Source organism: Geobacillus sp. YHL (genome assembly GCF_022341265.1).
In the GTDB taxonomy this organism is placed as follows: Bacteria; Bacillota; Bacilli; order Bacillales; family Anoxybacillaceae; genus Geobacillus; species Geobacillus thermoleovorans.
In genome coordinates, this window is the sequence record NZ_JAEIGB010000011.1 from 1 (window position 1) to 57671 (window position 57671).

The 57671-nt window shown below is 49.9% G+C and carries 44 protein-coding genes and 5 pseudogenes (1 of these 49 running past the window's edge); 11 read left to right on the plus strand and 38 right to left on the minus strand.

Translation table 11 applies throughout. From position 1 onward, the window contains the following. Positions 1–179: 179 nt before the first annotated feature. A pseudogene (locus JCR24_RS10920) lies at positions 180–389 on the plus strand (transcriptional regulator); the annotation flags it as partial. 226 nt (positions 390–615) lie between these two features. Here the strand turns inward: JCR24_RS10920 and gndA are convergent. From gndA to mce, 6 genes are all read right to left on the minus strand, one after another. After that, positions 616–2025 carry an NADP-dependent phosphogluconate dehydrogenase gene (gene gndA / locus JCR24_RS10925; protein WP_238980612.1) on the minus strand — a complete coding sequence of 470 codons (1410 nt, stop codon included), beginning with the start codon at positions 2023–2025 and terminating at the stop codon, positions 616–618. 161 nt (positions 2026–2186) lie between these two features. Next, positions 2187–2378, minus strand: a complete 192-nt coding sequence (locus JCR24_RS10930; protein WP_012820645.1) for a hypothetical protein — start codon at positions 2376–2378, stop codon at positions 2187–2189. 82 nt (positions 2379–2460) lie between these two features. Beyond that, entirely contained in the window at positions 2461–2946 is a 486-nt protein-coding gene (locus JCR24_RS10935) for a chemotaxis protein CheW (protein WP_238980613.1), read from the minus strand. Between the two features lie 108 nt (positions 2947–3054). Next, positions 3055–4179: a tripeptidase T gene (locus JCR24_RS10940; protein WP_033005758.1), complete on the minus strand. Its 1125-nt coding sequence runs from the start codon at positions 4177–4179 to the stop codon at positions 3055–3057. Between the two features lie 280 nt (positions 4180–4459). Continuing rightward, on the minus strand, positions 4460–6010 hold the full coding sequence (locus JCR24_RS10945) for an acyl-CoA carboxylase subunit beta (protein WP_011231831.1): 1551 nt from the start codon (positions 6008–6010) through the stop codon (positions 4460–4462). After that, on the minus strand, positions 6007–6429 hold the full coding sequence (gene mce, locus JCR24_RS10950; RefSeq protein ID WP_238980614.1) for a methylmalonyl-CoA epimerase: 423 nt from the start codon (positions 6427–6429) through the stop codon (positions 6007–6009). The genes JCR24_RS10945 and mce overlap by 4 nt, the downstream gene beginning before the upstream one ends. Before the next feature lie 213 nt (positions 6430–6642). Here mce and prli42 point away from each other — a divergent pair, with 213 nt between their 5' ends. Then, the gene (gene prli42 / locus JCR24_RS10955; protein ID WP_020755294.1) at positions 6643–6735 is read left to right on the plus strand and encodes a stressosome-associated protein Prli42; all 93 of its coding nucleotides are present in this window, start codon (positions 6643–6645) and stop codon (positions 6733–6735) included. A 51-nt stretch (positions 6736–6786) separates the two neighbouring features. On the opposite strand, the gene JCR24_RS10960 is transcribed toward prli42, so the two are convergent. From JCR24_RS10960 to JCR24_RS11040, 17 genes and pseudogenes are all read right to left on the minus strand, one after another. After that, a complete protein-coding gene (locus JCR24_RS10960; RefSeq protein WP_238980615.1) occupies positions 6787–7293 on the minus strand; it encodes a L,D-transpeptidase in 507 nt (168 codons plus the stop codon). Between the two features lie 68 nt (positions 7294–7361). Continuing rightward, on the minus strand, positions 7362–8336 hold the full coding sequence (locus tag JCR24_RS10965) for an aromatic acid exporter family protein (protein ID WP_129447089.1): 975 nt from the start codon (positions 8334–8336) through the stop codon (positions 7362–7364). A 169-nt stretch (positions 8337–8505) separates the two neighbouring features. Next, entirely contained in the window at positions 8506–8793 is a 288-nt protein-coding gene (gene mntA, locus JCR24_RS10970; RefSeq protein ID WP_081132527.1) for a type VII toxin-antitoxin system MntA family adenylyltransferase antitoxin, read from the minus strand. Further along, positions 8774–9229: an HI0074 family nucleotidyltransferase substrate-binding subunit gene (locus tag JCR24_RS10975; RefSeq protein ID WP_033006466.1), complete on the minus strand. Its 456-nt coding sequence runs from the start codon at positions 9227–9229 to the stop codon at positions 8774–8776. The genes mntA and JCR24_RS10975 overlap by 20 nt, the downstream gene beginning before the upstream one ends. 42 nt (positions 9230–9271) lie before the next feature. Beyond that, on the minus strand, positions 9272–9613 hold the full coding sequence (locus JCR24_RS10980) for a type II toxin-antitoxin system RelE/ParE family toxin (protein ID WP_050572321.1): 342 nt from the start codon (positions 9611–9613) through the stop codon (positions 9272–9274). Beyond that, complete coding sequence (locus tag JCR24_RS10985) at positions 9600–10007, minus strand: AbrB/MazE/SpoVT family DNA-binding domain-containing protein (protein WP_233130393.1); 408 nt, start codon at positions 10005–10007, stop codon at positions 9600–9602. Before JCR24_RS10985 ends, JCR24_RS10980 begins: the two co-directional genes overlap by 14 nt. Positions 10008–10477: 470 nt before the next feature. Further along, a pseudogene (locus tag JCR24_RS10990) lies at positions 10478–12134 on the minus strand (IS1634 family transposase). A gap of 219 nt (positions 12135–12353) precedes the next feature. Continuing rightward, positions 12354–12606, minus strand: a pseudogene (locus JCR24_RS10995) (nucleotidyltransferase domain-containing protein). A gap of 230 nt (positions 12607–12836) precedes the next feature. Further along, entirely contained in the window at positions 12837–18197 is a 5361-nt protein-coding gene (locus JCR24_RS11000) for a DEAD/DEAH box helicase (protein WP_238980616.1), read from the minus strand. Continuing rightward, on the minus strand, positions 18194–19147 hold the full coding sequence (locus JCR24_RS11005; protein WP_238980617.1) for a hypothetical protein: 954 nt from the start codon (positions 19145–19147) through the stop codon (positions 18194–18196). Before JCR24_RS11005 ends, JCR24_RS11000 begins: the two co-directional genes overlap by 4 nt. 21 nt (positions 19148–19168) lie before the next feature. After that, positions 19169–21151, minus strand: a complete 1983-nt coding sequence (locus JCR24_RS11010) for a hypothetical protein (protein ID WP_238980618.1) — start codon at positions 21149–21151, stop codon at positions 19169–19171. Further along, on the minus strand, positions 21148–22668 hold the full coding sequence (locus tag JCR24_RS11015) for a competence protein CoiA family protein (protein ID WP_238980619.1): 1521 nt from the start codon (positions 22666–22668) through the stop codon (positions 21148–21150). Before JCR24_RS11015 ends, JCR24_RS11010 begins: the two co-directional genes overlap by 4 nt. A gap of 152 nt (positions 22669–22820) precedes the next feature. Then, on the minus strand, positions 22821–25832 hold the full coding sequence (locus JCR24_RS17555; protein ID WP_238980620.1) for a type I restriction endonuclease subunit R: 3012 nt from the start codon (positions 25830–25832) through the stop codon (positions 22821–22823). After that, a complete protein-coding gene (locus tag JCR24_RS11025; protein ID WP_238980621.1) occupies positions 25811–27028 on the minus strand; it encodes a restriction endonuclease subunit S in 1218 nt (405 codons plus the stop codon). The genes JCR24_RS17555 and JCR24_RS11025 overlap by 22 nt, the downstream gene beginning before the upstream one ends. After that, positions 27018–28511 (minus strand): class I SAM-dependent DNA methyltransferase, encoded by a 1494-nt coding sequence (locus JCR24_RS11030; protein ID WP_081209292.1) that lies wholly within the window; start codon positions 28509–28511, stop codon positions 27018–27020. The genes JCR24_RS11025 and JCR24_RS11030 overlap by 11 nt, the downstream gene beginning before the upstream one ends. A gap of 163 nt (positions 28512–28674) precedes the next feature. Beyond that, positions 28675–30579 carry an N-6 DNA methylase gene (locus JCR24_RS11035; RefSeq protein WP_238980622.1) on the minus strand — a complete coding sequence of 635 codons (1905 nt, stop codon included), beginning with the start codon at positions 30577–30579 and terminating at the stop codon, positions 28675–28677. Between the two features lie 251 nt (positions 30580–30830). Next, entirely contained in the window at positions 30831–30923 is a 93-nt protein-coding gene (locus JCR24_RS11040; protein WP_021322083.1) for a hypothetical protein, read from the minus strand. A 188-nt stretch (positions 30924–31111) separates the two neighbouring features. Between JCR24_RS11040 and JCR24_RS11045 the strand changes: the two genes are divergently transcribed. The 8 genes from JCR24_RS11045 (at position 31112) to JCR24_RS11080 (ending at position 40369) form a co-directional block, all read left to right on the plus strand. After that, positions 31112–32980, plus strand: coding sequence for a DUF2339 domain-containing protein (locus tag JCR24_RS11045; protein ID WP_238980623.1), 1869 nt, complete (start codon positions 31112–31114; stop codon positions 32978–32980). Continuing rightward, positions 32977–33603, plus strand: coding sequence for a P-loop NTPase family protein (locus tag JCR24_RS11050; protein WP_238980624.1), 627 nt, complete (start codon positions 32977–32979; stop codon positions 33601–33603). The genes JCR24_RS11045 and JCR24_RS11050 overlap by 4 nt, the downstream gene beginning before the upstream one ends. After that, a complete protein-coding gene (locus JCR24_RS11055) occupies positions 33590–33988 on the plus strand; it encodes a hypothetical protein (RefSeq protein WP_020756660.1) in 399 nt (132 codons plus the stop codon). The genes JCR24_RS11050 and JCR24_RS11055 overlap by 14 nt, the downstream gene beginning before the upstream one ends. A gap of 121 nt (positions 33989–34109) precedes the next feature. Next, entirely contained in the window at positions 34110–36161 is a 2052-nt protein-coding gene (locus JCR24_RS11060; RefSeq protein ID WP_238980625.1) for an LTA synthase family protein, read from the plus strand. Further along, positions 36158–37027 carry an ABC transporter ATP-binding protein gene (locus tag JCR24_RS11065; RefSeq protein ID WP_020279884.1) on the plus strand — a complete coding sequence of 290 codons (870 nt, stop codon included), beginning with the start codon at positions 36158–36160 and terminating at the stop codon, positions 37025–37027. The genes JCR24_RS11060 and JCR24_RS11065 overlap by 4 nt, the downstream gene beginning before the upstream one ends. Beyond that, complete coding sequence (locus JCR24_RS11070) at positions 37024–37683, plus strand: hypothetical protein (RefSeq protein WP_081133343.1); 660 nt, start codon at positions 37024–37026, stop codon at positions 37681–37683. Before JCR24_RS11065 ends, JCR24_RS11070 begins: the two co-directional genes overlap by 4 nt. Before the next feature lie 353 nt (positions 37684–38036). Beyond that, a complete protein-coding gene (locus JCR24_RS11075) occupies positions 38037–40070 on the plus strand; it encodes an ABC transporter permease (RefSeq protein WP_238980626.1) in 2034 nt (677 codons plus the stop codon). Beyond that, positions 39974–40369, plus strand: a complete 396-nt coding sequence (locus JCR24_RS11080) for a hypothetical protein (RefSeq protein WP_238980627.1) — start codon at positions 39974–39976, stop codon at positions 40367–40369. Before JCR24_RS11075 ends, JCR24_RS11080 begins: the two co-directional genes overlap by 97 nt. Positions 40370–40494: 125 nt before the next feature. Here JCR24_RS11080 and JCR24_RS11085 read toward each other — a convergent pair. The 6 genes and pseudogenes from JCR24_RS11085 to JCR24_RS11110 all read right to left on the minus strand — a co-directional run bounded on the left by JCR24_RS11085 (position 40495) and on the right by JCR24_RS11110 (position 47728). Then, positions 40495–40791 (minus strand): annotated as a pseudogene (locus tag JCR24_RS11085) (nucleotidyltransferase family protein). Between the two features lie 107 nt (positions 40792–40898). Beyond that, the gene (locus tag JCR24_RS11090) at positions 40899–41645 is read right to left on the minus strand and encodes an HIRAN domain-containing protein (protein ID WP_238980628.1); all 747 of its coding nucleotides are present in this window, start codon (positions 41643–41645) and stop codon (positions 40899–40901) included. Between the two features lie 240 nt (positions 41646–41885). Further along, positions 41886–42323, minus strand: a complete 438-nt coding sequence (locus JCR24_RS11095) for a BrxA/BrxB family bacilliredoxin (protein WP_020756259.1) — start codon at positions 42321–42323, stop codon at positions 41886–41888. Between the two features lie 32 nt (positions 42324–42355). Beyond that, positions 42356–43504 (minus strand): methylmalonyl Co-A mutase-associated GTPase MeaB, encoded by a 1149-nt coding sequence (gene meaB, locus JCR24_RS11100; RefSeq protein ID WP_238980629.1) that lies wholly within the window; start codon positions 43502–43504, stop codon positions 42356–42358. Beyond that, entirely contained in the window at positions 43501–45696 is a 2196-nt protein-coding gene (gene scpA, locus JCR24_RS11105) for a methylmalonyl-CoA mutase (protein WP_238980630.1), read from the minus strand. The genes meaB and scpA overlap by 4 nt, the downstream gene beginning before the upstream one ends. Then, positions 45680–47728, minus strand: coding sequence for a methylmalonyl-CoA mutase family protein (locus JCR24_RS11110; protein WP_238980631.1), 2049 nt, complete (start codon positions 47726–47728; stop codon positions 45680–45682). The genes scpA and JCR24_RS11110 overlap by 17 nt, the downstream gene beginning before the upstream one ends. A 186-nt stretch (positions 47729–47914) precedes the next feature. Here JCR24_RS11110 and JCR24_RS11115 point away from each other — a divergent pair. Then, positions 47915–48052: pseudogene (locus tag JCR24_RS11115) on the plus strand (type II toxin-antitoxin system HicB family antitoxin); the annotation flags it as partial. Positions 48053–48146: 94 nt separating this feature from the next. Here the strand turns inward: JCR24_RS11115 and JCR24_RS11120 are convergent. The 9 genes from JCR24_RS11120 to buk form a co-directional block, all read right to left on the minus strand. After that, positions 48147–48731 (minus strand): Uma2 family endonuclease, encoded by a 585-nt coding sequence (locus tag JCR24_RS11120; protein WP_011231854.1) that lies wholly within the window; start codon positions 48729–48731, stop codon positions 48147–48149. Between the two features lie 66 nt (positions 48732–48797). Next, on the minus strand, positions 48798–50204 hold the full coding sequence (locus JCR24_RS11125) for a sensor histidine kinase (RefSeq protein ID WP_238980632.1): 1407 nt from the start codon (positions 50202–50204) through the stop codon (positions 48798–48800). Positions 50205–50206: 2 nt separating this feature from the next. Then, complete coding sequence (locus tag JCR24_RS11130) at positions 50207–50881, minus strand: response regulator transcription factor (protein ID WP_012820602.1); 675 nt, start codon at positions 50879–50881, stop codon at positions 50207–50209. After that, positions 50878–51855 carry a YncE family protein gene (locus JCR24_RS11135; RefSeq protein WP_238980633.1) on the minus strand — a complete coding sequence of 326 codons (978 nt, stop codon included), beginning with the start codon at positions 51853–51855 and terminating at the stop codon, positions 50878–50880. The genes JCR24_RS11130 and JCR24_RS11135 overlap by 4 nt, the downstream gene beginning before the upstream one ends. A gap of 119 nt (positions 51856–51974) precedes the next feature. Next, on the minus strand, positions 51975–53318 hold the full coding sequence (locus JCR24_RS11140) for a dihydrolipoamide acetyltransferase family protein (protein ID WP_238980634.1): 1344 nt from the start codon (positions 53316–53318) through the stop codon (positions 51975–51977). A gap of 37 nt (positions 53319–53355) precedes the next feature. Further along, on the minus strand, positions 53356–54339 hold the full coding sequence (locus tag JCR24_RS11145; protein ID WP_011231859.1) for an alpha-ketoacid dehydrogenase subunit beta: 984 nt from the start codon (positions 54337–54339) through the stop codon (positions 53356–53358). Positions 54340–54352: 13 nt separating this feature from the next. Then, entirely contained in the window at positions 54353–55348 is a 996-nt protein-coding gene (locus tag JCR24_RS11150; protein ID WP_011231860.1) for a thiamine pyrophosphate-dependent dehydrogenase E1 component subunit alpha, read from the minus strand. 69 nt (positions 55349–55417) lie between these two features. Continuing rightward, a complete protein-coding gene (gene lpdA, locus JCR24_RS11155) occupies positions 55418–56839 on the minus strand; it encodes a dihydrolipoyl dehydrogenase (protein WP_238980635.1) in 1422 nt (473 codons plus the stop codon). A 30-nt stretch (positions 56840–56869) separates the two neighbouring features. After that, on the minus strand, positions 56870–57671 hold the 3' portion of the coding sequence (buk, locus tag JCR24_RS11160; RefSeq protein ID WP_021322376.1) for a butyrate kinase. Its footprint extends 311 nt past the window's final position; only the last 802 of its 1113 coding nucleotides appear in the window; its start codon lies beyond the right edge, outside the window — the gene reads right to left on this strand; the stop codon is at positions 56870–56872.

Genomic DNA, 57671 nt, shown 5'->3' on the forward strand with positions numbered 1-57671 from the left:
TTGATGTGATCAAAAAACAGCTCCGTATCGCGTAAGGGGTACCCTGTTTGTCTCTCTAACCATGGAAATTATTGTAATGAAAAATGCTCATCTACAGTACTTTCAATTTTGATTTCCGCATCAGTACTTCCATCTCATCTCCCCCCTTCACAGCAAATTGAGCTGTCGCTTCTGATTGAAAAGAGTGGATCAAAATGACAAAAGTTATGCGATTGTTAGTTGAAGAGTTGGAGCAAGAAAAGGAAGAAGCAGTGAAAGAAGCAGAAAAACAGAAAGCTGTCGAAATCGCCAAAAACTTTCTAGATGTTCTACCTATTCACGAGGTAGCCAAGCGAACTGGGTTAACCGTCGCCGAAGTCGCGGATTTAGCGAAGGAAAAAAGCAACTAGCAACAGCCTTTCGTTGCACGGGAAAAGAATCACTACAAATTTACTCACCTACAGTTTTCATCACGATGATGGTCGGCGATGCCATTGATCAACGCACGCAATCAGATGCCCAGCGTGAACGGAAAGGTCTGCAAGGCGATGATATCGGGCAACTTACCGGTTGGAGAGAATTTTTATCAAGCACAAAAAACCCTTAGAACCGCCTTCGGCTCTAAGGGCTTTTTTCTTATTTCAACCATTCCGTATGGAAAATGCCTTCCTTGTCAACGCGTTCGTACGTGTGGGCGCCGAAGTAATCGCGCTGCGCTTGGATTAAGTTGGCTGGGAGCACCGCGGTGCGGTAGCTGTCGTAATAGGCGAGGGCACTGGCGAATCCTGGCACTGGAATGCCGCGCATCGCCGCGGTGGCGACGATTTCGCGGAGCGCGTCTTGGTAGCGTTCGACAATGTCTTTGAAATACGGATCCAAGAGCAAGTTCGAAAGCGCTGGATCGCGGTCGTACGCCTCTTTAATTTTTTGCAAAAATTGCGCGCGGATGATGCAGCCGCCGCGGAAGATCATGGCGATGTCGCCGTACCGCAAGTTCCAGTTGTATTCCTCAGAAGCCGCCTTCATTTGCGCAAACCCTTGGGCGTATGAGCAAATTTTGCTCATATAAAGCGCGCGGCGCACCGCTTCGATGAAGTGGGCGCGGTCGCCTTCAAACGGCTTCACCGCTGGGCCTGCCAGCACTTTGCTTGCTTTCACGCGCTCGTCTTTCATCGCCGAGATGAAACGGGCGAACACCGATTCCGTGATGATCGGCAGCGGCACGCCCAAATCGAGGGCGTTTTGGCTCGTCCATTTGCCCGTCCCTTTTTGCCCAGCTTTGTCCAAAATGACATCAACAAGCGGCTTGCCTGTTTCTTCATCGATTTTCGTGAAAATGTCGGCCGTAATTTCAATCAAGTAGCTGTTCAATTCGCCTTTGTTCCAGTCGGCAAACACTTCGTGCAATTCGTTCGCATCCATGCCGAGCACATGTTTGAGCAGGAAGTACGCTTCAGCGATCAGCTGCATGTCGCCGTATTCGATGCCGTTATGCACCATTTTGACATAATGCCCCGCGCCGTCCGGGCCGATGTACGTCGTGCACGGCTCGCCGTCGACTTTCGCAGCGATGGCTTCAAAAATCGGGCGCACGAGCTCATGCGCTTCTTTTTGCCCACCCGGCATGATCGCGGGACCTTTCAATGCCCCCTCCTCGCCGCCGGAGACACCCGTGCCGATAAAGTGAATGCCGAGTTCAGCGAGTTCTTTATTGCGGCGCTGCGTATCCTTAAAATACGTATTGCCGCCGTCGATTACAATATCGCCTTTCTCCAAATGCGGCTTCAGCTGTTCGATCGTCGCGTCCGTCGGCGCTCCCGCTTTCACCATCAGCAAAATTTTCCGCGGTTTTTCCAAGGCGTTGACGAATTCTTCAATGCTGTATGTACCGACAATGTTTTTTCCTTTCGCTTCTTGCAAAAACTCGTCCGTTTTTTCGCGCGAACGGTTGTAGACCGCCACTGAATAGCCTTTGCTTTCAATGTTCAACGCCAAGTTTTTCCCCATGACCGCCAGTCCGATGACGCCGATTTGCTGTTTCGCCATGATTCAACGTCCCTTTCCGTTTTTGTTTGTTCATCAAACAACATACCATACGTTTACGTTTGCCTGCAAGTTTTTCTAAACCGATTTATGAACGAGTCTGCACGACGGATTTGTTTGCCATTTTCATATTGAAAATGAAAGGGGCGCAACGCCCCTCATGCTTAGTAGCCTCCATAGTGCGGGAAGCCGTATGGGGAAAACGGATAGTGGCCATCATACATCCCGTATGGAAAATGGTGATAGCCGCCGTAGCCCCCGTGCCAATAAGGATAGTAGCCATACGGATAGTGGCCGTAGCCGCCAAAGTACGGCGGATAAAAGCCGCCCGGATACGGGCCAAACGGTCGAACCATGGAATGCGCCTCCTCTTCATGAGTTGAAGTTCATTTCCATGATTAGGATATGCGCGGAAGAAAAAACGGTATAGGCAAACACCTATACCGTCTCTCCTGCCCGGGCAGCGGCTTGGGCAGCGGCCACCTGCTCGCGAATCTCCTCTGCCTCGTCCAAATGGGCAAACAAGACGCGCGGGTCAAGCACGGTCAACAGCCGGTCGGCTTGCGCCGCCATCCCGACTACATACGGCGTGCGCTCCGCGGACATCAGTTGAAGCGGTTTAATGGCCTCAGGCTCAATATCGGCGATCTCTTTCGCCTCATCGACGATAAACGCGACCGACAAGCCATCCACAGCGGCGACAATGAGGCGTGTCTGATCCGTTTCCTCAATCGCTCTTCCGTACAACAATTCCCGCATATCAAGCACCGGCACAAGCTCGCCGCGGATGCGCGCGACGCCCGCCATACAATCCGGCATATGCGGCACGGCCGTCGGCGCCGTCATTTTCTCAATCGAGACGACATACGCGATCGAGACGGCGTACTGTTCCCGCTCGACGCGAAACACCACGTATTTGTCCATTCCCCCGCCACCTCTTTCGTGATTCGCACTCTGCTTTTTTTATCGGCTCATTCCGGCCGAATGTTTACCGAAAGGTTCAAGAAAAAAGAGCATCCAGCCTCGGGATGCTCATTCGGCATTGGCGACTTCCTCAACAATGGCGACAACCATCTCTGTCAGCTTCACCAGCTCTTCAATCGGCATCCGCTCATTCGTCGTATGGATTTCTTCGTAGCCGACTGCGAGGTTGACCGTCGGAATGCCGAAGCCGGCGATGATGTTGGCATCGCTACCGCCGCCGCTTTTCTCCAGCTTGCACGGCCGTCCGATGTTTGCCGCCGCCCGTTTGGCGACCTCGACGACATGGTCGCCGTCGCTGAACTTAAAGCCCGGGTACATCACTTCCACTTCGACATCGGCGCGCCCCCCCATTTCCGCGGCAACCGTTTCAAACGCCTCTTTCATTTTCGCCACTTGCGCTTCCATTTTTTCCGGAACGAGGGAACGGGCTTCCGCTAAAATATCAACGCGGTCGCAGACGATGTTCGTTTGCGTGCCGCCTTCAAAGCGGCCGATGTTCGCCGTCGTCTCCTCGTCGATGCGGCCGAGCGGCATTTTCGCGATCGCCTTCGCCGCAATCGTAATGGCGGACACTCCTTTTTCCGGCGCCACGCCGGCATGGGCAGTTTTGCCGTGCACAACGACTTTCAGCTTCGCCTGCGTCGGGGCGGCGACGACGATGTTGCCGACTTTGCCGTCGCTGTCCAAGGCATAGCCGTATTTCGCTTGAATGAGCGACGGGTCAAGCGCCTTCGCCCCGACAAGCCCCGACTCTTCGCCGACGGTGATGATAAACTGGATTACGCCGTGCGGGATGTTTTGCTCTTTCAACACGCGAATCGCTTCCAACATGGCCGCCAAGCCCGCCTTGTCGTCCGCCCCTAAAATCGTCGTCCCGTCGGTGACGACATAGCCGTCTTGGATCGACGGTTTCACCCCTTTGCCCGGCACGACCGTATCCATATGCGACGTGAAGTAAATCGGGTCGACCCCGTCTTTCGTCGCGGCGAGCGTGCAAATCAAGTTGCCTGCCCCATGCCCCGTTTTCGCGGCCGCATCGTCTTCGATCACATCGAGGCCAAGCGCTTCAAACTTTTGTTTGAGCACCTTCGCAATGTCCCCTTCATGCTTCGTTTCCGAATCGATTTGCACAAGTTCCAAAAATTCGTCGACAAGACGCTGTTCATTGACCATCGCTTTTTTCCTCCTGCTTATGTACTCCACCTTAAGTATACCGAAATGTTCCGCCAAGAGCCAAACCGGACGCCGGAACGATCCGCACGATCAAGACGCATACGGACGCGCTCGAAATGCACCAGCGCGGACGGCCGGATCAAATGTCAGGTCCGTATATAGGCGAAAAATCCGGTGAGCGATTGGAAAGCGCGGCATCGGAAAGAGCCTGACATACGTGAATCCCCGTGCGAAAATGAAGAGCCGAGCAACAAAAAAGGGCCCCTCGGCCCCCGTTCGTTTACAGCGGAATATTTCCATGCTTTTTCTTCGGCCGCTCCTCGTGCTTGTTTCGCAGCATCTCGAGCGCCTGAATGAGCTTGATTCTCGTGTCGCGCGGGTCAATGACGTCATCGATCATGCCGTATTTCGCGGCGACGTACGGATTGGCGAATTTCTCGCGGTATTCGGCAATTTTTTGCGCCCGCGTTTCTTCCGGATTCGGACTTTTTTCAATTTCGCCCGCGAAAATGATGTTCGCCGCTCCTTGCGGCCCCATGACCGCCACTTCCGCGTTCGGCCACGCATAGACGACATCGGCGCCGATCGATTTGCTGTTTAAGGCGACATAGGCGCCGCCGTACGCTTTCCGCAAAATGACGGTGATTTTCGGCACGGTCGCTTCCGAGTAAGCGTACAAAATTTTCGCCCCATGGCGGATGATGCCGCCGTGCTCCTGCTTGACGCCTGGGAAAAAGCCGGTGACGTCCTCAAACGTAATGATCGGGATGTTGAACGAATCGCAAAAGCGGATAAACCGCGCCGCCTTATCGGACGAGTCGATGTCCAGCCCGCCGGCCATAAACTTCGGCTGGTTGCACACAAGCCCGACCACTTCGCCTTTAATGCGGGCAAAGCCGATCACGATGTTTTTCGCGAAATCTTTTTGCACCTCAAAAAACGACCCGTCATCGACGACTTGGGCGATGACGTGGCGCACATCGTACGGGCGGACGGCGTCAATCGGCACGACATCGGCCAAATCGGGGCGGTAGTCATCCCCATCCGGAATCGGGCCAAACGGCGGCTTTTCGTTGTTGTTGGACGGCAAATAGCCCAAGAGCCGCCGCACTTCAGCGAGCGCCTCCTCTTCATTCGCTGCCGCAAAGTGGGCGTTGCCGCTGATCGTGTTGTGCACGCGGGCGCCGCCTAAATCTTCAGCGCTGATTTTCTCCCCGGTCACCGCTTCAATCACTTTCGGACCGGTGATGAACATTTGGCTCGTTTTTTCGACCATGAACACAAAATCGGTGATGGCCGGCGAATAGACGGCCCCGCCGGCGCACGGCCCCATAATGACGGAAATTTGCGGGATGACGCCGGAATAAATGGCGTTGCGGTAAAAAATGTGTCCGTACCCGTCAAGCGACAAGACCCCTTCTTGAATGCGGGCGCCGCCCGAATCGTTCAAACCGATGACCGGCGCCCCGGTTTTCGCCGCCAAATCCATGATGTTCGCAATTTTTTTCGCGTGCATTTCCCCAAGCGCCCCGCCGAAGACGGTGAAATCTTGCGAAAACACAAACACGGTGCGGCCGTTGATCTTCCCGTAGCCGGTCACCACCCCGTCACCCGGCCCCTTCTTTTCCCCGAGGCCAAAATCGGTGCAGCGGTGCTCGATGAACGGATTGAGCTCGACAAACGTCCCTTCGTCCAAAAGCAAATCAATCCGCTCGCGCGCCGTCAGCTTCCCTTTCGCGTGCTGCTGTTCAATTTTCTCATCGCCCCCGCCCAGTTCAATCTCACGTCGGCGGTCATACAGTTCGTTGATTTTGTCGTACATGTCGCTCATTGGTGTCCCTCCGTTTTCGTCCGTTCACAAAGCTCATACAACACGCCGCCGGTCGATTTCGGGTGCATGAACGCGACCCATGCCCCGCCGGCGCCGCGTTTCGGCGCATCTTGAATCATACGGATGCCGTGCTCCTTCAGCTCGCGGATGCGCTCGGTGATGTCTTCCACCCCAAGCGCCACATGATGAATCCCTTCGCCGCGCTTCTCGATAAATGTCGCCACCGCGCTCTCTGGCGACAGCGGCTCAAGAAGTTCAATTTTCGCCTCTCCCGCCTGCAAAAACGCCACTTTCACCTGTTCCGACTCGACTTCCTCGATGCCGAGAAACGGCAGGCCGAGCACATCCGTATAAAACGGAAGCGCTTTCTCGATCGAGCGGACAGCAATGCCGATATGGTCGACTTTTTTCACCTGCATCGTCTTGGTCTCCTTTGCTGCAAAATGATGAGGCCAACGTTTTATTATTCGCCGTTTCGACAAAAAATCCTGCTTTTTTTGTTTTTCTTTGTCTGCGCAACGGTCAAGCCATGGAGCGGTTCGTTTCATCTCTCATCCTGCTTTTTTCCTTGTCCGCTCCGCTGTTTGCCGTTACAATAAACGTAGAACAGCGGACGGAAGGAGGACGGACCGTTGTCGCGGAAAACGCAAAAATTCATCGTGTATGTAATGCTCATTTGCATGCTGCTGACGACGCTCCTCGCCGGCATCAGCATGTGGTTTTAAGCGCGATCCGGCGTAAAAAACGCAAGCTCCGAAACCGGAAGCTTGCGTTTTTCATTGGACAGCGCCGTGCCGTTTGGCGATGGCGTAAAACGATTCGTTGCTGCGGAGAATGAGCACGTTGGCGCCAATCGGCACCCGTTCATACAAATGCTCGACATCGCGGTTGTGCATGCGCACACAACCTTGCGACACATACCGGCCGATCGACGCCGGGTTGTTCGTGCCGTGAATGCCGTAGATGCGCCCGTCCGTCCCGCGCGCGTTAAAGCCGATCCACCTTGCGCCGAGCGGATTGTTCGGCGCCCCGCCTGGAATGTTCTTTTTCCGATAATACGGGTGTTTCGCCTTCACCGTCACCGTAAACATCCCCTCCGGCGTCAAATCGGCATTGACCCCGGTCGCCACCGGATAAACGGCTTCGATGCGGCCGTCGCGGACGAGCGCGAGCTTATTGATCGCTTTGTTCACAATGACAAGCGGCTTCGCCTCCGCCGCTGTCTGGAAAGGCGCTCCCAACACGGCGGTGAGCACGAGACAAATGGCCAACCATACCCGCATATCCGTCCATCCTTTGCTTGAATGTTTGGCTATAGTGTGCGCCAAAACGGATGGACATATGCCCTGCATCATGCCTTCAGCCGCTGCGGTTTTCGTTCGTTTCCGGGATGGAATTCGCTTTTGATGATTAAATATCGCTCCAATTCGCGCACTAAATGAAACAACGCCGCCCGCTCTTCAAACTGCTCGCGCGTCTTTGGCAGCGGCATCGCTTTAAACTGTTCGCGCATCTCGGCAAGGCGCCGCAAAAAGCGGTCCGCCGTATTTCCCGGATGAATGGCGTCGCTTAATTCGTCGATAAAATCGGCGACCATCATCCGCTGCTCGACCGTGTAGACGAGCGATGTCACAAGCGGAAGCATATGCTCGATGATTTCCAACTGCCGCTCACGCATGCGGAAGTAGCGGACATATTCATCCTCATTCCGCCATAATTGATTGTCGGCGTGGCGCATGGCGAGTTTTTTCGCTTTGTCGAGCGTCTCCGCCGCAAGCGGCAGCTCTTTTCCATCCCAATCAAGCTCATTTGTGCGCAAGTAGCGGACGATTTCTTTTAAAATAATGCGAAACAAATCTTCGACAATGCGCTGGTACTCTTTGAGCTCCTTCTCGGCGCTCGGCATGTACATGTTCATCAGCAGCGCTACCCCAATGCCAACCGCCACGAGCAAGATCTCATTGGCGACCAATCCCCACGTGATGTCCCCGGCCGCATACAAATGCAAAATAATGACCGAGCTTGTGGCAATGCCCTCGTTCACCTTCAGCCTGACGGTCACTGGAATGAACAGCAGCAGCAACAGCCCGATCGTCCACGGATGATAGCCGAAGACGGTAAAAAACAACGCCGCAAACCCAATGGCGACGACGCACGCCGCAAAACGAGCCCGGGCGGTCTCAAGCGACCGCTTTTTCGTCACTTGGACGCATAAAATGACGATAATGCCAGCGGAAGCGAAGTTATGAAGACCGATCAGCTGAGCGATGGCAATCGCCAGCGCCGCCCCCACCGCCGTTTTCAATGTCCGATAGCCGATTTTCATCGCGAGTCTCCTTTGCCAATGGTTGCCGACTTCATTGTACCGATGGCGGCGCTTTCGGTGCAAGAAAAAACGGACAATCCTGGCCTCCGCTCCGAAGCCGATCTGTCCCAACAGGCGCAAAAGGACAAAAAAGGCGGCTGTCCGCTCATGCAGGGCAAGCCGCCTACGCTCACGACGGAGATTTCTCATAAATCGTCTTCCCGTCGCGCTCGATTTCCCGCCGGATCGCTTCGTTCAGCGCGTCGAAAAAGAGCACATCACATGAGTAAATGCCGACAATCTCGTCAAGATCCTCTTTGATTTTCCACTTTTGTTTGCCGGTGTAGTCCACGCACAAGTCGATGTCCGAGTTGTAGCGGGCCGTGCCGCGCGCCCGCGAGCCGAACAAAATGACTTTTTGTATATCTTCTTCGCCCGCGAAATACGCCATCAACCGTTCAAACACGGTCGGGCTCATTCCATAGGTCACGATCGATCACTTCTTTTTTGATGTATTTGAGCAGTGCTTCAATTTCATGGACATATTGTGATACAATTCGGTTTTTAATCTGTTCATAGTCTTCCTCGTTATATACATGGGCTGCAGCGTTTCGCGAGTGCAATATATCGTTCCATACATCAATATTCTGAATCCACCCTTCCTTAAACGCCTGGCGGTAACATGCCCGCGGGTTGTTCAATTCCAGACCGGACGCTTTGAAAATTCGCGACAACAGCTTCCAGAGCTGGTCTTCCAAAATTTCATACTTTTTCACGATCGAATCACGATATACTTCCTTCAGCAGTTCATCTTCTGCCGACACTTGCTTCGACGCGGCAATGACATTCTTCAAATGAAGCAACAATCGAAACGCGCGCTGGTACGATAATACAATCGATTCTCGTTCATCCATGCCATCGTTCTCCTTTGCCCATTGTCCTAAATGGATCTGCATCTATGGCTTCGAAAATGGCGCTTGATTCGTCTTCATATAACGCTTCAGCTCTTCGTAAAAATTTTCACGCGTCCCCACCAAAACCACCACCACCACAACATGTCCGCTGTCATCTTGGTCGATCAAATAAGCAATCTCATAATTGATGCCTCGATGATAAATGTCATAACCGTAAATTCCTGCCAAATCACCAGTTTTCGCTTCCCCTGCTTCGGCGGGATCGGTAAGAATCTGCCGCAAGGCTTCGATCAAACGCTGCTTCAGAGCTGCATCCTTTTTTGTCAATTTTTTAATGGCTTTTTCTGCTTTCGGAAGCAATTGCAGTCGATTATGGTTCATCATCTTCACCAAATAACTCCTCTAACGTATCCGCGGTATACGTTTTTGCCTTCGGTCTTTCCTCAGAAATCATCGCGTTGAATGCAGGGGCAATTTGCGATTTACGGTATACAAATTCTTTGTATAGTTCTTCGCCTGTATATCCTTCTTCGATCAAGTCTTTTAAAATCAGATCGGAAAAGTCAAAATGATCCTCATGAATAGGATGAATAATTAACTTATTATCCGCTAACTCAATTAACACCTCGTTTCCAATTCCTAATTGCTCATAAAAATCCTTTGGGATCGTAATTTGTTTTTTGCTCGATACGGCAATTCGTTTCACAAGGTTTTTCTTACGGTTAGGGATATTGTCCATCGGTACCTTCTCCTTTGTCATCGAATCTGATGGTACCATATTATTCCCCTCCTTCCAAAAAAATAACCAAATTTCTTGGTTTCTTTACTAATGATCATAGCATGGTGGGGAAACAAACACAATGATTTTCCCATACCGTAGGGAGGAGAAGTGTTCAATGTTTGCAGAAGAGGAATAGATTGATGCAAACACTAACATCCTAGTGGAACAAAGCGGAGAATTCCTGAACAAAACGACGCTCAATTGATGGAGGCCAAGGTTCTCAAGGATAGCGATTATTATTTCAAATAGGAACTTTCATAAATGATACGAATTCGAACGTCCATGGTGTGGAAATTCCTTCACTTTCCTTGTATTTCAAGGATTCATTTGACATTGGAACTCACATTTCGCACCCCTACTAAGTAGAACGAAAGGATTTTTTATTTGTTTTTTTAGAATAACTTTTGAACCAACACAACGAGCGATGGCAATCCTTTTTTTACCATCGCTGGTCGTTCTTTATCCCATTAGACGTAAATGCTCTCGTCCAACCCCAACCCTTGCAGAATCCTTCGCTGCTCGTACGTGAGCGGTTGGCTTAACGCACGTTGGATTTGCCCGTCTGGCTGCTTGAGAAGCACCACTTTGACATACTGAAACAACTGAAAGATCGCTTGCCCCGTCGGCCGGGTCAGTTTGCGTCCTCCTGCGCCCTTTAGAGGCTGCTCCGGAGTAATGAATTGGCGCACCCGGCGCTGGAAGACGCGATAAATGGCCAACGCCAACAAAAACAAATACCCCAGCACCCCGACCCGTTCCGGTTTTTTTACATAGATTTCATCCGTAAAGAACAGGTCTTTCAAAAAGGCAAAGTTCATTTCCACCGAGATGTGGCCTTTATACAGCTTCAAGATCTCTTTCGCGTCCATCGGTTGGCCCTTCCATTCCTCCGGAACGGTCGTGACCAAGACAAAACGGAACGCTTTCCGTCTCGCCCGCTCCCACGCCTCTTGGTCGAATGCCGCGTTCAGGCGAAGGGCGAACCGCGTTTCCACCTCCGGTTCCGCCCCTTTTTTCGGCCGTCCGCGCCGTTTTTTCGGGCGAATGACCTCGTCAACGGACGCCTCGACGCGATGGAACCGAGGGCGAAGGGAAGCCTTGAGAGACGCCAGCGCTTGTTCGGCGTCTTCCCGGCAGGAAAACAGGCGGCTCTCCCATTGGGCTTGTTCTTGTGAAAGAAGCTCTGCTTCTTTTTTCCGTTTGTTTTCAAGTTTCTTCCCTTTTCGTTGGTCCAGCGCGCTGGATTCAACGACGATCAGCCGAACCGGATGGCCTTCATACGTCGAGGCGGTTTCCCACACTCGATACGCGGCGCCGTTTTTCTCTGCCAAGACGAACGGATCGCTCCACGGCGTGTCCTCGGCATCGGCTTGGTCCAGCGCCGTTTTGCCGATCCGAAGCGAAGCCGGGCCGCGCGTGATCAAAAAGGCGTTGGCGGCTTTCGTTTGCGCCAAGGTGCCGCGCGTCATGGCGGCCGAATCGGCCACGTAAATCCATTCGTCTTCGATTCCCGCGCGTTCAAACTATTCTTTCATCCGTGCCAACACGGAAGGATTCCATGTCTTATCGGGCAGATGGCCGTCGTGCACATCTCCGTAAAACGGAAGGCCGTCTTGATTGCCGACCAACCCGAATCCCATCTGTTTTTGCCAATAATGATGCCGATTGTAGCCATAGGTGATTTGCAAGCCTTCGGTCGAGTTCGTTTCGTACGCACCATATACCGTCTTATCGGTCGTATCGGCATGAAACACCCAAAGAGGGAGGTCTTCCTTCTTGTAGATCTGCACGAGACAAGCCGACGTGACGTGATGGATGTCGGCCTCATACAGGCGATCCAGATGGCGCGCCAAAGCGTCGTCATTGAACCAAGAGGGGTGAAGTCCAAGACGGATCAGCTTGGGCAAGTCGATCTCATGCGCCCATCGTTCCAAGTGAACGAGCGCTTGCCGGCCGTCAAAGATTGTAGACGATGGCCTAAACGGCATCGCTCGTTCGGGTTTGGCATTGAGGATCGACCGGAACGAGACGGTCAATCAACTGGAGGAGGCCAAGCTTCTTGAATATGGCACTTATTATATTCAAATAGGAACCTTCATAGACCGCATCGATTGGAATGCCCATGGTGTGAAAACTCCTTCGCTTTCCTTGTGTTTCAAAGATTCATTCGACGCAAGGCGAAAAAAAAATCCTCCCGATTTTTGTCGGGAGGGTGCGAAATGTGAGTTCCATTGTACCGATAACAGCGCTTTCGATGCAACTGAAAAACGGACAGCGCGCTTGCCCTAAGGCCGCCGGACACAAAAAACAGCCGCCCGCTCATGCGGGGCAGGCCGCCTAGGCTCACGACGGAGATTTCTCATAAATCGTTTTCCCGTCGCGCTCGATTTGGCGCTTGATGGCTTCGTTCAGCGCGTCGAAAAAGAGCACATCACACGAATAAATGCCGACAATCTCGTCAATGTCATCTTTGATTTTCCACTTTTGCTTGCCGGTGTAATCGATGCACAAGTCAATGTCGGAATTGTAGCGGGCCGTGCCGCGAGCCGAACAAGATGACTTTTTGAATATCTTCCTCGCCGGCGAAATACGCCATCAGCCGCGCAAACACGGTCGGGCTAATTCCGTAGCTCACGGTCGATCACTTCTTCTTTGATGTTTTGCAGCAGCGCTTCGATTTCGTGGACATATTCCGATACAATTCGGTTTTTGATCTACTCATAATCTTCCTCGTTATACACATGAGCCGTTGCGTTGCGTGAGTTGAGTATATCCTAAATAAATCCATTCCTCTTTTTGAGCGATTAGCATTGATTCTAACCGTCCTCAAACGAGCAACTGTTGTTTGCCTTCTACAACATTTAAATATACATTGGGCAAATCATGCAAAACTTCATAAGCCGAAACATACGCAATAGCAGGCTGGCTGTATGCGCATACCAACATCCTTTCTATATTATTTTTTGCGCCAATTAAGCGATTCCCTTTCGATTTGACTTTAATGAGATATCGTCCCCCTTCTTCGAATTCCTCGAATTTTTCATTGTGTATTTCTAACATGCGCTTAATGGGGGCCAACACTTTTTGTTGTTCCGTTAATGTTAATGCCTTCAATTCACCTTTAACGATATAATCAAGCAACTCTAGGGCGACAAAACGATTTAACTGATGATGATAAAATTGATTGGAGTAATGTCTTAAGCATTTATAGCAAGATGTCTCGCAATGGTTTTCGCATTCATGCAAAATTTCCCTTGCCATTTTAATAATATCAGGGAGCATTTCCCCTGCAATGTGTGAATACCCCGCTCCTCCGGATAAAGTATCAAACAGGTAAACATCGGCTTGATACAGATGTTGTGGACTTTTTGTCTCTAATGGAAGAATGCGATATCCTGACAGTAACTCATTATAATCGATGTCCAATACCCGGCTTGCAGCCAATACGAGCGCCTCGCCAATCGTCTTCAAACCGTCATGAACCCATTGATGATTCGGGTGAAAATCGACTTTTTCATCAAAACTCATCCGCAATAGTAATAAATCAGAGTTAAATATATTCCCAAGAAACACTTTCATAATACTTCCTCTACAGCGGCTATCCCTTTGACCAAGATGTGTTTTCAACCTGTAAGGTACATCATGGGCCAATTTATGTTCACTCTCCCCTGCTGGCCAAATAGCCCCACAATCCGTGCAGATTTCGAATCCTTCCTGTCGATCCGTCCCTTTATTCATGACGATAAGCTGTTTGTTCATCTCATTAGCATATTGAAGCCGCTCTGAACCTGAATAAGCCTTCAAACTTAGTTTTTCGCCAGACACAGGAATAGGTAACTGAGGAGGAACTGCATAGGTGAATTCCTGCTCCCTATCTCCTTCCTTCACCTCCATCCCTTTCTCAGGCGAAAACCCCGTTGGTCGCAACAACGGACTGTTTTTCAACTCACCACCACACACTGAACATTTTTTCGTTTGGATTGGATCCAAAGAAACAAATAAGCACGATTCACAATAGGTGATAACCGGCAAACTGTCAAGCAACAAATCTTTAGCCGGTTTTAACGGATCGTGTGGATTAGGTACATAAATTCCCCCTATTCGATATGTTTTCTTATCAACAACAATTTGTCTTCCTGGCGCATACTCGCTCAACGCTCTGTTTATCTCCAATTGCGGTCGTTGTTTAACGATTATTCTCCCCGTTCTTTCATCCTTCCCTTCGATGTAAAAACTGCATAAATCTTGTGGAAATGCATAGGTTGGAAGCAAGCCGTGATTGAACAAAAAATCGAGAAATTTATCGTTCGGATTTACTTCCGCTATATCGTCACCATCGATGGGTTGTATTGTATGTTTGACTTTCTCATAATTCCGTTCCAACTCGCTTACTAGCTCATTACATGCTTCCTTAACAATATACCATTTTCGCTCTACCATATCCCCGCCTAATATTCCTTCTGTCGAAACAACCTCATCCGGAATCAAGTCAAAAATCACCGGATAGTCGCGAAAACGACAGGCGATATTGTCATTCAGCCATTTTTTAAACTGCTCATAATTAAAAGGCGGAGTACCTTCAAAAAATGATTTTGTATCACCTAACGAACTGCTGAGAATGCTTGACGCAACGGCACTTGTAGAAACGTTTTCATGAAAATACGTTTGAATGAGAAATGCGTTCAAATGCCTTTTGGTGATTTTTTTATTATCAATATAAACAATGGGTTTGCGAGCCGAACCGCTGATCATTTTTTCAGGCTGTTGAAAATAATAATAATCGTGCGGCCCTCCCTGGGCATAAGTAACTACGGTCGATAAAGCCGTTCCCCTCCGTCCAGCACGTCCCGCACGCTGCTGGTAGTTCTCCCGTTGTGGCGGAACATTTCGTAGTCCAACGGCAGTCAGTGAACCGATGTCGACGCCGACTTCCATTGTGGTTGTACAGCTTAAAATATCGACAGGTCCTTCTAAAACATCTAATATGATATCTTGGAACCGCAATTCGTACTCTTCTGTTGTTGCGATCGCTATTTTCGCATCCTTTTGCGACAGTTGAGCGGTATGCTCTTCAACGGTGATGTTCGAAATTTTCTCATGGTTTGTCAATATTTTTTGTATAGGTGAACGCCAAAATCCTTTTTCTGAATCCAACCGTTTACTGTTCACGTCTAATATCTCGATATTTTCCGATAAACAATTCACACATTTGTTTTTTGCTGCAACGATATTCATTTCTTTGCAATCATTGCATTTATACCAAGTTGTATAAATGCCGGGAATCAGTTTTAATTTTCTAGGGGATAAATAATATCTCCCTTCCGATTCTGTACACAATTTAAACAATGCATCGACAATTTCCTTCTTATGCTCCTCACTTTGAACATAAAGATGAATGATATTCTCTAAGTTTTTCGGTATATAACCTTTCTCAACTCCCCAATCATCGCCCCCGAACCCTCTAATCTTCAGCCTCTCATAGAAATGAATGGTTGAATCTATGGCCACTCTATCCAACATTTCTTGAATGAACAGCATAGTCAGTACATAAATGTCTTCCTTCGACAATATCTCTTTTAGCTTTCTTTCTACTCTTGCCATTTCTCTTTTAACAGGCTCTACGTAGCCTGTGGCCGTTGTATAAACCGAGTAGAGTGGATGGCAAAGCTGGCGAAGAAGTTCTGTTTTGAAACGAGGCAGCAGTTCAATGTCGCCGTTTTCAATCAGCTCCTCATAGTCGCCATCAAAATCCTCATGTAAAATTTGAACATGATAGGCCAACGATTTTCGATCCTGTCCTTCAAAAAAGTATAATTTATGCTCATCAATCACTTGCAACAACGAACAATATAAAGCGCCGCTCAGTTTCGGTTCAATATCTTGATCAATTAATTTTTGAGCCGCCAATAAAATGGACTGTCTAAAAGAGTCAAGCTCTACTTCATGGGGAATATCCCTGGCAAGACGTGCAGCCTTTTGGCGTCCGTCAGAAAACAGCAGCACTTTCCGTCCCTCATTAGGCAATTGTTTATTCAGCTTTACCGGAGGTTGCAATAAAAATTGCTCGCGAACTAAATTAGCAAAAGGCTGCTCACCTTTTGTTTTTAAGTCCGTAATCGTTCCCTGCACTTTTCTCATACAGCACGGACATTGTTGGAATGTAATTGTTTGCTTTTTCTTTTTGTTCTTATTTGCCTCATCATGAGGCAAATACAATTTTAGATAACCTTCAGGATCTTCCGGCGGCGACTTCATTAAATATCCCGTCCTGATATCGAGCCATACAGGACGCACCGATCGTTCTCCTTTTTGTATTTTTTCATGGGGCGGTTCAACCAGCAAATGAATCTCTGTCAACTCCTCGCCAACAATGCCTTTCCCTTTTTCAGCCCATAAGTAGTTGCGGTCCTTTTTCGATATATACCCTCGAATAAATGCTGTTCCACATTTTCGATGGGTAAGCAATTCGTAGACCCTTGCTTCCTTGCTGCAAGTACATTGTAATTTCGGAGAATCATACATTTTTCCTAAAATCGAATCGTTTCCTTTTACTCTTTTTTCCTCACATTTCGGATTGGTGCAGACATAAATGCCTGATACACCTTTAAAGAATAAATGGATCCTTACCGGCAATAACACTCGCTCATTATTTTTAGCTGCATTGGCCAACATTAATAAATGGCTCGTCGCTTTTTGGGCCATTTTCATATCGACACTTGGAAATACCAACTTGGCAATATCGCTGAACTTTTTAGCATTTCCGCTTATTTGTTCAATAATTAATTCGAGCGGTCCAAATCCGTCTAAACTTTTATATAGATACGACGGCAACTCATCTAAATTATGTGGGACATCTCCCCATCCAAGCCGCTTTGCTACAGCCTGGAGATTCGACCGCAATGTATCGTACTGATGAATGCGATTGGTAAACTGCTCGCTGTCTAGCAAGGCGAATGCATAGGCCTCTTCTGTCGTGCCAATTCTTCCGGGCTTTCTTTTTTCTTTCACTCCTTTGATCAACTTAAACGAACGTTTTTTCAGTTTACCCGTTAATTGTTCAGCAAATTCAATAGCCGCCGAATCATCATCCTCCGCGCCCAAACTTGCACTCGTTAGAATGCAGCGCAATCGATCGCGTGTAATTCCTAATCTTGCCTGCAGCCTTCTAATGAGTAGAGCCACCTCTGCACCGCTCGTTCCTCGGTACATATGCGCCTCATCAAGCACTAGAATCAATGTGTTCGCTTCATCTTCTGCAAGCCATTGTCTTGTTTTCTCCCAAATTGGCCGCTCAATCGGGCGCATCAACATATACTCCAGCATGGAATAGTTCGTTACCAAAATATCCGGGGGAGTCGTTTGCATCTCGTGTCTAGTAAACAATTCCCGGTCGTCAGGAGAGGTCAAATATCGAGATTTCCAGTCGCCTCTTTTGCCTGAACGGAAGTTTGTTAAATTTTTCGCTATCCATTTGCCTCTTTTTTTCATTTCCAGCGCCAGCTGCGGCCGATTCTTTTCAATATCCAAATAATAGTCAATAATCTCCTTCAACTGGTAGTCGTCTTTTTCCTTTGTCCGCTCTCCCGGGTAAGGTGTTCTTGATGTGTACATACCAAATAATGGATGACGACCGAAATGATCCCGAAAGTACTTGGACACTCTCTCATCACCAAAAAGCTGGCGCAATCTTGTGATTTGATCGCTGACTAGCGCATTCATCGGATATAGTATTAACGCCCGAACCGCATGTGTTTGAAACTGTTCCCTTCTATTAAATCCTTCATCAATTAATGAGTTTAAAATGGGATGTAAGAATGATTCCGTTTTACCTGAGCCGGTTCCAGTCGCTACAACTAAATCATGTCCATCCACTAAAAATGATTCAAGCGCCTCCTGCTGATGGACGTACGGCCTCTTATAAATTCCTACACTAGGAGACAACTCCGAAAAATAAGTCATTGCTTCTTTGCAATGAGCAGGCAAATTCATCTGCTCATAGGCAGGCCCCAGCTCATAAACAGGAGTGGCCTCAATATACGGCTCCTTCGAAATGACCCCTGGTGAATCCAATAACTCTCTGCGCTCTAACAGCAAAGAGGGATGGCTGATTGGATATTGCGCTTCAATATATTCGCGCAATTTTTGATGCAGCCGTGCAGAAACGGAGTTAATGGTAAATTCCATCATCCCATTTCGACTCCTTCCCATCGTATTGAATCCTCATCAATCCCCAAGCGCCGCAAAACCCAAATAAAATCTGAATAATGCCACAAAGGCACAATCCACTCAATCGGTTTGATAAAGGAAAGCGGGAAACAAAAAAGCATCGCCATCTTTTGTTCAAACACAGGAAACTTTTTAAAAAGACGGACATAAATAACATCCTCACGAATTTTTGCACACTTTATCGTTGTTTTCACCTGAGCCTTATACTCTAAGGCATACTTGGCCGTTTCTAAATAATATTCGGGTATCTTGTAATAACGCGCATCACCCCTCCCCATGTTCTCAACCCAAAAGTAGAGCGGTTGACTGTTTTTTAATGCATACCTAGCAATATAACAATCAGACTTTGATGCAAGATTCATTTGAAATGGGTGCCATTTGCGCCGTTTTTGAGGCAAAAATAGTTCTGTTGGTTCATCGTTTAGTTTTACTGAGTTCTGCAATTTGAGCGTTTCAATAAATTCATTTACAGTCGGTGAAGGCATCCATTCGTCAATCATCAACGTTGGAACATGACTGCCCTCTTCCATATAACCGCTGCCGCACCCGTAATACTTGTCGCTCTTTCCTTCAGGGTTGCTAAGCACAACCAAGCTTTTAGACACGGGAAGTTCGACACAGCGCGGGGGCAACGGCAAATAATATCCATTGGCAAGCTTCAATATTTCCCCCAAACCAGATAACAGTTCGAGCAATGACTGTGCTTCGGTTTGATCTTCTTCTTTCATAACGTTTCGAAGATCTTCAAAAAAGCGCCCCTTTAGCAATCTTTGCAAAGGCGGGATAAGCCGCTGAAAATGCACCGGGTTCATTTTATAGTCCTCGAATGCATAAAAGTGCACCAAAGAAAGGACATGACGTTTTATTTGTCTAAATTGTATAATTGTATTCTTCCATGCATCTGTCAACATCTCTCGAGCTCCACCCCCTTACTAAATCAAAATATTCTCGCTGTCAAACTCTTCTAAGATCTTCTTTGCCTGCTCACGGGCAACATACGGCTGCAGTAGCACCTTGACGACCCATACAGACACAGCTTCTTCCTCGAGCCGTTCATCCTCTAATAACCGAAACCATTTTTTAAATGCTTCTTTTTGTTTCGTAAACGACATGACTTCTTGCACAATTTCCAAAAAATTGTTGAACTCACTGGATTTCTCCTTTAATATTTTACCTTCTACAAGTAAATGTGCAGGGATGGAGCCGAAGACTAAGCGATGTGTCTTTCTTAATGAGAGAATATCAGGAGTTGTCGTCATTTCGTCTGCGCTGATCACAGGCGAAAACGATAGCTTTTGAATGAACGAATCGGTCAACTCACTTTCTTCTTTTATGCTTATCAAAATCAATTCTGGCAACGACTCATCAATAGACACGCGCCAATAGTCGAGAAACGATTGTAAATACAATTCAGCGGGCGAATTTTCAATTTGGCATAAATGAAGAGACTTTACACAGTCAGGCCGTGTATAACGAGAAAAGCAATTGATCAACGTTTTATTAGTAAAATTCTTTATATCTGGAAAAACCGTTAGATGATCGTTTCCTGCAACCGCCCAGCCGATTGCCTGTGACAGTTCAAAACTAAATTCTCCTTTGACCACGACTGGTTTACGAAACAAAATCGCTCCGATGATCGTTTTCGCTGTCAACCATGCTTTATTCTCCTGCATGCCAATCATGCATAGGTTTTCTGCAATGGATGTCATTAAATGATTTATATCTTCATAATAAACTGTTGTTTCATCAACATCCTTCACCACCCATTGCGAATGATTTCGATCGTTTGATTCGTTATGCGTGGAGACATTTAACCCTAAATTTGCGAAAGGGAGTAAATCAGCCAAAGTCCGGAAAATGTTATCTTTCATTTCCTTGATCTTTAACTCCAATGCTTCATCGGCTTTTTTTAATCTTTCTTCCGTTTCCTTTATCTGTCTTTCGATCTCTTCCATCTCAACGAGCAAATGCTCTTTTTTTCTACGCAGCTGTTCTGTTTCGTTCAATACTTTTCGATGCTCATCTTCGATTCTTGCTTTCTCCGCAGCAAACCTTTCCTCTAATTTATCCTCTATTTTCCTTTGAATCGCTGGGTACTGTAATAATTCTTCCTCAAATTGACCAATGTCTTCCTTTGTTATTTGATATTTAGCCAACAACTCAATGGCTCGCATAATGCGCTCATAACGAACTTGCGGAGGGAGATCGCTAACCAATTCAGATAGCTGACTGATGACTTTTCGTGAAATTTCCTGAACCTGTTGCTGGTCTTTCAACGTTTTTAAAGCATAACGCATAATCCGATCGTTAGTGGCACAATCGAGATAATCTTCGACAGGGCTCGCTAGCATCGCCGATACAAAGTATCGTTCGATCCCGACGTTCTTATCATTATATTTAACGAGATGCATCCCTTTTTTTCGTATTTCGAGCAACTTATCGTCGGACGAATCAATCACCCATTTTTGTTCTTTTGTCTGTTTGACACGGTAAGGTCCAACTAAATAATCATCGTTCGTTAAGAGTAAAATTTCTGAACTAAACTGCTGCGGGGCATCAAACCCGTTCTGAATCAAATAAACAATGTCATGATTTTGCGCAAGTGAAAACGGTATCGGAAATACCTCATAATATTTTAAATTCTCCAATTCTTTTCTTACGATAAACTTTGAATATACAAGTCTTCCTGCGTAGTCTTCCTCATTTCTTTCTTCGATTGTATAAAATCCCACTTTCCCTGCGTGAATGTCTTCAGGAGCAGGAGACCATATCACTTCCCCCTCACTTGGATAATGCAATCGTGCTTCCTGAACCTCAATTAACTGGTGATCGCGATATTCCGCTAAAACTTTAACAAACACATATTTTTTATTTGGCTTTCTTTCTTTTTCGACAATCCCAAATACCGTCTTCACGACGATCTCCTCCCATCAATAAATTCCTTTACTATTTTTGGAACCTTGTTTCGATACGTCTTTACATAGTAGGCTAGTTTTGCCCGCAACATTTTATCCCCTACATCTTGCAACAAAAACTCTAGGAAACGATATTGTTCATTTGAAATCCAACAACACTTTGTTTGCTCAAGCTGCATATACGCCAATAAAACTTTGCGCCAATCGGGATGGGCTAAATCGCGCATCTCTTGAGCAGAAAAGTCAAACGCCCAAACCCCAGGAATAAAAAGCTTCTCAACAGATGGATGAAAAAACTCTCCCCCTTGACTGAGCTCTCTGGCAAACCGATTTTTTTCTTTGATCCAGTAAGGAAACAAAAGAGGATCTGTTACCGAAACCGTTGTATATTTCAAGATGCTCTTTTCCTCACACAGCGCCAATGTCCGCTGGTCAACCACAACCCCGGATTCCAATCGTTCCGAAAAACATGGGTTCGCGTTTGGATCATAAAATAGATGTAACATCTTTCCTTCATGTTTTTTAATATAAAAAGTATGAAAACCCTTTTTATGCAATATAATGTCAACATAAGAACTCGACAGCGGATATTCCCGACTCGTATAATCCGGTTGAATATGAACTAGGCTGTACTTTTGCAGTTGAAAGTCACGAAAAGATATTTGGATTCTACATTTTCCTGTTCCGATTAACATCGCTTCGCCTTTTCTTCCAAAAACTGAAGGGGCGACTATATCCAAATAATAATACGGCGGTTTCAAGTCATATCCAAATTGCCGAAACCACTCTATTAACGGCTCCGCCAATAGAAAAGGAAGACGGATTTTATAGGCAAACCATCCATACTTTTGATTTAATGGTGTTACATCCATTTCCCTCGGAAACTCTATTTTTTTCCGTGACATCATATAAAACGTGTCACTCAGTGATAGTTCTCTAGGCTCAATCATGCAAAAGCTTTGGTTTATTGGCCGAAACAAATATGTATGGTTTTGAAACCCTTTAATATATTCAGGCCAAAACAAGCCGAGTTTCTCATAACATTTTTCATCTTTTCTAGTCGCAAAAGAAAAACTGTAGCCCTGTTTCGGAACAATCCACAGTTTATTTTCACTAGAGTTAGGCCAAAGCTGTGCAGAGGAAATAAAGGAATTCATTTCATTGCATTTTATTTTAAAGTGCAAATGATGCACGTCACATTGCATCGCTTGAGAAGGCGTTAAATAAGGAAAGGTAATAAAAAGCTCCCAATCACGTTCCAATGGTTCAAATGTAATAAAGGGGCGGCTTATCATCACTGAATAATCATGAAGATGGGATGAACCTGACAAACGTTGAACATAAAGTTCGCATCGTTCAGACCCTTGCCCGCGTTCGTGACGAAAGTGAGCGGACTGCACCCTTCCTTCTGCTTTAAATACTCTCGCGCCGCAGCATGGACACGTATAGACAACCCCATACTTATGTGCGTTTTTCGCATGAACAAGTTGTCCTAACGGGTTAAATGCTCTTTCCATATGAACAGAACCCCTTACAAAAATGACTGGATGTTGTTTTATATCTTGACCACTTCAATAAACTATTGCTAATGCGACAAAACGATGAATTTCGCGGGGAGAGACAGCATATTCTCCATAACTGTCTCTCCTCAAAGCACCGATTGATCCCCTTACATATTCATGCACTGCAGCTTCGCCTGCTCAAGCACATCTTCCACCGCTTTCGGCTGTTTATTTGGCGGATAATCGTACTTGCGCAGCACCTTCTTAATTTCAAGGCGCATGCGCGCTTGGGCTTGCACTTTTTTATCCCAATCGTGCGTCCGGTTTTCCTTTACCGTTTTCGCCAAATCCTTTGCGATTTGAATTAATATCTCATCTTCCATTAATTTTTTTATATCCGGGTCAGAACCTAACACGTCGAAAAACGCCTTCTCCTCCTCGGTTAAGCCAAGCTGTTTCCCTTCTTCAATCGCCGCCTGCAACTCTTCTTTAAATTTAAGCAATTCCTCAAATACTTCATACACATCCGTGTAATCATTTCGATTGTTGTATTTTTCTAATATTTTTTCAAAACGTTTGGAAAATGTTTGGCTCACCGTCATGTTTGTCTTTTTCACATCTTGCAATTTTTGCTTTAATACGCGCATTAAAATGGTCGACGCAATATTTTTTTGCGGCAAGGCGCGTAATTTTTTGATGTTCTCCTCATTCAACAAATCGAAACTTTCCGATGAAACCGCTTGGGTCAACACCATCACTTCATCTTCCAAAATCGCTTCTTCCAACATTTTCGCGATTCGTTCATTCACTTCTTTTAAGTCAGGTGTGCCTGTTCGCGAAGATTTCATAATAAAGGAACGAACAGCGATAAAATAGGAAATTTCCTCTTTTTGTTCTTTCGAAAGCAAGCCGGTGCAAATTTTATAAACATCTTTTAGCTTTTTCGTTTCCGTCATAAACAGCGATTTTCGTTTTTCCGTTTGCTGCACAAATTCTGCTCCGTCGCGAATGACTTCATAACGCTTTTTGTCGCTATCACCGAAAAAGGCGCGATAATCAAACGAATGGAACATATTGTGCAACACTTCGAGGATGTTTAACGCGATGTCGCGGGCTTGGGTATTTTCTTGCACTTTATCTTGGTCGCGCTTCGTATACGTTTGCAACGCTTCCATTAAATTTTTCTTTAAGCCGATGTAATCAACAATCAATCCGCCTGTTTTCCCCGGATAAACGCGGTTGACGCGAGCGATCGCTTGCATCAAGTTATGCGCCTTCATGGGCTTGTCAATATACATTGTATCGAGCGCCGGCACGTCAAAACCGGTGAGCCACATATCAACAACAATGACGATTTTAAACGGATGATCGACATCTTTAAATTCTTTTTCCCGCTGTTTCCGCGTTTGTTTATTTCCGACAAGCTTCGCGAGCTCCTCCGGATCCTGATTGTTTTCGGTCATGACAATTTTCACTTTGTCTTTCCAGTCCGGACGTTGACGCATGATCTCTTTATACATTGCAAACGCGGTGTTGCGCGAATAAGCAACGATCATCGCTTTTCCTTTGACAAGATGTTCGCGCTCCTCGTAATGGTGGATAATGTCCGTGACGACTTCGCGAATTCGGTCTTGGTCGCCTATGATTTGCTCCATGCGGCTCAAGCTTTTTTGGCTTTGTTCAATAATATAGTCGCCGACGCCTTCGTGAACTTGCATGCGCCAATATTCTTGGTCAATTTCATTCATTTTCTTCTCGTCCAATTTCACTTTCGCCAAGCGAGATTCGTAATAAATTTTGACCGTCGCCCCGTCTTCCACCGCTTGGGTCATATCATACACATCAATGACATCGCCGAACAAGCCGGTCGTCGATCGATCGGTCGTTTCAATCGGCGTCCCTGTAAATGCGATATACGTCGCATTCGGCAACGCTTCACGCAAATATTTCGCATACCCGTACTTTTGCTCCCCCGTTTCGATATCATATTTCGGATCAACGCCGTATTGGGAGCGGTGGGCTTCGTCAACCATCACGATGATGTTTTCCCGTTCAGAAAGCAAGCCGGTTTCTTCTTCAAACTTTTGAATCGTTGAAAAAACGATGCCGCCCGTTTTCCGATGTTCCAACAACTCTTTCAAATGGCTGCGCGTTTCCGCTTGTAATGGTGTTTGCCGTAAAAATTCACTCGCCTCGCAAAACGTTTCAAATAACTGTCCGTCTAAATCGTTGCGATCGGTGATCACGACAATGGTTGGATTTTTCAACTGTTCCTGTCTGACTAAGTTTCCCGCCAAAAACACCATCGAATAACTTTTGCCACTTCCTTGCGTATGCCAAATGACTCCTGCACGTTTATCTGTATGAATGGCTTGGATCGTAGAAGCCACTGCTTTCTTCATGCCGTAATATTGGTGATACGCCGCCATTATTTTTGCTTCGTTTGCAAATAGCGTAAAGTTTTTGATGACATCCAAAAAGCGTTTTGGCTCGAACAAGCCGAATATTAACGTTTCTAACTCCCGGTTTTCTATGACATCATCTTCGATATTGATCTTTTTCCAAGCCATAAACCGGTCAAGCGGCGCGGTGATTGTTCCCGCGCGCGCCTGAACCCCGTCACTAATGACAAGAAACGCATTGTAGTAGAACAATGAAGGGATGTGGACGTTCATATAATTTTTTAGCTGCTTGTATGCATCTTCAATATCGACTTCTTCGCGTGACGTGCTTTTTAACTCTGCAATAACAAGGGGAAGACCGTTGACATACAGCACGATGTCTGGAATTTTCTCCTGTCCTTTTTCAATGACTTCCAATTGGTTGACAACGAGAAAATCGTTGTTTTCTGGCGTTTCCCAATCGATGAGTCGAACATGATGGTAAACCGTCTCTCCATTCACAAGCTCAGGCACTACTACCGCTTCTGTTAAGTACTTATGAAACATTTTGTTGTTTGTAAGCACGTCATTCGTTTCAAAATAGTGGATTTTGCGCATCACCTCGCGAATGATCTCAACAGGCACTTCTGGATTCAATTTCACTAACGCTTCTTCCAAACGGTCAAGCAATAAAACGTCCTTTTTATCTCGCTTTAACTCCTTCGCTGGCATATATGGGTAGCCGAGCTCTTGAAAATATTCAATGACGGCTTGCTCTAGCTGCTCTTCTGTAAACACACTTCCACCTCCCGTTCGGCGTCAACGACACGAATTTCTCCGGACATAAGTTTGGGAAGAAGGGTGTCGCGTAAAGCAGAAAGAGACACATTTTCTTCCAAGGATTTCTCTACTTTATTAAATAGTGTTCCGACTAGTAGCTCGTATTTTTCCAGCACCTCTTTTGATGGAATTATTATTTTCACGTTCTTTACATCTGTTTGAGTAATAAGCGGCTGTGTGGAACCCCGATTGAGCTGAGCATAGTCAATAGATTTTAACAATTGATAAATATACTCGTAGTAACTTGATTTAATCACTAGTGTATTGTCTGAAGGCCAACATTTCTTTTGGTATCTTTGTACTGCACCATGTGTCCCTACTCGTCCAATAATTAGAATTTTTTCATCGTATAGTACCTCTTTAACGTATCCCATTACGCTAGATGCACCTATTAAAGGGATTAAAAACTCTTCAGTCTTTTCCTTAGACTTTTTTAATGGTCTTTTTCCGCTGGATATTTTTATTAATTCACCTAAAGTACCACTTCTCCACCCCTCGGGTATCATCCTCAACTCGCTTTGGACAAACTTCCCGCCGCTTGATTTGTACGGTTCGCCGTTTTCATTTGGAAACTCGAAATCAACAAACCAACGTTTAAAAAGCATTTGGGCTAGTTCTTCAAGCGTTTTGTTCATTTCGTTGTTGAGTTCAATTTTGTCGTCAATTGCAGACAACAGATTTGCTATTCTCTTTTGCTCCTGTAATGGCGGCAAACAAATAACGGTATTAGCCAAGACGTCGCTCTGCACCCTTTGTCTGCCGGATGATCCCGTCATGGACTTTATTGCTACATTTCTGAATTCTGGTGAAATAGCCAAGTAATATACAAACTTGCTATCGGTTATTCCTTCCTTTGCTCTTAACACGATAAACTCCGTAGAGCCAAAAGCAATCTCATTATCTTCAAGGATGTCGACATAAGCTGTTTTTCCATTTTCAAGACAAGGTGTTATCCGTGCAAGGAGAGTATCACCGTTTTTAAATTTTGAACCGGATGTAAACTCGGCAATTTCATATGACTGTATTTTTCTTGTAAACTCCGCAACATGTTGCATGGACACTTTTTTGGCCAACGTTCCTTTTCTTAAAGGGGTTCTAGGGTTTATGTCTATAACATCTATTAACCTTGTTTCTTTCCACCCGTCATATCTCATACCCTATCCCCCCCAACTGCTTGCGAATTTCTTCTTCCAACTGGCGCGATTTTTGAAATTGCTTCGCCAATGTCGCTGTCAGCCGCTCCATTTTTTCCTCAAACGATTCCCCGTCTTCTTCCTCTTCTTCAATGCCGACGTAGCGGCCCGGCGTGAGGATGTAGTTGTGCTCGCGAATGTCGTCGATCGTCGCTGATTTGCAAAAGCCTTGCACGTCTTCGTAGTTCTCGTTGTTTTGCCAATTGATATACGTATCGGCGATTTTGCGGATATCCTCATCCGTCAACTCTCGCAACTTCCGGGTGACGAGCTGGCCGAATTTGCGCGCATCGATGAATAACGTTTTCCTCGGATGTTTCTTGTTGCGGTTTAAAATCCAAATGCACACCGGGATTTGCGTTGTGTAAAACAATTTATCCGGCAACGCGATGATCGCGTCGACTAAATCTGCGTTGACAATGTTTTTGCGAATCTCCCCTTCGCCGGACGTCATCGAGGACAGCGAGCCGTTCGCGAGCACAACGGCGGCTTTTCCGTTTTGGCCAAGCTTGTCGATCATATGCTGCAGCCATGCGTAGTTGGCGTTTCCGGCCGGCGGCACTCCGAATTTCCAGCGCGGGTCGTCGATTAATTTCGGCTGCCCCCAGTCGCTGTCATTGAACGGCGGATTGGCTAGAATATAATCCGCCTTTAACGTCGGATGCAAGTCTTCATGGAACGTGTCGGCATGTTTCGGACCGAGATTGTTTTCAATGCCGCGAATCGCCAAGTTCATTTTGGCGAGCTTCCATGTCGTTGGGTTCGATTCTTGGCCGTAAATGGAAATATCAAACTTGTTTCCCGCATGTTCTTCGACGAATTTCATCGACTGGACGAACATCCCGCCGCTGCCGCATGCCGGGTCGTACACATACCCTTTGAACGGCTGAATCATTTCGACCATCAGTTTGACGACGCATTTCGGCGTGTAAAACTCGCCTCCTCCTTTTCCTTCGCTGGCGGCAAATTTGCCTAAGAAGTATTCGTACACCCGCCCTAAGACGTCTTTTTCCTTTGCCCCGCTGCCGCCGACGTCAATATTGGAAAACAAGTCAATAATTTCCCCTAAAATGCGCTTGTCTAACTCAGGGCGGGAGTAGTTTTTCGGGAGCACTCCTTTTAAACTGTCATTCTCTTTTTCGATCGCATCCAACGCCTCATCGACAATTTTTCCGATTTCCGGCGACTTCGAACGTTCCGCTATATAGCTCCAACGGGCCGTTTCCGGCACCCAAAACACTCCGTCCGCCATATACGCGTCGCGGTCTTCCGCAAAATCGGGATCTTCTTTCATCAGTTCCTCCCATTTTTCTTGAAACGTATCAGACACGTATTTTAAGAAAATAAGTCCTAAGACGACGTGTTTATATTCTGCCGCATCCATATTGTTTCGCAGCTTATCGGCTGCGGACCATAACTTTTCTTCAAAACCGATCGTCGCCATCTGTCGCTGCTCCTTTCCCGTTTGACACGATATGTCATTTGATTCCCAGAGTCCATTTTACCATAAAAATCTTTGCCATTAAGGAACTAATTTCCTATAGCCCCGCTCTCCCTGTCATCCAGCCTATCGGCAGGCGACAACAGGGAGAGCGGCGTTTTGAGTTTTACGATTGCATCAGTGTAAACGTCGAACGAATTCCCATTTTTTCGTACAGTTTTAAACTCGATTCAAGCCGTTGCTTCTCGAGTTGTTTCATCATGTCTTGAATGTGTTTTTGTTCTTCGAGATAGGACATGATGATTTCCTTCTGCTCTTCGAACGGCCGCACTGGAATCGGAATGTTCTCCAAATCTTTCATATTCAAAATCGTGACATTTGTCCCTACCTGTTTGCTCAAAAGAAGATATTGCCCAACAGGGCTTTCCAAGAAGACCTTTAAGTAAAATGGGTCGACATGGCGGTGCGGACGAATGCCGATAAAGTTATGGGAAATCAGTATATCCCCCTCATGCGGCGGGATGACCGCTATTTTGATCCCCGCCCCCCGGACCGATATAATGACATCGCCTTCTTGGACAAGATATGATTCAATTTTGGCATTGTTTGTAATTTCATAAGACGCGAGTTGATCGATCAACACCTCCCCATTTTGGACGTCAGATAACTTAATCACTTTATATGGCCCATTCTCTGTTTCTGCGTCTTTGGCTGAGATATTGATGCCGCGGTAGAAAGTGCCGATCCGTTTCAATGGTTGTACGCATGGCAAATTCTTTATGTGATCAGGGTAAAACTTCACTTTTCCGTACGGCTCGATCGTCCATTCACTGCTTTGCAAATACCGGTTGCTTAAAAGGTTCGCTTCTTCAATCTCCCGGACGGATACGAATTTGCTTACTTCATCGATCTCCAGCCCTTCATGATATATGGCCACAATCCGGTCGATATCTTCTTGGCGCAAATATCTTCTGCCTCTTCTCCGTTCGCCATAATAATTTTCCGCGTTAATGAATAAAATGTTTCCTTCCCTCTCTGCACTTTTGTTTTTATTCAGCACAAGAAGGTTGATCTGAATGGCTGCACCATCAAGCAAAGATGATGGCAGAGCGATCACGGACTCAATCAAATCGGCGGCCAATAAATGCTCCCTGATCACCGCCTCCAGCCCTCCTCTAAACAGCGTTCCGTTTGTGACGACAAGAACCGCTTTTCCGTTTTCCTTCAACGAAGAGAGAGCGTGCAAAATGAAAGCCATGTCAGCGCTCGTTCGCGGCAATCGGCCGTATACAAACCGATCATAACGGTCATTCATCAGTTGTTCATAGCTGTTTATTCTCATGCCGAACGGAAAATTCATCATAATGTAATCAAACTTTTTCAACTTGTTTCCCTCTACAAATGCAGGCTCGGTAAGCGTATCTCCTTTGGCCAAATGAGCATCGGTCCGGTCGTGAAATAACAGACGCAGTTTTCCAAGCGCCCATGCTCGCTGGTTGATTTCCTGACCGTACAGCGCCACTTCGCAATGATGTCGCCGTGCATATTCGCTTGCTGCGCACAACGTGCCGGACAGCCCTGAAGCACCATCATAAAACTCCCCTCCTTCCATATTTAAAAGGCGAATGCCCAGCTCATTAACACCAGCCGGCGTGATCAGCTCTACACCTTCAACCCCGGCCATATTGCCTGCGTACACAAACAACGATTCAATCCATTGTTTCCACTGCTCTTTCGTGAATGCAAAAGAATGAATCCGCGACAACAAATGATATAATGTATTGTTGCTTAATCGGCCAAACAAGTCGGAAAACTCATATACTCCCTTTAGGAAAGGGACATGTGCTTCTATTTCGTTTAAAACTGCCTTTACCTTCTCCGCCAAAAAAGCTCCTTCTTTTAAAATCGCCCCTAAAGAGAGTTCGTCTGGAAGGCTGTAACGCTCCTTATCCAGTTCTAAAAATTTCACGCTTGCAATCGACGCGATCGTCTGCACAGAATCGATCACGCTTATATTCGCCTCGCTGCGCAACTGATCCATGAAATGAGATAATTCTCTTTCATACACCATTTAAAAGTCACCTCATTATTTTTATTTAGTAATAACATTACTTACTTTAAGTATTGACCAAAAAACTTTCTATCTGCATTATAATGCCAATAATAATAAAAAGTCAACAATAAGTTAGTAATTCAGTTACTTTTTTGTTTCCTTATCCAAAGAGTGGCAATTGCACCTTTTTAACATAGTGCGCGCCCGTCCTACAGCCGCCGGACACAAAAAAAACGGCCGCCCGCTCATGCGGGGCAGGCCGCCTAGGCTCACGACGGAGATTTCTCATAAATCGTCTTCCCGTCGCGCTCAATTTCCCGCCGGATCGCTTCGTTCAGCGCGTCGAAAAAAGCACGTCGCACAATGAACACTCCCTACACCGAAAGACGCAAAATTGGCCAAAAATCGTCATCATGACAATACAATTTTCCTATTATTTGTGAATATACTGTGAATTTCCATGTAAAAGGTTGACATCTTCTTTTTTTTTTTTATAATGCCATTGAATTTTACAAACATTTCAAATTCATGATTAGAGAGGGCGTTCCATATGAAATGGGTGTTCATTTCAAGAATGGCGTCCCGCTTAAAAGCGGAAGCTAGTTTCATATTCGTATTTTCTGGGGTTTTGATCTTTGTTTGCCTCAATCCCCATACGATTAATCCAGCGGAATGGATTTTATATACGAAATACTTGGTTCCGATTGGAATGGCGGTCTGGCTGTTCTTCAGCTTCCGCTTGCATGTATCGTTGTTCACTTCGACGCCGATTCACTGGATCGCGATGAATGACATCATGCCAAACCCGCAAACGATCGTCTTCTGCCAAGCTTTGATCGTGTTTGTTTGTTTTTTCGCTTGGCAACTGGCCTTGGCCGGGATCATCGCCGGTGCGGTGGTGATCAACTATTCAGCGGGTTGGGATCTTTTCACTTTTCTGTTTCCGTTGTATTTGATTCATTTTCTTCTCCCATTTCTATGGGCGTGGATGATCGGATTGTCCGCAGGCGCTGTTTACGCCTATCATTCTTCCAAAAAAGCGATGTTGCTCGTTGGTGTGTTTGTTTTGTGGATCATCGTGCTGTTTTCTTTGGAATATTGCAATCCATCCTTCTCCTTATGGATAAACCATCGCTGGCCTTACATTGACCCGTTATTCAGCCTAACCTTTCAAAAAGAACGCGTGCTGATCAAGTTGGCGTATATCCTTTCTTCCATCGCCGTTTATGGCATTTTTCGAAGCATGCGGCGATCCTTCGCGGGGCTTGCGGCTGGTGTGACTCTCGTTATTTTCGTAACATTTTTCCTTCAACATGCACAATCAAAATTCCAGTTGGATGACATTCTGTTGGCAAACGACGCCAAACTCTATCAACAAATCAAACATCAGGATCAAACCAAGAACATCCCGTTGTATGGATATTGGAAAATCAAGGAGATCGAGGTGAATCCGAAATCCACGTATCCGATCAAAGCCACACTCTCTCTGCATCCGAACGAACGCACCGTTCGTTTTTCGATCAACGAGCAATTTCAAATCGATCACATCCAAGGCGGAGGGAAGCGTTTGCCCTTTCAACAACAAGGAAACGTTGTTCAGGTGCAGACCAACGGTGCCCCATCCATGACGATCTATTATCGACATACGTTCGGCTCAACCTTTTATCCGTTGACATCGGGCGTCACGTTGTTGCCATTTGAAGCCAACTGGTATCCGCAGTCCATGGATTCAACGCTTTACGATATCAACTCATCCGGAACGCTTCACTCCAATGTAGAAACGAAAACATGCACACGAGTCAACATGATTGTCGGAAAGGAAAAGTACCGTTGGCATGGGGACCATCTCCCTTGTCTCTCCGTGATCAACGGTCCTTACAAACAAATTCAAGTGCAACATACTCGTTTCCTTGTTTATAAACCATTTCTCACTACAACAAGAAATTATATGGAATTGAAGCATCAACTCGTTTCCATCCGCAATGAGCTATGCCACTTGTTTCCGAATCTTGCAAATACAGATTATTGCACAAAAGAAGTCAAGAGCGTCTCAATCATCCCAAAAAGCATCAACACCACAAACCTTTCGCTCTACGACAGCACGGTGGCTGACGGAACCTACACGTTTTATGTTGATCCGTTCTTGGACGTCAATGGCATCCCGGCAACCAAACATATTCAGGAGTTGGCTGCGTTTTTCATCCCATACCGATTGTTCGAAAACGAACAGATCAGTCTCTTTGCCGGCTTATATTTAATGGAAAAACTACATATTCCATCTATCGGATATGGAAACAGGATAGCGGAAAAATCCTCCATCGACTCAACAACGTGGGAGCACTACATGGCACTATCCATAAAAGAAAAAGAAAACATATTGATTCAACTAGCGCAAGAAAGGGGGAAAGGAGACAAATGATGGAATTGAAAAATGTGACCCTCAAGCACCGTCGCCAACTGATTTTGCATCATTGTTCCGTCAATCTTCCTTCCCAATCCATCATTCTAGCCAAAAATCACATTCGCACAGATATTGTCGCCAAAGCGCTTGCCGGCTTTCATCCTATCGATGAAGGGGAAATCCATTTCGATGAACAGGAAGCAAGAGGAAAAACGAATAAAAGCGTATTTTTCGTGATTCCTGAGAACTACCACCAACTGTGGAGAAACTATCGTTTGCAAGATATTTCGATATGGCTGAATCGTCCTTTTCAGCAATCGGCACTATGGAAAAAATATCGCCTTCCTTCCCATGCATCCATCGATTCATTGACGATGTTTCAACGGCTGATTTATCTTGTTTCTCTTGGACAGTCGCTAAATCGCACCGTTTTCATTTTCGATCAGCCGACGAAACACTTTGACTTCGAAGACTTAGAACAGTTTCATTATTTCTTAAAAGATGATTTTTCGAATGCACATTATCTCATCTTTACAAATCGAATAGAAAAAATATTCACAATGCTTCCTAAACCCATTTATCAACTTGATTCTACCAAATTACTACCCTTGAAAGGAGGTGAGAAGGATGGTTGTCAATAAGGCACGTAAAACGAAAGCTAAGGGGCTACCACTATTCATTTTAGTGTTGGTTCTCAGCATTGCTGGATCTGTTTATGCCGCCGGCACTTCCATTGCGCATATTTCACCGGGGGCTAGTTCTGCCACAGGAACACCAGTGAAAGCTACTGGGGCTTCTGGAACATTGGCCGTCTCTTCATCAGGTCCAGCATTTTATGTACAAGGGTATGCCAAAAAACAAATCAGCTGGTGGCCTGATTCAACAGTTGCTTCGGCAATAGCCTATCCATCACAAACAGTAAAAAAATCTTTTACAGCTGAAAACGGGTCTTTCTACTATGCTGAAGCATACACACAAGCCAACGCGACATCTATTTATGGCGAAGCAAAAGTGACCGTGAATTAAATTGACACGCTTCATTGCAACAAGCAAGCGAATGTCAACACGGCTCCATCACACCGGCGTTCGCTTGCTTCCTTTTATCGTTGATGGATGCGATCATGCTGAAAAAATGGAGTGACCCCTTATGACGTTGTTTACTAGCCTATCGTGGTTTTACGCCAAACAGATGGGAAAAAGCATTCTCTATATGGGAACCTACACATTTTGGTTCATCATGCTGATGATGCGCTTTCTCATTCGCCAGCATGATTCCTTTGGCAAGACGGATTATGGAAATTTTGTCGGGGAAATGACGTTAATCGTCCAAGCGGCAATGCTGCTGTTTATGATGTTTTTTTACAAGTTGTTCTCTGATGAATATCGATTTGGCGCCAATCTTTTGTTTGCCGGCTCACTGCGCATCACGGCCTTGAAAATCGCCGCCTTGTTCGTGAATCACTTGCTGTTTCTTTCATTCTTCACCGGTCTGCAAGTTGTACTTGTATGGCAGTTTTACCGCACATGGGGTCTTCCCTTTTCTTCGTTGTATACGGAAACGGCGTCGTACATTGCGGTGTATTGGCTCTTGCCGTTCGTATTTGCCTTTTTTCTTGGTATTTTCACTGCTCTATTGTTTGGGAAAAATCGATTAAGCTTTGCCTGGATGATGGTCATTTGGCTGGCCATCGGCCCGATGAATACACAATTGTTTTCTCGTTATTTCCATCGCATCCCCTTTTCTGACATCCGTAGTTTGTTCTACATCGGTCCGTTGAATATGGACGATGTATTTCGTGACGTCGTTGGATACAATGTCAGCCTTCCGACGTACATGAAACTATTGTTTTGGATTCTAACGTCGATGATGGCGGTATGGGCCATTCTTTGGAAAACGGCCCGCACGACAAAGGAGAAAGCGGCCATTATTACAGGTGTCGTTTTGCTTTTAGCGGGGGATGCTTGGTTGTTTCCGCATCTTTTCACCGGAAACAAACTGGTGTTCAGCTACGCTGATTTGGCTAAAGAAAACGTTTACTACCAAACTCACAATCCAACCATCCAACCAAGCACATTGCACTATTCGATTGAACGGTACGACATTCAGCTGGAGGCCAAAAACGGTGTCCATGCGAAAGTGAAAGTGACCTTGCGGCAAATTCGGGGCGACACGCTGTCGTTCGTGCTTTATCATCATTTTTCTCTGAAGCGAATCACCGATCAAACCGGAAAACAGCTGCCGTTTATTCAACAGGGGGATGTCATCACGGTCAAACGTTCACCCAATCGTTTGACCGACGAATGGACATTTGAGTATCAAATGAACGATTCCGCGCAAATTCCGATTTCACCGCACTATTTGTTTTTGCCGAGCGATTTCAGCTGGGTGCCGACAAAAGCCGAACATGCGCCGTTTGCCTTTGTGAATGTTCATTCCAGTCCGGTGCCTGTATCGATGCAACCGAGCCATCCGATCCGCTATACGTTGTCGTTTCACGGAACGGCGCCGTTTTATACGAATTTGCCGCGCCGAAGCGACGGAACGTACGAAGGAGTTGTGTCCGGCGGCATTACAGCCGTAGCGGGAATGTTTGTGAAGGAAAAAATCGGGCCGTGGCAGATCGTGCACCCCGCCGATTGGCCGAATCTTGAGCGGGATTGGCCGGTTTTCGAACGTCATGTACGGCGCATCCACCATGACATCGTGCAGATGTTCGATTTAAAAGAGGCAAAGTTGCCGACGAACATCGTGTTGCTCGCTCCCCATGGTGAACAACGGAGCGTATATAGCAGCGATCATTTGCTTCTTCAAATTGATACGCCATATTCCCTTCGCTCCCAAGAAGGAACATTGATGTATTTGCCGGAAATCATAACAGAAGGACTTCTTTGGAGGGGAGTACATTCATCGATGCAAAAAGAAGTGTTTCAAGCGTTGCTGGCAAGATGGTTCCAACAACAATTAGCCCTTCCCTATTCCGGAGGAGATTTGACGTTTGATTTGACTTTGTCAGTCGACTCTCCTGACGTGAAAACAGAGGAAGTGCTGAGGCAGCTGTCTGGGGAGTATGAACGCTTATCCGATGAGAAAAAACAAACATTTTTGGCTTTATGGTACAAACAAATGAGAGAAGGAGCAGATGGCAGCTGGGAGAAAGTGATACAACTCATCCGCATGGTTCAGGAGGGACAAACATGATCCATGTATCCAGCGTCACGAAACGAATCAAAAAACAACTCATTTTATCGAACGTATCGCTCTGCATAGAGGGGATTTACGGGTTAGTCGGACCGAACGGAGCCGGCAAGACGACATTGATGAAAATATTGGCCGGCTTGACACCCATGGATGAAGGGCAGGTGGCGATCGACGAACGAAGCTGCACCAAAGGAAAATATGTGAAAGCTCATGAACGGATCGGTTATTTGCCGCAAGATTTCATGGTTTATCCAAACATTACGGTCGAAGAAGCGCTTGACCATCTCGCTTTATTGCAAGGAATGATGGACAAAGGCGAACGGCACGCGGCCGTTGCCGAAGCAATTCAAAAAGTGAACTTGAACGGCCATGAGACGAAAAAGATGTCCGAGCTGTCCGGGGGAATGCGGCGACGGGTGGGAATTGCTCATTTATTGACGCGAAAGCCGTCCATCTTGCTGTTTGACGAGCCGACGGCCGGCTTGGATATTGAAGAGCGAATCCGCTTTCGCCATCTGCTCAAACAGCTTGGTTCCGAGCATACGATTGTCATTTCTTCGCACATTGTGGAAGACATTGAGTTTTTGTGCACCAAAATTGGAGTTTTAAAACAAGGGCAAGTGTTGTTTGAAGGCACGCCGTCTGAGCTGAAGTCCCGCGCAAAAGGCTGCGTATGGGAATATTGCATACACCCCGAAGAATTGGATGACTTGATCGCAACGCGAGAAGTGGTGCAGCTTCTCGAAGAAGAGGATGGCATTCACGCGCGAGTATTTTCCAAAAACGGGGGAACAGGGGGGAGACGGGTGGCGCCGCGATTGATCGACGGATATTTGGCTGTTGTCAGGAGAGGGGAACCAAGATGAAAGCTTACATCGAATGGATGCGAACCGCATTCGTGTTTGACCGCAAGACAATGGGCGGAGCCTTTTTTATCCCACCAGCGATGTTCATCCTATCTCTGTTGCTTATTTTGCTTGTTCCCCGCAAATCGCCAAGTATTTACGACAATGTGATTATCATCCAAGGGCTGTTCATCCCGTTTTCCGGCTGGTGCCTCATCTATCGGTTCGGCGAACTGTATGAAGACGGAGCGCAAGAGACGCTTGTCCCTTACTATAGGCAATGGGTTTGGATCGATATTGTACGTTATTCTTTCATCCATTTGTTGGGGGTTGTCGTGCTAAGCGGGGCATTCATGTGGAAATATGGAGTTTCTTCTTTGTCTTTTTTGAATCTCATTCATTTCATTCTATTGACGTTCTTTTACCTATTTTTCAGCACTGCCTCCCTTGTTCTTACAAAAAACACCAATATCGCACTGACAGTCATTTTTATTTATACGGTGCTTGAAGTGGCCACATTAGGAACGTTCATGCCCTGGCCGCATATCTTTTTGTTCGAGCCGCCGGTTTGGGAACCGATGCTCATCAACAAATTCATCATGTTAACGCTGTCCATCTTTCTAGCAGCATTCATCACCATTGTCTGGATCAGCAAAGGAGATCGGAAACCTCAATAAAAGCAGATAGGGGATCATTGACGTTTGGCGGCAAATAACGGCTTACCATCCAAACGAAAGGCTATGCTTACAAATTGATCAATTGGTGGCCCGACAGCGTCGTCGCCTCCACCAACTGGCTCAATCCTGGTCAAGAAGAAACGCGCAGTTTTCCACAAACCAAAGACGATAAGTATTATGGCCAAATTGTTGGCCAAACGGTTGGTTCAAGAGGATACGTGACCATTACGGTCAAATAACGATGCCGAATCCGGATGATGAGGAAGTCAGGGATACGCCTAAAAAAGAATGCGGAGATCCCTGACCGCATTTTTCATTTGTCAACTTCTCAGCAAGAAAGCGGTTGATCGGTGATGAGGTGGAAATGGCTGTTTGTTTTTTATTGGAAACGATTGTTGAAAAGCAAGTTATACGTTGGCGCCAGCATCCTATTTTTTGTTTTGCTGCTTGTCAGGTTCGTTTTATTCTTTTCAGACGATATGAATGCAGGCATGGAATACTCTGGAGATTTGCCTTCTGAAGTGTTCATGCTTGTCCAAATCGTTTCGCTCTTTTACATCGTATGGTTCTACTTTCTCTACTCCAACGAGCTTCGTTACGGCGTTTCGTCATGGTTCGCCGACGGCTACCGGATTTTGCTGGAGAAAATGAGCGCCTTGCTGGCGGTTCATGCGCTGTGCCAAGGGATCATGCTGATGATGAGCTACGGCGTTTTTTCACTCGTGTATCTCTTCGTTGGGGTGGAGCCTTCGGATCTGTATTGGTCGCTGCTTCGGTTTCTCGCCGTCTACCAGTTTGGACCGCTCGTGCTCACCGTTCTGTACGGCGTCATCATCGCGCTGCTGTTGGAAACGAAAAAGGTCAGTTTTTTCGCTATGTTGCTTGTATGGATCCTGACCGGCCCGATGACGACTGAGCTGTTCATCGATTTGTCCCAAACCGTTCATGCCCGCGACTGGACGTCGCTGCTGTTTATCGGAAAACACGCCATTCAACAGGCGTATGATTCCTACATCGGGTTTGAGGTCGACCGCGGCGGGGAATGGAAATGGGCCGCGTGGTTTCTTTCCCTTGTCGGGTTGGCGTTGTTGTCGTCGATCCGCTTTACGCAGACGAGAAAGGAGCGAAACGCCGTCCTGAAAGCGCTGCTCATCTTTCCGTTTCTGATCGTCCTAACCGCCTGCCACTCCTTGCAAACGAACACCAAGGCGTTCACTCGGGCCGATCAGACGACCGAACTTGAGGAGTACCGTCGAATGCCGCAAACCATCAAGGCCGATTTGCGCTACCGTATCCAGTCGTATGACATTTCTTTGCATGGATCGCGCGCGGTCGTGCGCGTGGCCTTGTCCCAGTTGGACACGAACCGGCCCACGTTTCAACTGTACCATTTGTATCCGCTCCACTCGATTGAAGCGGACCACCAGCCCGTCACGTTTACGAGAAACGGCGATCTCGTGACCGTGCGGCTGCCCAAACGCGCCTCGACGCTCACCTTTTCCTATGAGATCGTCGATACGGCGCTCATTCCGTACACCAACGGCCGCCTCGTCCTGTTGGCGGATCGGGCGTGGTATCCGAAAAGGAGGGCTTCGCACATGTATCGGACTTATGAATATCGGGTGGCGGGAACGAGAGCTTGGGATGGGGCGTTCACCGATCAATTCGTTCCGAATGAAACGTACACCTTTACCTTGAACGTGGACGGCGATGTGCTGTTTTGCAATGTGCCAAAGCGGGGGACGGGTTACCGAGGGAAAGCGCAGGCGGTCACCTTGATCAAAGGGCAAGGGCATCAACTCGTCGATCAAGGATATGAGATCACCTACCCGGCTGACTGGCCGCACATGGCGGAACGGGCGCCGACGGTCATCCACCATTTGGAAAAAACATTCCGTCATGTACAACAAATCGCATCCACGGCGGTTTCATCACTGCCGAACAAGATTGTGTTCTCCAGCTCGGGGCTATCCTCGTTTATGACCCATGACCATCTTGTCTATAACACGAATTTTTTTTCGATTGGCACCTATCATATGGAACGAGATTATTATGAAAAAATGCTCCGTCTTTCGGTTCCGCCGAAAGGATCGCGGATCATGTACAACGAGTGGATTTCGCTGGCCACCCGCTGGCTGATGCAAAAACAAGGCCTTTCGGTGATCGACTGGAGCTCCAAAAGCGAGTGGTTCGAGTCGCAGCCGTCATCCAAGGCATTGCCGTGCCGATCGCCGGATGGCATCTCGTCTTTTTGTACCGCCATTTGTACGACGAAGGGGCGAAAGACGCGTTGGTATGGCATTACCGGAAAGCGGTCGTCTTCGACTTGGTCCGCTATGCCGTTTTGCATGGGGGATGCATCGCTCTTCTTGTCGCGGCGGTCATAGGGATTCAAGGAACGATGTTTCTCACCGCTCCCGTGTTGGGGCACCTGTTTCTGTTGTTTTTGTTTTACCAGTTGATTGGGCTTGCCTTGTTAGGCGTCTTTGGCAGCCTGGATGTCGCCTTGTCCGTCATCGCGGTCTATACGTTTATGGAAGTCGCGACGCAAGGGACGTTCATGCCGTGGCCGCATCTGTTTTTGTTTCAAGCGCCGGCGGATTCGCTGTCCCTCCTTCCCCCCATGATGTGGCTGGGGGCGGGCATTGTCCTTTCGGTGTGGTGGATTGGACGGGAGTTTTGGTAAACGAGGGCGGAACCCAACAGAGGAATGTGGGGGCTTGCTGGTGTGGTCTCCGTTCGTTGGACACACCCGTACAGCCCCCACCTCATCTCCCCGATACGGGACAGACCATCCTAAACAAAAATAGTTTATGAGCGGGCTTTGTCATCAATCGTCTTCCCGTCGCGCTCGATTTCCCGCCGGATCGCTTCGTTCAGCGCGTCGAAAAAGAGCACATCACATGAGTAAATGCCGACAATCTCGTCAAGATCCTCTTTGATTTTCCACTTCTGTTTTCCGGTCTAGTCAATGCACAAGTCAATGTCCGAGTTGTAGCGGGCCATGCCGCGCGCCCGCGAGCCGAACAAAACGACTTTTTGTATATCTTCTTCGCCCGCGAAATACGCCATCAGCCGTTCAAACACGGTCGGGCTCATTCCATACATCACGGTCGATCACTTCTTCTTTGATGTTTTGCAGTAGCGTTTCGATTTCGTGGACATATTCATTCATCTGAAATCAAACATGCCTACTTCAGAAAACAGTGAACAGACTAAATCACTTCTAACGATATTTCATGTAGCATATCGAGATCTTGCGTCTGATAAGACGGAAGGAACTCGCCGTAGACACTTATATTTACTTTGCGCTGAGGAAAAGCCTCAACATGAATTGATTCAATTCTCGCCATATAACGCCCGTTATTTTGAATAAGGTTAAACATAAACTCGCTATAGAAAGCAGGAATATACCCTAGCTTACACCCTTCATCTGTTAACACTTCTACTGCTTTAGAATCTTGCCTATTCTCCGGCTCTAATCGAAAATGTACCTCATCTCCCACTTTAAGATGTTGAACCACTTGATCTCCCTCATAATACCTCCAACCGGCGACATAAAAATCAAAATCGAAATGATTTCCCGATACATAAATGGGCGCTACAAATTCATAAGAATCTGTCGCCAGTTTACCACCAGTCGCTCGCAACATATCCATATCTGTACAATCGCGCGGCAAACCATATGTCCGCAAAATTTCAAAAAAATCCGGACGGCGCCGGTCAGGCAAACGTCGCTCGAAAGGCCCGAACAATCTGTTAGAAACGTATTTTTTTTCTATATCCGGAAACGACAAATGAGGTTGATAACCGTTTTCTAGTGCTTCGAACAGTCCTCTTCTCTTCCGGCTGCGTTCATAATAAAATACATACTTACCCCTATCATGCAATAAATTTCCAATATGATATCGCTGCCGAGTACATTCATTTTGCCAAATTAACCAAAGCACAAAAGGGCGCATCGCTTATTTCACCCCCATATACCAATTTACGAGCCATTCTTTTCGATACAGTAATAATTTTAATACCCATTCTTTGTAAATTTTACTCATGACATTTTCTGAAACACCATCTAAAACAGTTGTGACTTGTTGCTCATTTATTTGACTGATACGATCAATTTCCTTCTTCATTTCTATTATCACAAACAATAATGGTCATGCAAAAACCCGAAGTCCCTTTTCGAACTTCGGGTTCTCCTTTCACACTTCCTCGCAATATTCGTCAAACAGCGCCTGCAGCTTTTGCACGACGGCGACCGGTTCGTGCCCTTCGATGTCGTGGCGGTGGAGCATGGCACACAGTTTTCCGTCTTTTAACAACGCGAACGACGGCGAGGACGGCGGCTCGCCGACAAAATACTCGCGCGCGCGGGCGGTTGCTTCTTTGTCTTGGCCGGCAAAGACGGTCACCAAATGGTCCGGGCGCTTGTCGTAATGAACCGCGTGGGCCGCTGCCGGACGGGCGATGCCGCCGGCGCAGCCGCACACCGAGTTGATGAGGACAAGCGTTGTGCCCGGACGGCGGAATGCCGCATCGACGTCTTCCGGCGTGCGCAGTTCTTCAAATCCGGCTTCGACCGCTTCACGCCGCGCTTGTTCGACGATGTCGTGATAGAGCGGAAATTGAAATTGGAACATCTCAACACCTCCTTCGGTTTGCCTTTATCATATCATACTTCGCCGCCGAGGCTCCGTTCGTATGCTTCAATCAGCTCGCGGACGGCGGCGGTGACCGGCTTGGCGCCGGAAATGACGCTGTTCTCGAGCATCGGGAGCTTTTCTTTCACGATCGGGTCGGCGAAAAAGCGCGTTTCGATATATTCTTTGATCATGGCGTGCATCCAGTCTTTTTGCTGCTGGCGGCGGCGGTCAAAAAAGACGCCGGATCGCTTCGTCGTCTCGACGAACGCCTGGATGACGCGCCACATGTCGGCGATCCCTTCGCCCAACAGCGCCGAGCATGTGTATGCTTTCGTCTCCCAGCCGGGCGTGGCCGGGCGGAGGTAATGGAGAAACTGGTTGTATTCGTTTTGCGCCATCCGCGCTTTTTCTTTATTATCGCCGTCCGCCTTGTTGATGACGATGGCGTCGACCAGCTCCATGATGCCGCGCTTCATGCCTTGCAGCTCATCGCCGGCGCCGGTTAAGGCGAGCAGCAGGAAAAAGTCAACCATCCCGCGGACGACAAACTCGCTTTGCCCGACGCCGACCGTCTCGACGAGGATGATGTCATAGCCGGCCGCTTCGCACAGCATCATCGTCTCGCGCGTTTTCCGATGCACGCCGCCAAGCGCCCCACCGGATGGAGATGGACGGATGAAGGCGTGCGGATGGCGGGCAAGCGCCTCCATCCGCGTTTTGTCGCCAAGGATGCTGCCGCCGGTCAATGAGCTTGTCGGGTCGACGGCTAACACCGCGACGCGGTGCCCTTGCTCGCATAAAAACGTGCCAAACGCTTCAATGAACGTGCTTTTTCCCGCCCCCGGCACGCCGGTGACGCCGATGCGAATCGAGCGGCCGACGTGCGGAAGCAGTTCATTGAGCACTTGCTGGGCAAGATCCATATGCCTAGACGCATTGCTTTCGACAAGCGTAATCGCCTGCGCCAAAATGGTGCGGTCGCCGGCGAGCACTCCTTGGACGTATTCTTTAACCGATCGTTCTTTTCGCCGCACGAGCCGCTTCGGCGCAGGTGGGCGCTCGGCTTGCACGTACGACGACAGACCATTGCCGTCCGCCCATTCCGGGCGCCGCGGCTGCCCGTCCGAAGCTGCGCTCTGGCCACTTTCCTGTTCCCGCCGTTTCTCTTCCCCGCTCATGGGTTCACTTCCTCATAGCCAAGCCGGGCATAAATTTCATCCAACACCTTTTCCGCTGACTCCGGAATCACGGTTCCCGGCCCGAAGATGGCGGCGGCGCCGTGCTCATACAAAAACGCGTAGTCTTGCGGCGGGATGACGCCGCCGACAAAAACGAGAATGTCGCCGCGGCCGAGTTTTTCAAGCTCCGCCACAAGCTGCGGCACGAGCGTTTTATGTCCGCCGGCCAGTGAGCTGATGCCGACAGCGTGCACATCGTTTTCGACCGCCTGGCGCGCCGTTTCTTCCGGCGTTTGAAAGAGCGGGCCGATGTCGACGTCAAACCCTAAATCGGCAAACGCTGTGGCGACGACTTTCGCCCCGCGGTCATGCCCATCCTGTCCCATTTTCGCAATCAAGATGCGCGGACGCCGCCCTTCCAGTTCGGCGAACTGCTCCACCCGCCGCTTCACCCGTTCGAGCTGGGTTTCGTTTTTGTATTCCGAGCTGTACACGCCGCTGATCGAGCGGATGGCGGCGCGATGGCGACTCGCCACTTTTTCGATCGCGTACGAAATTTCCCCGAGCGTCGCCCGGACGCGCGCCGCTTGGACGGCAAGCTCAAGCAAGTTCCCTTCGCCCGTTTCCGCCGCTTTTGTAATGGCGGCAAGCGCCGCTTCGACCTGCTCGCTATCGCGCGTCGCCTTGAGCTCGTTCAGCCGCTCGATTTGCCGCTTTCGCACGGCGGTGTTGTCGACTTCCAAAATGTCGATCGGTTCTTCTTTGTCCGGGCGGTATTTGTTCACGCCGATGATCGTTTCCGCTCCTGAATCGATGCGCGCTTGGCGGCGGGCCGCCGCTTCTTCGATGCGCATTTTCGGGATGCCCGTTTCAATGGCTTTCGCCATCCCGCCCAAGCTTTCGATTTCTTCGATATGCGCCCACGCCCGTTTCATCAATTCGTTCGTCAACGCTTCGACGTAATACGAACCGGCCCACGGGTCGATCGTCCGGCAAATGCCCGTTTCTTCCTGCAAGTACAGCTGTGTATTGCGGGCGATGCGCGCCGAGAAATCCGTCGGCAAGGCGATCGCTTCATCCAAGGCGTTCGTATGGAGCGACTGCGTATGCCCCATCGCCGCCGCGTGCGCCTCGATGAGCGTGCGCACGACGTTGTTGAACGGATCTTGCTCGGTCAAGCTCCAGCCCGACGTTTGCGAATGCGTCCTGAGAGCGAGCGATTTCGGGTTTTTCGGGTTGAACGTTTTCATCATTTTCGCCCACATGAGGCGCGCCGCCCGCAGTTTCGCCACTTCCATAAAGTAGTTCATGCCGATCGCCCAGAAAAACGACAGCCTCGGCGCGAACGAGTCGATGTCAATGCCCGCTTTCAAGCCGGTGCGCACGTACTCAAGCCCGTCGGCGAGCGTGTACGCCAGCTCCAGATCAGCCGGCGCCCCGGCTTCCTGCATATGGTAGCCGGAGATGCTGATGCTGTTGAACTTCGGCATGTATTTGGCCGTATAGGCGAAAATGTCGGCGATGATGCGCATCGACATCTCCGGCGGATAAATGTACGTGTTGCGCACCATATATTCTTTCAAAATATCGTTTTGAATCGTGCCGGACAGTTTGTCTTGCGTCACTCCCTGCTCTTCGGCGGTGACGATGTAAAACGCCATGATCGGGAGCACCGCCCCGTTCATCGTCATCGACACCGACATTTGGTCGAGCGGGATGCCGTCAAACAAAATTTTCATATCGAGCACCGAATCGATGGCCACCCCTGCTTTGCCGACGTCGCCGACGACGCGCGGATGGTCGGAGTCATAGCCGCGATGGGTGGCCAGGTCAAAGGCGACCGACAACCCTTTTTGCCCCATCGCCAAGTTGCGCCGGTAAAAGGCGTTGCTCTCCTCGGCGGTCGAAAAGCCGGCGTATTGGCGGATCGTCCACGGCCGCACGACGTACATCGTCGGGTACGGCCCGCGCAAGTACGGCGGCAAGCCGGGCATATAATCAAGAAAATCAAGCCCATCGATGTCTTCCTTTGTATACAGCGGCTTCACCGCAATGTGCTCATTCGTCTGAACCAACAGCTCATCGATCGACGCTTGCACGCGCCGCTCGATGGCGTCTTTCCACTGTTTCTCCTCCACATCGGCCGCCGCCGTGGAAAGCGGCATGGTGGTAAAATCAACGTACTTCGCCATCCAACGCCACCCCTCTTTCCGTGAAAAACGCCACGATCACCTCGTACGCGTTCGAACCGAGATGAATCGATCCGTCCACGCCCGCGGCCCCGTACGTGTTCTCGAGCTCTTCCGGCGGCTTTCCGGCGACATACAGCTTCGCGTTCGGCTTGGCCTGCTTGAACGCCCGAGTCAACGCCGGAACAAACGCCGGGTAATCGTCGTCGGCGCCGCACACGATATAATGCGTCCCGCTCGTGCTTTGCACCCATTCGACCGCTTCCGCGACCGAGGCAAAGCCGTCGCTCCGCTCAGCCGCCACCCCGCCGGCCGCAAACAGCCCGGCGATGAAATCGGCGCGCGCTTGATGACGGACAAGCGGCCCGATATTGATCAAGTGAACGGAAAGCCTGCTTCCTGTGCGTTCGGCATACTCCTCGGCTGCCTTCCGCAGCTGCTCAAACGGCTCGGCCAAGCGCCATGCCCGAATCGGCGTGATGGCAACAACCGCGTTCCCATCGACCAACGCCGCCGCGATCTCCCGAGCGGTTGCTCGACGACGAACCGCACGAATCGCCGCTTCCATCCACTTCCCGCCCGCGAGCGAGGCGCGAATATCGGCCACCCGCTTTTCATCCAGCGGCGGCGACTCTTTCGCCGCGGCTTGCGCCGGCTTTTCGATCGGCGTTTCTTCTAAGTTCGCATACACGTTCGTGCCGACGATTTTTTCCTTCCGCATCTTGACCCGATCAAGCCGCCGCTTGGCGACCGCTTCCACTTCCGCCTGCACGAAGCCGGCTTCGAGCGCTTTTGCCATGCCGCCTTGTTCTTCGACGCGCTGGAACAGCTTCCACGCTTCTTCGGCGAGTCTAGCGGTCAACGTTTCCACATAATACGAGCCGCCCGCCGGATCGATGACGTTCGCCATATGCGCCTCTTCAAGCAAAATGAGCTGCGTGTTGCGGGCGATGCGCCGCGAAAATTCATCAGCCAGTCCGATCGCTTCGTCAAACGGCGACACGTGCACGCCATCGGCGCCGCCGACAACGGCCGCAAACGCTTCCGCCGCCGCCCGCAGCATGTTCACATACGGGTCGTACACCGTTTTCGTAAAGGGCGACGTGCGCACATGCAGCTCGATCCGCCTTGCTGATTCACCGCCGCCAAACGCTTCGATCACTTGCGCAAACAACCGCCGCGCCGCCCGCAGCTTGGCGATTTCCATGAAAAAGTCGGCTCCGACGGCGAGCGACACTTGCATCCTTGTCGCGATGTCATCAACCGTCAAGCCCCGGTCCAACCCGGCGCGGATGTACTCGACGGCTGCCGCCAACGAAAACGCGAGCTCCTGCACGGCGTTCGCCCCGCCGTTATGGTACGGCTCGCCGCGCACCAAAATCGTGCGAACGGCAGGCATCTGTTCCTTCGCCCACTTCGTTGCTTCCGCCATTTCATCATACAGCCGCTCAAGCGAACACGGGAGCGTCCCCTGCTCCGCCCACGCTCCGAGCGGATCCATGCCGATCGCGCCCCGTACGCTCGATAGCGGGACGCCCCGTTCCTCTAAATAAGCGGCCAACAGCGCCAAAAACGAAAGCGACCGCGCCCCGGCGTCCACACGGAGCGAATAGCGGTCCAGCGGCACGCCATCCAACATCGCCGCCACATCATCAACCGACTCGACGGCAAACGGCAGCCGGCCAAGGGCAAGATGGATTTCCGTCTGCCCCCGCTCCAAGTCGTGCTTCACTGCCTCGTTCCAGTCGGACGGGCTCGCTGCCGAAATCTCCTGGCTCACCTTCCACGGCCCGCCCCGATACCCTTCCGGCCGCGCTCCGCGCACGTACTGGCCAAAGCCCGGGTACTGCTCCAGCGGGCCGAGCGCCTCCACATCGCGGCGCGTATAGAGCGGTTTGACCGCAATGTTTTCGTACGTCATCGATACAAGCCGCTCGAGCGGCTTGCCTTTCAGCGACTTTTCCGCTTCCCGCTCCCACTCCTCCACCGTCGGAGCCGGAAACGCCGCTTCCTTCATCTTTGCGACATCGCTCATTCCGATCCCCCTTTGCCTTCCAGACATAAGAAACCGCTTTCTTTTCAAGCCGCACCTTTCCCTCTCGAACCCGTCTGCTCAGAACGAAGCGCTGATGACGCTTCGTGTGGGAAAAAACGGTTTCTATGTTTATTGTAGTACATCGGCCGCGTTTGGGCAATGAACAAAAAGGCAAACAACTTGCTGATGCCACCATTTCGCCATGAAATGGAAAACAAAGCGGTCAAAAAAAAAACATGAACGATCCCGAAATGGCTCGATGACTTGGCGAAACAACACCATCTCAACGATTCACAAATCCTCCAAGAAGCCCTGAAAAAACATGAAAGGAAGAGGGCGTTGTTGCATGCTCTCTTGGACGATGCTCCCTCGTCCCCCTCCAAATCACCGCTTAGCGAAAATCTCAACTGCCATTTATTCATTGGAAAATGTTTCGCAAATCGATCACGAAATCCTTCAATACATGAACCAAAACGGCGTCATCCCGGTTGTACACTCCATGAAGTTCCAATCTTCCTGTTTTTCCGCGCAAATACACTTCCACCACTTGATTCGCCGGGTCAACGATCCAATATTCCTTCACCCCGGCCCGCTCGTACGCGATCCGTTTGTCCATCCGGTCGATTTTGGCCGTGGCGGGGGACAAGATCTCGACGACCAAATCCGGAGCCCCGACAATGCGGTTTTTTTGAATTTTGTTTTTGTCGCAGATGACGACAAGATCGGGGCATACCCAGTTTCGGACGTTTTCATCCATCCATCCCTTTCGATGATCTTCGAAAAGATACACATCGATCGGGGCGGCCAACACGCGGCAATCCTTCCCACGAAGATGCATCCCGAATTCAATGGAAAGTTGGAGCGAAACTGATTGATGTTCCGGTGTCGGCGACGGCGCCATGCTGATGATGTTCCCATCCAACACCTCGCACCGTTTTCCTTCCGGCCATGTCGCATACTCTTTGTAGGTCATAGGGGCCTGTTCCTTTTCTGGTGAACCCATATCCTCCACCTGCCTCCTAATTTTATATTGATTATACACCATCTATTCCTGTGTCTTGAACGATGTTTATTCCTCTTCCCGAACGAGCGGCAGGCGGACGAATACGGTCATCCCGCGTCCAAGGTCGCTGTCGAACCAAATCGCGCCGTCATGAAGAGAGACGATTTGTTTGACGATGGCAAGCCCCAAGCCGGTGCCGCCTTCTTTGCGGGTGCGGGCGCGGTCGACGCGGAAAAAGCGCTGGCCGAGAAACGGGAGCTGGTCTTTCGGAATTCCTTTTCCCGTGTCTTGGATGACAAGCTCGCCTTCCGCTTCCGACAAGCGGGAAAGCCGCACCGTCACCGCACCGCCTTCCGGGGTGTAGCGGATGGCGTTGTCAAGCAAGTTGCGCACGACTTGTTCGAGCCGGTCGGCGTCGCCGTTGACGATGATGTCATAGTCCAACTCGCACGCCAACTCGATCCGCTTTTGCGCGGCGATCGGTTCGTACGTGGCGATGACATCTTCGATCACTTGGGCAAACGCCACCGGCGCGCGCTCGAGCGGCACGCTTTGCCCTTCAAGGCGCGCCAGGTCAAGAAGATCGCGCACCAGCCGCTCCATCCGCTCCGTTTCGCGGTGGATAAGGCGAAGGTACGCCTTTTCTTCTTCCTTCGTTTTCGCGAGGCCAGCAAGGAGTGCTTCGCTGTATCCTTTCATATAGCTGAGCGGCGTGCGCAGCTCATGCGAGACGTTCGCTAAGAACTCGCGTTTCCGCTCGTCTTCTTTAGCAATGGCGTCCGCCATTTGGTTGAACGCCTCCGCCAGGCGGCCGATTTCATCATCGCTCCGCACGGGGATGTCCGCTTCGTAGCGTCCTTCCGCCATGCGTTCTGCCGCTTGTTCCATCGCTTGGAGCGGCTCGGTCATCTGCCGCACCATCCGTCGGCCGACAACCAAAAGCGCGGCGGCGAATATGGCGGCCAACGGCCAAAACGCGGCGGCCGCCCGCTTCGTTGCTTCCTGAACGTCGGCTAACGGCAAATACAAGTAAATCGCTCCTTCAAGCCGCTTGCCGTCCAAAAGCGGAACGACGACCGCCATCACGCGGCGGCCGAACCGCTTTTCGTATCCCGTTTTGACAACAGGCTTCCCGGCTAACAGCGTTTCCCGGTCGCGGCCGCTGACTAACGCGTCATAGTGGACCGGAAACGGAAAGCAGGCGCTCAGTTCGCGCGGGTTGTCGATCAACAAGATCGTGGCCGTTGATTTTTCGTCATACCATTCGATTTGACGGCGATATGCCTCCGTCACCGCCCCGCCGCGATAGTCGCGGGCGAGGCTCGTCCCTTCCGCGATCAACGTTCGCTCAACTTCTTTCATGTACACCGTCCGGTAAAAATAATTCAGAAGGCCAAAGGAAAACGCCAGCGTCGCCACGACCGCGGCCCCGATCGCCAGCCATAGTTTTTGTCCTAACCGAAGCCGTTTCATGTTCATCCCTCAAACTTGTAGCCGATGCCCCATACGGTTTGGATGTGGCGGGCGGCGTCTTTCAGCTTCATGCGCAGCGTTTTCACATGCGTATCGACCGTGCGGGCGTTTCCTGTATAATCATATCCCCACACTTTGACGAGCAAATCGTCGCGGCTGAACACCTGACCGCGGTGTTTTGCCAAAAACAGCAGCAGCTCAAACTCTTTCAACGTCAATTTCACCGGTTTGCCGCCAACGGTCACGGTTCGGCCTTTTTCGTCGATGGCAAGGTCGCCAAATTGCAGCCGGCCGTCATTCTCGCGGACGCGCTGCACCCGGCGCAACACCGCCTCAAGGCGGGCGATGAGCTCTCCTGGGCTGAACGGTTTGACGATGTAATCGTCGCCGCCAAGCTTCAATCCTTTCACTTTATCCCATTCTTCGCCAAGCGCGGTCAAAAACAAAATCGGCACGTCCGACTGCTCGCGGATGCGGGCGCAGACGGCGAATCCGTCCTGTTTTGGCATCATGACGTCCAACAGCACGGCATCAACCGGATGTTGCGAAAGCAGCACCAGCGCTTCTTCCCCGTCCCCTGCTTCGAGGCAACGAAAGCCGGCGTTTTCCAAATACATGCCAACGAGCAGGCGCATTTCTTCTTCATCATCGACGATTAAAACGGTTCGTTCGCTCATGTTCGTCCCTCCCGAATGAATAGCTGCAGCGGGCCGTCTCCCGTCTTCCAACGGGCGAGCGGACGCAGCGTCGCCTCATCGACCACGATGATTTCATCGCTGTCATAACTCGCAATATACAAACGGCTTCCTGCCGCTTCCATGGCAAACGGATTGGCGCCGACAGACGCCGAAGCGAGCTGTTTTCCTTCTTTTGAAAACTGATAGATCGTGTTCGAACCGTGGCTTAGCACAAACACGCCGCGGCCTGTTTCGACAAAATCAACCGGCATGACCGGGGCGGCAATCGTCCGCAACAAGCGGCCGTCTCGAAGCGAATAGACGTGAATATTCTTCTCCACCTTGTTCCCGCTTCCATGTCCGCCGACCCACAGCTCCCCTTGCCGCTCGCGCATCAATCCGCCTAACGCCATCTTCGGCACAGAAAATGAGCGAATGACACGGAGGCGGCTTGCATCAATGACAAAGGCGCGGCCGTCTTGAAAGTCGATGGCATACAGCTCCGTTCCCTGGCGATTGACAAGCAGCGTCATCGGGGAGCGTCCGACCGAAAGGCGGGCGATCTCTTTCCCGTCCCGGCTCACAACGCGCACCGCGTGATGGGTGCTGTCGCCAAAAAACCACGTGCGGCCATCCGGAGATGGAGCAGCGCTCACAATGCCGCTTCCTATTTTCCATTCGCCAAGCAGCTTCCCGGTCGCGAGATCGTACCGATAGACGCCGTCAAGATCCCGCCCGTACAAAAGAAGCGTCCGGCCGTCTGGGCTCAACGCCCCGCCTTGAAACGGTTCGTTGATGTTCCAACGGGCGATCTTGCCGCCATTTTCCGCGTTCAAAAAGGTGACCGTTTCCGCTTTGACATCGAGGCTGATGACGACAGAAAGCGAATCGGCCACCGGGGGAAACGACGGATTGGCGCAGCCGCTTAGCAGAAAGAAGCAACACAACAGCATCCATACGCTCGCTCGTTTCATCTGGTTTTTCTCCTTCGCACGTTCGTTTCTGTCCTCATTATACATCACATTTGTGAAAGAAGTTTGAAATCGCGCCACGCAAAAACCCCCACCGCCAACCGATGGCGATGGGGGAATCGTTAATAAATCGGCGTGTTGTCTTTGTTCATATTTTCCAAAATCGCTTTGACGCGAGCGAGGAAGCGGCCGCAAATGAGGCCGTCCAAGACGCGGTGGTCGAGCGACAAACATAAGTTGACCATGTCGCGGATGGCGATCATGCCGTTTTTGACGACCGGACGTTTGACGATCGTTTCCACTTGCAAAATGGCCGCTTGCGGGTAGTTGATAATGCCCATCGACTGCACCGAGCCGAACGCGCCGGTGTTGTTGACGGTGAACGTGCCGCCCTGCATGTCTTCCGGGCGCAGTTTGCCGGCGCGCGTTTTCGCCGCCAGTTCAGCGATTTCGCGGGCGATGCCTTTGATCGTTTTTTCATCGGCGTGCTTGATGACGGGCACGAACAAGGCGTCATCCGTCGCGACGGCGATCGAGATGTTGATGTCTTTGCGTTGAATGATCTTATCGCCCGCCCACGTCGAGTTCAGCTGCGGGAATTCTTTCAGCGCTTGGGCGACCGCCTTGACGAAGAAGGCGAAATACGTCAAATTGAAGCCTTCACGCCGCTTGAACTCGTCTTTGATCGCATCGCGGTAGGCGACAAGATCGGTGACGTCGACTTCGACCATCGTCCAAGCGTGCGGCGCTTCGTGTTTGCTGCGGAGCATGTTCGCCGCAATCGCCTTGCGCACCGGGGTGACCGGAATTTCGATGTCGCCCGCTCCGGCTTCGACGTTCGGGGCCGCTGGTTTGATCGGCGCTGCCTGCGGCGCGGTTGGCGCGGCCGCGGCAGACGGTTGAACGGTTGCGGCGGCTGTGGCCGGTTGTTCCGTTCTCGGTTCCGCTTTTGGCGCCGCTTGTTCCGCCGCCGGTGCCGCTCCCGCTTTCGGAATTTGTCCAGACTCAATGAGCTTCAGCAAATCTTTGCGCGTCACCCGCCCGCCAAGGCCGGTGCCTTCGACTTGTTCGAGGTCAATGCCGTGTTCCTGAGCCAAGCGGAGCACGGCCGGCGAATAGCGGCCGTTGTTTGCCCGGCCGGCCTTTTTCGGAGCGGCTGGCTTGGCGTTGTCTTCTGCTTTCGGCGCTTCATCCGCCGGCTTCGCTTCCGAAGCCGGTGCAGCGCCTTCGACTTCGATCGTGCAAATCGGCGCGCCGACTGGGAGCGTCTCCCCTTCTTTGGCGATCAGCTCGCGGATGACGCCGGCAAACGACGACGGAATTTCCGCGCTCACTTTATCGGTGATGACTTCAGCGATCGGGTCGTATTTGTTCACTTTGTCGCCCGGGGAAATGAGCCATTTGCTGATCGTGCCTTCCGTGACGCTTTCCCCGAGCTGAGGCATCGTCAATTGTTCGATGGCCACATCGATACCCTCCTATCTTGGCTGCAATGTCTTCGCCTCAAAACGCCGCTAATTCGCGCATCGCTTTTTCGACTTTTTCTGGATTGATCATAAAGAATTTTTCCATCGTCGGCGCATACGGCATGGCCGGAACGTCCGGGCCGGCGAGGCGCATAATCGGCGCGTCGAGATCAAACAAACAATGCTCCGCGATAATGGCGGCGACTTCGCTCATGACGCTGCCTTCTTTATTGTCTTCCGTAATGAGCAGCACTTTTCCTGTTTTGCTCGCCGCCTCGATGATCGCTTCTTTGTCGAGCGGATAGACGGTGCGCAAATCGAGCAGATGGACAGAAATGCCGTCTTGGGCGACGCGCTCGGCCGCCTGCAAGGCAAAATGGACGCACAGCCCGTACGTGATGACCGTGATGTCATCGCCTTCACGCTTGACGTCCGCCTTGCCGATCGGAAGCACGTAGTCGTCCTCCGGCACTTCCCCTTTAATGAGGCGGTAAGCGCGTTTATGCTCGAAAAAGAGCACCGGGTCTTCGTCGCGAATCGCCGCTTTCAGCAGCCCTTTCACATCGTACGGCGTCGACGGCATGACGATTTTTAACCCAGGCTGGTTGGCGAAAATCGCTTCGACTGACTGCGAATGGTACAAAGCGCCGTGAACGCCGCCGCCGTATGGGGCGCGGATGACGATCGGGCAGTTCCAGTCGTTGTTCGAGCGATAGCGGATGCGCGCCGCTTCAGAAATGATTTGGTTGACCGCCGGCATGATAAAATCGGCAAACTGAATTTCGGCAATCGGGCGCAGGCCGTACATCGCCGCGCCGATGCCGACGCCGACGATCGCCGACTCGGAAAGCGGCGTGTCGATGACGCGCTCTTCGCCGAACTGCTCGTACAATCCTTGCGTCGCTTTGAACACTCCGCCTTTCCGGCCGACGTCTTCTCCTAACACAAACACGCGCGGGTCGCGCTCCATCTCTTCACGAATCGCCATCGTAACCGCATCAATATAGGAAATAACAGGCATCGTCGATTCCCCCTTACTCCTCGGCATACACGTAGCGAAGCGCATGCTCCGGCTCGGCGTACGGAGCCTTCTCCGCGTAGTCGGTCGCTTCGTTCACTTCTTTCATGACGCGCGCTTGAATGTCCTCGTCAAGCTGGTCGGTCAAAACACCGGTTTCTTTCAAATAGTTGGCAAACGACACGATCGGGTCTTTGGCGCGCGCTTCGGCGAGCTCTTCTTCCGTCCGATAGACGCGGTGGTCATCGTCCGACGAGTGCGACGTCAGCCGGTATGTCACGGCCTCGATGAGCGTCGGCCCTTCGCCGCGGCGGGCGCGGTCGGCCGCTTCTTTCACGACTCGGTACACTTCAAGCGGATCGGTGCCGTCGACCGTATAGCCCGGCATGCCATAGCCGATGGCGCGGTCGGACACCTTTTCGCACGCGAGTTGTTTCGAAATGGGCACGGAAATGGCGTACTTGTTGTTTTCGCACATGAAGATGACCGGAAGCTTGTGAACGCCGGCGAAGTTCGCCCCTTCATGGAAGTCGCCTTGGTTCGACGACCCTTCGCCGAACGTGACGAAGGCGACAAAATCTTTCTTTTCCATTTTCGCCGCCAGCGCAAAGCCAACCGCATGCGGCACTTGCGTCGTCACGGGCGATGAACCGGTGACGATCCGGTTTTTCTTTTTCCCGAAATGCCCTGGCATTTGCCGGCCGCCGGAGTTCGGGTCTTCCGCCTTGGCAAACGCCGCCAACATCAATTCTCTCGGCGTCATGCCAAACGTCAGGACAACGCCCACATCGCGGTAATACGGCAAGACATAGTCTTTCGTCCGGTCGAGGGCGAATGCCGCGCCGACTTGCGCCGCCTCCTGCCCTTGGCATGAGATGACGAACGGAATTTTCCCCGCGCGGTTTAACAGCCACATCCGTTCATCGAGCTTGCGGGCCAAGAGCATCGTTTCATACATTTCCAACACCGTGTCATCGCTTAATCCAAGCGCCTGATGACGGTTTTGCGCCATCGCAACAACCTCCCTTAGATTCACATAGTCAACCAATGATCACGCGCCGCGCGCATACGGCGAAATCGGTTAAAAATGAATAGCTTTGCCATCGACCGCCAGCGCCGCTTCCGCCATGGCCTCTGACAGCGTCGGATGCGGATGGATCGCATGCGCCACTTCCCACGGAGCCGCATCAAGCACGCGGGCGAGACCGGCTTCGGAAATCAAATCGGTCACGTGCGGCCCGACCATATGGACGCCAAGCAGATCGTCCGTGTTCCGGTCGGCGATGAGTTTCACAAACCCTTCCGCCTCACCGAACACAAGCGCCTTGCCAATGGCTTTAAACGGAAATTTGCCGACCTTGACATCATAGCCTTTCGCTTTCGCCTCTTGTTCGGTTAAGCCGACCGCCGCCGCTTCCGGACGGGTGTAAATGCAGCGGGGCACCATCGTATAGTCAATCGGCGCTGGGTTGTGCCCGGCCAAATGCTCAATGGCGACAATCCCTTCATGGGCGGCGACATGGGCAAGCTGCAGGCCGCCGATGACATCGCCGATCGCGTAAATGTGCGATTCTTTCGTTTGGCCGAACTCGTTCGTTTGAATATACCCCTTCTCCACGACAATCTCGGTGTTTTCCAAGCCGATCCCCTCAATGTTCGCCTGCCGCCCGACGGAAACAAGCATCTTGTCGGCCGCAAACGTTTTCCGCTCGCCTTGATGCTCCGCTTGGATCGTGACGCCGTTTCCTTTCTCGAGCGTTTCCGCGAGCACCCGCGCTCCTGTGACGATGTTGACACCGCGGCGGCGGAGCAGTTTTTCCATTTCTTTTGACACGTCTTCATCTTCTGTCGGCAAAATGCGATCGGCATATTCCAGCACCGTCACGTCAACGCCGAAATCATTAAGCATGGACGCCCATTCCATGCCGATCACACCGCCGCCGACGATCAAGATGGACGAGGGGAGCGTCTCCATTTGCAACGCCTCATCGGACGTCATCACGAATTCGCCGTCCGGCTCGAGCCCCGGCAGCGTGCGCGGGCGCGAACCGGTGGCGATGACGACAAATTTCGGGACGAGCATTTCGTTTTCGCTGCCGTCGTTCATTTCGACCGACACCGTCCCCGGCAGCGGGGAAAAGATCGACGGGCCGAGCAGGCGGCCGGTGCCGGCGTACACATCGATTTTCCCTTTTTTCATCAAATGCTGCACGCCTTTGTGGAGCTGCTCAACAATCGCCGCTTTGCGCGCCTGCACTTTGGCAAAATCAAGGCGCACGCCGTCGGCGATGACGCCAAATGCCTCGCCGTTTTTCGTTTGTGCGTACACTTCGGCACTGCGAAGCAACGCTTTGGACGGAATGCAGCCAGCGTGCAGGCACGTGCCGCCGAGCTTCCCTTTTTCCACAACGGCCGTTTTCAACCCGAGCTGCGAGGCGCGAATGGCGGCCACATAGCCACCCGTTCCTCCGCCGAGAATGACGACATCGTATTCTTTTGCCATCTTGCCTTCTCCTTTCTGTCCGTTGCCGCATCAGCGCCGGGCTGGAACCGGCGAAACGGCCTTGCCTGGATACACTTTTCCCTCTTCTTCGCCGCGCAGGACGCGAAGCGCGCCTTCAGCGAGCGCCTGCAGTTCGTTTTCGCCCGGATGGACGATGACATCGGCGATCCATTGCACGCGGCGAGTGATCTGTTCGACAAACGATTTGCCATACGCCAGTCCGCCGGTCAAAATGATGGCGTCGACTTTGCCGGAAAGCACGGCGCTTGCCGCACCGATTTCTTTCGCCACTTGGTACGCCATCGCCTCATACACGAGCTTGGCCTTTTCATCGCCGGCTTCGATCATTTTCTCGACTTTCACCGCATCATTCGTGCCAAGATAACCGACAAGGCCGCCGCCGCCGACGAGCATGTTCATGATCTCTTCGCGGTAATATTCACCAGAGAAGCATAAAGCAACCAAATCGCCCGCTGGCACCGTCCCGGCGCGCTCCGGGCTGAACGGGCCTTCGCCGTCAAGGCCGTTGTTGACATCGACGACCCTTCCTTGCTTGTGGGCGCCGACCGTGATGCCGCCGCCCATATGGGCGACGATCAAGTTCAGTTCGTCATACCGTTTCCCAAGCTGCTTGGCGACGCGGCGCGCGACCGCCTTTTGGTTTAAAGCATGGAAAATGCTGCGCCGCTCAATGAGCGGAAATCCGCTGATCCGGGCAATTGGATCGAGTTCGTCGACAACGACCGGATCGACGATAAACGCCGGGATGTTTAAGGCCGAGGCGATCTCATGCGCCAAAATGCCGCCGAGGTTGGACGCGTGCTGGCCGGAA

What these genes read in the sequence shown, in the direction of transcription:
- gndA (WP_238980612.1), bottom strand. Translation starts at nt 2,025, where the DNA reads ATGGCGAAACAGCAAATCGGCGTCATCGGACTGGCGGTCATGGGGAAA.
- JCR24_RS10930 (WP_012820645.1), bottom strand. Translation starts at nt 2,378, where the DNA reads ATGGTTCGACCGTTTGGCCCGTATCCGGGCGGCTTTTATCCGCCGTAC.
- JCR24_RS10935 (WP_238980613.1), bottom strand. Translation starts at nt 2,946, where the DNA reads ATGGACAAATACGTGGTGTTTCGCGTCGAGCGGGAACAGTACGCCGTC.
- JCR24_RS10940 (WP_033005758.1), bottom strand. Translation starts at nt 4,179, where the DNA reads ATGGTCAATGAACAGCGTCTTGTCGACGAATTTTTGGAACTTGTGCAA.
- JCR24_RS10945 (WP_011231831.1), bottom strand. Translation starts at nt 6,010, where the DNA reads ATGAGCGACATGTACGACAAAATCAACGAACTGTATGACCGCCGACGT.
- mce (WP_238980614.1), bottom strand. Translation starts at nt 6,429, where the DNA reads ATGCAGGTGAAAAAAGTCGACCATATCGGCATTGCTGTCCGCTCGATC.
- JCR24_RS10960 (WP_238980615.1), bottom strand. Translation starts at nt 7,293, where the DNA reads ATGCGGGTATGGTTGGCCATTTGTCTCGTGCTCACCGCCGTGTTGGGA.
- JCR24_RS10965 (WP_129447089.1), bottom strand. Translation starts at nt 8,336, where the DNA reads ATGAAAATCGGCTATCGGACATTGAAAACGGCGGTGGGGGCGGCGCTG.
- mntA (WP_081132527.1), bottom strand. Translation starts at nt 8,793, where the DNA reads ATGAGCCCGACCGTGTTTGAACGGTTGATGGCGTATTTCGCGGGCGAA.
- JCR24_RS10975 (WP_033006466.1), bottom strand. Translation starts at nt 9,229, where the DNA reads ATGGATGAACGAGAATCGATTGTATTATCGTACCAGCGCGCGTTTCGA.
- JCR24_RS10980 (WP_050572321.1), bottom strand. Translation starts at nt 9,613, where the DNA reads ATGATGAACCATAATCGACTGCAATTGCTTCCGAAAGCAGAAAAAGCC.
- JCR24_RS10985 (WP_233130393.1), bottom strand. Translation starts at nt 10,007, where the DNA reads ATGGTACCATCAGATTCGATGACAAAGGAGAAGGTACCGATGGACAAT.
- JCR24_RS11000 (WP_238980616.1), bottom strand. Translation starts at nt 18,197, where the DNA reads ATGATGGAATTTACCATTAACTCCGTTTCTGCACGGCTGCATCAAAAA.
- JCR24_RS11005 (WP_238980617.1), bottom strand. Translation starts at nt 19,147, where the DNA reads ATGTTGACAGATGCATGGAAGAATACAATTATACAATTTAGACAAATA.
- JCR24_RS11015 (WP_238980619.1), bottom strand. Translation starts at nt 22,668, where the DNA reads ATGGAAAGAGCATTTAACCCGTTAGGACAACTTGTTCATGCGAAAAAC.
- JCR24_RS11025 (WP_238980621.1), bottom strand. Translation starts at nt 27,028, where the DNA reads ATGAGATATGACGGGTGGAAAGAAACAAGGTTAATAGATGTTATAGAC.
- JCR24_RS11030 (WP_081209292.1), bottom strand. Translation starts at nt 28,511, where the DNA reads ATGGCGACGATCGGTTTTGAAGAAAAGTTATGGTCCGCAGCCGATAAG.
- JCR24_RS11035 (WP_238980622.1), bottom strand. Translation starts at nt 30,579, where the DNA reads ATGGTGTATGAAAGAGAATTATCTCATTTCATGGATCAGTTGCGCAGC.
- JCR24_RS11045 (WP_238980623.1), top strand. Translation starts at nt 31,112, where the DNA reads ATGAAATGGGTGTTCATTTCAAGAATGGCGTCCCGCTTAAAAGCGGAA.
- JCR24_RS11050 (WP_238980624.1), top strand. Translation starts at nt 32,977, where the DNA reads ATGATGGAATTGAAAAATGTGACCCTCAAGCACCGTCGCCAACTGATT.
- JCR24_RS11055 (WP_020756660.1), top strand. Translation starts at nt 33,590, where the DNA reads ATGGTTGTCAATAAGGCACGTAAAACGAAAGCTAAGGGGCTACCACTA.
- JCR24_RS11060 (WP_238980625.1), top strand. Translation starts at nt 34,110, where the DNA reads ATGACGTTGTTTACTAGCCTATCGTGGTTTTACGCCAAACAGATGGGA.
- JCR24_RS11065 (WP_020279884.1), top strand. Translation starts at nt 36,158, where the DNA reads ATGATCCATGTATCCAGCGTCACGAAACGAATCAAAAAACAACTCATT.
- JCR24_RS11070 (WP_081133343.1), top strand. Translation starts at nt 37,024, where the DNA reads ATGAAAGCTTACATCGAATGGATGCGAACCGCATTCGTGTTTGACCGC.
- JCR24_RS11075 (WP_238980626.1), top strand. Translation starts at nt 38,037, where the DNA reads ATGAGGTGGAAATGGCTGTTTGTTTTTTATTGGAAACGATTGTTGAAA.
- JCR24_RS11090 (WP_238980628.1), bottom strand. Translation starts at nt 41,645, where the DNA reads ATGCGCCCTTTTGTGCTTTGGTTAATTTGGCAAAATGAATGTACTCGG.
- JCR24_RS11095 (WP_020756259.1), bottom strand. Translation starts at nt 42,323, where the DNA reads ATGTTCCAATTTCAATTTCCGCTCTATCACGACATCGTCGAACAAGCG.
- meaB (WP_238980629.1), bottom strand. Translation starts at nt 43,504, where the DNA reads ATGAGCGGGGAAGAGAAACGGCGGGAACAGGAAAGTGGCCAGAGCGCA.
- scpA (WP_238980630.1), bottom strand. Translation starts at nt 45,696, where the DNA reads ATGGCGAAGTACGTTGATTTTACCACCATGCCGCTTTCCACGGCGGCG.
- JCR24_RS11110 (WP_238980631.1), bottom strand. Translation starts at nt 47,728, where the DNA reads ATGAGCGATGTCGCAAAGATGAAGGAAGCGGCGTTTCCGGCTCCGACG.
- JCR24_RS11120 (WP_011231854.1), bottom strand. Translation starts at nt 48,731, where the DNA reads ATGGGTTCACCAGAAAAGGAACAGGCCCCTATGACCTACAAAGAGTAT.
- JCR24_RS11125 (WP_238980632.1), bottom strand. Translation starts at nt 50,204, where the DNA reads ATGAAACGGCTTCGGTTAGGACAAAAACTATGGCTGGCGATCGGGGCC.
- JCR24_RS11130 (WP_012820602.1), bottom strand. Translation starts at nt 50,881, where the DNA reads ATGAGCGAACGAACCGTTTTAATCGTCGATGATGAAGAAGAAATGCGC.
- JCR24_RS11135 (WP_238980633.1), bottom strand. Translation starts at nt 51,855, where the DNA reads ATGAAACGAGCGAGCGTATGGATGCTGTTGTGTTGCTTCTTTCTGCTA.
- JCR24_RS11145 (WP_011231859.1), bottom strand. Translation starts at nt 54,339, where the DNA reads ATGCCTGTTATTTCCTATATTGATGCGGTTACGATGGCGATTCGTGAA.
- JCR24_RS11150 (WP_011231860.1), bottom strand. Translation starts at nt 55,348, where the DNA reads ATGGCGCAAAACCGTCATCAGGCGCTTGGATTAAGCGATGACACGGTG.
- lpdA (WP_238980635.1), bottom strand. Translation starts at nt 56,839, where the DNA reads ATGGCAAAAGAATACGATGTCGTCATTCTCGGCGGAGGAACGGGTGGC.